Genomic DNA, 41,723 nt, shown 5'->3' with positions numbered 1-41,723 from the left:
GGGTGGTCATTTTGCCCCGGAATTGGGTGGTCATTTTGAATTGGAATCAGGTGCTCACTTTAAATTGGAATTGGGTGGTCAATATCACTGGAATTTGCAGCTTAGAATGCAATCCCACCTTTTTATAATTATCTTTTTCACGACCTAATATTATCACTAAATGAATGATTAGATAGGCACGGTCATAATCAAATTTAAAATCAGGTTGATATTTATTTACCAAATTTTCAAGGTTTAGTTTTTTAGGTTTTAATATGCTATATGTTTTCATTTTTTCATTAAATTTTTGGCATAGCGATGCCACTACGATGTGAAAACACCGCTATGCTGTTATTAAAAAAGATTAAGTTTTGGCAGATTTGCCAGAGTGAAGTTTTGCTACTGGAGTATCTTGTCCCTAGAAAACAAGATAAAGCTCAATAGACTTTAATAGATAGTAGCTATTCTATGCGACTTTTAGTTTGTCCATAATAATGCTCCTCTGATAGTAGACTCTTTTTCCGATTTTTTGAGCGGAAAGTTCACCACTTTTATTCCAGTGGTACAACGTAGTGAATGAGACCTTAAGAATATTAGCTACTTCGTCTCGAGTTAGAAGTTCAGGAGCTTCTTTTTGAGAATTTAACTGAATTACTTCATTGATTTTTTGAAGCTCAGTTTTTACGGCATCTCTAATAAGTAGAGATAAATCTTCCATTGATAATTGAAAGACTAGGATTGATTTCATTTCCATTTTTATTTGTTTTCCAAATGACGTCGTTGTCATTTTTCTTCAGCAATATTACATGGATTTATTGGGGTACACGAGAAAGTGGACTTAGCTGGACTAGCAGGACTCCTCTGCGAAATACTGCCAGAATAAAAGATACAGTTAAGATTATTTCTTTAAAATATTTTTTTACGTGGACTAAAAGTGGACTAAATTATATCTAAAAAATTGAATTCGTATTTATTCTTATTGTTCATTTGTTTAATTCTTTTACTTGGCGCATCTAAATCACCCACGTAATAATTATACAAGTCTCTTAGTAATTTAACTCCTTTTGCATTATCTCGATAAATGTCATTTTTAATAATCGATTTGTTCTCACAATAGACATAGAAACGAATAAGATTCGCCGTTCCACCTAACCACTTGTTTCTTTCGGAGTTTAAATAACCGAAACTAATTATTTTCTTTTCATAATCGAGAAATTTATTATGGTTTTTTGTATTTAAGCCGATTAACTTATCTATGATTTCTGACCTGTCGAGAGTTGTTTTTTTTATGATTGGTGTTTTTGCTTCTTGTCCAAGTATATTAGTTGTTGACTCCAAATTTTTATTTAACTGAGTTCTATCTTTTAGAAGTGGACTGAAGTCATTGTATAAATTAGTATAAATAATAGAATAATAATTTTCGATTCTTTTTAGAATATCATAAAGTTTAGTATTTTCAAAAGATTGAGAAATGGAAGATTTATTAATAGCTTCCTCCAGACGTGTGACCACAGAAATCAAATCAATCTTTTTATTCTCTGTGCTTTTTTCAGAATTAGTATAATAGTGACACAATGAATAAACGAAACAACCAACGTTGGTTGCATATTTATTGTCTACTTCAAAAAACACTTCATCTAAATAAAATCTTTCTACATCATCAGTATTGATGAATGTTTCAAAGGGTGTAATCTCTGAGAATTTGATTTTCTGCTCCTGATAATAATTATAGTAAATATCTCTTAACCCTTGAAATCCACCATTGACGTATACCCTAAGTTTTTTTTCCAAACTCTCGATATCTTTTACATCGAATGAACGTCTTGAATCATCATACAACTTTTGAATATCCATTTTATATACTTTTAATTAATGCTCGCTATTTAGCCTGTGATAACAAATTTATGAGTTTATCCTATATATCACTTATTCCTTTGGGAAATAAATTACTTTTCGGATACTCTTTTGATTGCACCCGTACCACAAGATTGTCTTCAGATGTGGTTTCTGTTGTATCCCCCCTCCAATTTTTATCCATTTCAGTTTCAAATCAAGAAACCAAATAGGTTTTCAAATTAAACAGGGTAAATTTTTTGATATATAAAATTATTCATGACAATATAAAATAAGAGCGCACACTAAAAGCTCAGCAAAAAATAAGATTAAGTAAATACTACATTCTGGCAAATATCAAAGAAGAAGGAATATGAACAATTAATATAGTATAATGATGATTTAATGATGTAATCTAGTAGGGTAGGTAATAAAATAAAGTGGAAGAAATGATATTGGGAGGTATTTAAAGAGAGAGGTTTTGAGATAAAAGATTTAAAAAAGATTATTTTTCTGTTGAATCAGAGTCATAATACATTTAATGATAAAAAGGTGAAAATTAAAAGTGGCACAAAAGTGGCAGAAAAACTCAAAGAGAAACAAGTTTGAGGAATGAATATAAAATCTTATATTTGAGTAATTAATCAGTCACTTTATTACTGATACCTATTCTGCTCTTGATGATAAATGGCTAGTAACCAAGTATTAGTTCATAAAAAAAGCCCAGTCGTTAAACTGAGCTTTTGGTAGCGAGACCGAGATTTGAACTCGGGACCTCAGGGTTATGAATCCTGCGCTCTAACCGACTGAGCTATCTCGCCATGAATGAGGGTGGATAACCATCCCTGAATGCGGGTGCAAATATAAAAATAATAATACAGCTTGCAACTATATTTTGAAGAAAAAAAAATATTTTTAAAAACACTTTTTTTATGTAGTTATATTCTATATATTTCCGAAAAATTAAATGTAGCTCATGGATCAAAAAGTACGTTACGAAATCGAATTCCCCATCAATTCCTCTCCTCAATTGTTGTATCAATACATATCGACACCATCAGGTTTATCTGAGTGGTTTGCCGATAATGTCAATTCTCGTGGTGAGTTTTTTACTTTTATTTGGAATGACTCCGAAGAAAAAGCGAGACTGGCCTCTAAGAAAACAGGTGAGAAAGTGAAATTTAAGTGGGTCGACGAAAACAGTAAGGATACCGAGTACTTTTTTGAATTGCACATTTTAGTCGATGAGCTTACCAAAGACGTTTCGTTAATGGTTGTGGATTTTGCTATTAAAGATGAGATCGACGAGGCTACATTATTATGGGAAAACCAAATTTCTGACTTGAAACATCTGATTGGTTCTGTATAGAAAATCATATTTTATGACTTATATTTGCCCTGAATAAAATTTAGGGCTTTTTTTATGATTAATTTTAATGGAACTATAGTGTCTCAGGATGCTAATATATTGACTCAAAATCGTGCTTTTCTATACGGAGATGGAGTTTTTGAAACAGTTAAAATAATAAACAATAAAATTCTTTTTCTGGAAGATCATTATTTTAGGCTAATGTCTTCCATGCGTGTAGTCCGAATGGAAATTCCCATGAATTTCACAATGGAATACCTCCAGGAACAAATCCTTTCTTTAGTAAATAAATCCGCATTAGCTGACTCCTCACGAGCCCGAATCACAATTTACAGAAACGATGGCGGTTATTATTTGCCACAAAGTAATACGGTCTCTTTTTTAATTCATGCTGTAGCACTCGAAAACACCTTGTATTCATTCGAAAAGAGAGCTTATGAAGTAGATTTATACAAAGACTTCTATATCACAAAACAATTGCTGTCGTCTATTAAAACGACTAATAAAATCATAAATATAACAGGAAGTATTTTTGCGAGTGAAAATGGTTTAGACAATTGTTTGTTGCTAAATGACAGCAAGAACATAGTTGAAGCATTACAAGGAAATATCTTTATGCTATTGGGCAATAAATTGATTACTCCGCCAGTTTCTGAAGGGTGCTTGAACGGTGTTATGAGAAAGCAAATTTTAAGTTTAGCTAAAAAAATAGAAAATTTAGAGGTCGTAGAAGACGTAATTTCTCCGTTTGACCTTCAAAAAGCAGATGAGTTATTTGTGACCAATGTTATCAAAGGAATTCAACCGATAACCCAGTATCGTAAAAAAACTTTTACCACGAACATATCCGATCAACTATTGGATAAGCTTAACGAAATGATAATTAGTACTTAGTTTAAGTAGGGGTTTTCCGGAGCATTTGACCAGATTAGGTATTCTCCGCCCAACTCCATGATTTGCTCTTTCCAGAAATGAGTTGCTGATTTACCAATTATTTTGTTTTCATAGCTATTGGCAGTAATAATCCAAGAATGGCTTTTCATTTCAGTTTCTAATTGATTTTCATGCCAGCCTGTATATCCTAAAAAGAATCGAATATTGTCTTTGCTTATTTCTCCTTTATTGATGAGTTCTTTGGTAGATTCAAAATCACCACCCCAATAAATTCCATTGGATATCTCAATGCTATTGGGAATCAGGTCTGGAATATTATGGATAAAATAAAGGTTATCTTGTTCGACAGGGCCACCATTATAGATCTTAAATCGTGCATCTACGTCCGGTATCAAGTCGTGGATGGTATATTTCAAAGGTTTATTAATTATAAAACCAACGGATCCTTCTTCGTTATAGTCAGCTAATAAAATTACCGATCTATTGAATGATAAATCCCCAATTATCGTAGGCTCTGCTATAAGCAAATATCCTTTTTTTAATTTATCTGTAATCATCGGATTGGATTTTTTATTAAATTTAAGTTTTTTATTATAAGAGTGCCAAATAAAATCGTTGAAACGCATAAAAAAACCTTCCAGAAGGAAGGTTTTGATTATATAGGTTAACTAAATTAGTTTACCGCACCTTCTAATTCTGCACCTGCTTTAAATTTTACTACATTTTTAGCAGCAATTTGGATAGTTTTTCCTGTTTGAGGATTTCTACCGTCTCTTGCAGCTCTAGCAGAAACAGACCATGATCCGAAACCTACTAAAGATACTCTTCCACCTTTTTTCAAAGTACCTCCTACGTTTCCTAAAAATGACTCTAAAGCTAATTTTGCAGCAGCTTTTGTGATTCCTGCATCAGCAGCGATAGCATCGATTAATTCTGATTTGTTCATAATAAATAGTTATTAATTGTTGGTTATTAAAAATTGTTAATACACAAATTTAGTAGGAAATACGTTCCTTGCAAGCGTTTCATGTTAATTTACTTCGTTTTGTTAATAACTTATTTTTTTTGTTGATAAATCAATGGTTATTTCTGATTAAAGTTAAGAAACACCCGTTATTGTTGGTCTTAATGGACTTTTGCCTCCGCTGAAAATGCAATCCCATTCAATAATTCTGATGTACTCATTTTCTTTTTGCCCGGAAACTGCAAATTGAGTATTTGGATGAAACCATTTCTTACCGCAATTTTCATTTCTTTTTTGGTACAAATTAAACATCCAATCGGATGATTGTGTTCCTCAGAAATTATTTTGGCTTCGTATATTTTGACATTCCATTCTTCATTGTTGTCGCTAAAGAAACACCAAGCTGCTGGATAGGGACTCAAACCTCTAATCAGATTGTTGATCTCCTGAGCTGATTTTGTCCAGTCAATTTTGCAATTCTCTTTGTTGAGTTTGTAGGCAGTTTTGATATCGTTGGTGTCTTTTTGGATTTCTGTAGATACATTTTCTGTTTCGATCATTTCCAAAGTGTCAATAACGGTCTTGCTTCCTAATTCCATTAGTCGGTCGTGTAAATGTCCTGCATTTTCGGTTTCATCAATTGCAATTTCCGAACTTAAAATCATCGCCCCAGTATCGATTTTATCATCGATAAAAAAAGTGGTGACACCCGTTTTAGTTTCTCCATTGATGATTGCCCAATTTATTGGTGCGGCACCGCGATAATTCGGCAGGAGTGAAGCATGAAGATTAAAAGTTCCTAAAGATGGCATTTCCCAGACAACTTTTGGCAACATTCTAAACGCAACTACAATTTGTAAATTAGCATTCAACGCTTTTAATTCAGCTAAAAAAGTCTCATCTTTTAAGTTTAAAGGCTGTAATAAAGTTAGATTATGGGCCAGCGCGTATTCCTTTACTGCAGAATACTTTAATTTTTGTCCTCGGCCTGCTGGTTTGTCCGCAGCAGTGATGACACCTACAACCTCATAGTTGTTTTTGATTATTGTGTCTAATATTCCCACTGCAAATTCGGGCGTACCCATAAAAACAATTCGTAATTTTTCCATTATGATCGTAAAGTATATTTGTTATTTGGTTTAACCAAAATTGTGTTGTTTTCTAATAAATCCTGAAGTACGCCAATAACTTCGTCTGGACTATTTTTAGTTTTATTTTGAATGTCTCTTGAGTTTAAATCTTCGGTTTGCAATAAAGTAATTATTTCTTCCGAAAGCAGCGATACATCTTTTTTCTTTATTTTTTTGGTAATGCAAAACGAACAAATGCCACAATCTACAGTTGTCTTTTCGCCAAAATAATTTAGAATCAACTTGTTTTTGCACACTTTTTTCTCACTGATGTAGTGGATTACGGATTGAAGCTGCTCTTTTTTTAATTGATTTTGATTCTCTAAATGTTTCGAAACCCGATTGATGGTTCTGTCATCTTCTCGAACTTCATTGAAAATTAATGTGGCGTCATTATTTTTCGAATGGTAATCTATAATTTCTTTTTCTTTTAATTTATGTAAAACAGCCTGAATTTCAGCTTCCTTATGATTTGATTTTTTAGCAATCAGCTGCAGATTGAAGGCAGTTTGCATTTCGTAAATTCCCGGATACGTTCGCAAAATGGCTAAAATAATTTCCTCATCGTTTGGATTTAAACTGATATACCGAATCACTTCTTTGGAAGGTATTAGAAACTGCAGGGTTATTTTTTCCGAAAATTCTTGGGACAGACTAATAATTCCTTGTCTGTCGAGAAATTGCATGGCATTGTACGTTTTCAATGTTGGAAATTCATATTTTAAACAAAAATGATGCAAATTAAAGTTGAACTGTTCATTGATTCCTTCTCCGTAAGCGATTTGAAAATAGTTGCAGAGCTTGACATACATGAGATTCAAAAACTTTTTATCGGGAAGAATATTGATAAATTGGCTTTGAGCCTGAATAACATCGGATGGACTGGTAAATAAAACGGCAAAGGCTCTTTCTCCATTTCTTCCCGCACGTCCGGCTTCCTGATAATAATTTTCCATGTTTTCCGGAAGCTGAATGTGAATGACTGTTTTTACATTGGCTTTGTCAATTCCCATTCCAAAAGCATTGGTAGCCACAATAACCTGCACTTCTTCATTCATCCAGGATTGCATGTTTTTGTCTTTTTCTTTGGACGAAAGTCCGCCGTGATAATACGTAGCTTTAAATCCTAATGAATTCAACTGTGCGGAAATATCCAAGCACGATTTTCTGTTTCGAACATATATTATGGAAGGTTGTGGATTTTTCTTCAGAATTTGTTCTATTCTAAAAAGTTTATCCTCGACCTCAAAAATCATGTAAGCAATATTTTCTCTGGCAAATGATTTTTCGAAAACTTGTGGTTTATACAATCCCAACTCATTGATAATATCTTCTTTAACTCTTGGCGTCGCAGTGGCAGTCAATGCCAAAAATGGTACTGTTGGAAAATGCTTTTTTAGTTCCGAAATTTTTAAATAAGCAGGTCGGAAATCATGTCCCCATTGCGAGACGCAGTGTGCTTCATCTATGGTGATTAAATTGATAGGTAGGTTTTTTATTCGTTCCAAAATCCAGTCGGATTGAAGACGTTCAGGCGATAAATATAGAAATTTGTAATTTCCGAATTGGCAATTGTCTAATAAATCAATCATTTCCTCAGATCGAATTCCGCCTGTCAATGCAATGGCCTCGATGTTTCGCTTTTGCAAATTGGCAACTTGATCTTTCATCAGCGCGACCAAAGGCGAAATGACCAGGCAAATTCCGTCATTCATCATTGCTGGAATCTGAAAACAAACTGATTTTCCGCCGCCGGTTGGCATCAATGCAAAGGTGTCATGTCCGCTTAAAACGGAATCGATGATTTCCTTTTGCAGCGACCTAAATTTATCGTGCTTCCAATATTTTTGAAGAATAGCAACTGCTTCTTGCATAAAGTATAGATTTCATTTCATTGAAAAACAGTCCAAAGCTTAAATCCTAAACCTGCAGACTATTTAGAAATTTCATCTAAGATAAAAAGAATTCTGTTATCCATCGTGTCTTTTGGAACTTCTATAAGTTCGTAACCGTAACTTTGATAGGTTTCCGTAAGATGATTGTAGATGAGTTTAGCTTGTTCGAAGTTTTCGTAACGTTCGTGATCGCTGACGTAAATTTCTTCCCAAGGCGGAAGAATGAATATTTTTGAATAGGTATGTTCCCGGCAAGCTGCATCAAAAGTAGCAGGATAACTATCGCCAATGTAATGCATGTAAGCCAAAACATCCGGAATTCCTCTATCGATAAATACAACTTCATGCGGCTCTTTTGAAGCATTTTGAAATTGTTTCTTTCTTCCTTCAAGAAGTAATTCGCTGAATAACAAAGGTTTTTCAAGGAACAATTGCTCGATTCCTTGTTTTTTTGCTTCCAAAGTCACCTCCCGTGAAATTTCGGGATAACAACAATGTCCTTTAGCGACCAATCCGTCGATAATAGTGGTTTTACCTGTTCCTGGACCGCCAATGATAACTATGATTTCTTTTTGCACTTTTAAAAAATAAAGGGCAAATTTACTTAAACTTATCGGGATTTGAAAAAATCATTGCGGTTAAAATGCGATTAGACAAAAAATCATAATTCAAAATTCATAATTTACGTTCTAAACCGTATATTTGCCTTTATTTTTAAAAAGAAAATGGATAAGAAGACTGAAGAATTTTATGATAGATTAAAAGTGGAGTTGGACTTGAGCAATACATGGCCTGCAGAATACTTATTTAAATTTATTGTACCAACAGAAAGTGATAATATAGAACGAGTGCAGTTGGCATTTGACTGTATGGGAGCAGTTATCAAAACTACAAAATCCAAAACAGGAAAATTTACCAGCATATCTGTTGATGTTACTATGAAAGATTCACAAGAAATAGTAGATAAATACCTGGAAGTTTCTACAATAGAAGGTATTATTTCCCTTTAATTACAACATAAAACTTTTGATTTGCTGTGTTCGAATGGTTCTAATTTTCGAAAAAAGCATTGGAATCAAAACAGATACATTCGAATATGAATTCAAAATATATTAAAGAAAACTCGAACGATGTCGTGCATCATTTGGAATATAATGCTGAGAGATCGCATTTGATTATTCCGGAATACGGCCGTCATTTGCAGAAATTGATTGATCAGGCCACTAAAATTGAAGATGATGTAGAACGCAACAAAGCGGCAAAATACATTATTCAGGTGATGGGTAGTTTGAATCCACATTTGCGTGATGTTCCTGATTTTCAACACAAATTGTGGGATCAGCTTTTCATAATGTCTGATTTTAAATTAGTGGCTGATTCACCGTATCCAATTCCATCGCGTGAAGTGTTACAACTGAAACCGGATGTTTTAAAATACCCACAAAATTTTCCAAAATACAGATTTTATGGCAATAACATCAAATATATGATTGATGTGGCCAATAAATGGGAAGATGGCGAGATGAAAAGTGCTTTGGTAAAAGTGATTGCCAATCACATGAAAAAATCATACTTGAGTTGGAATAAAGACACGGTGAAAGATGATGTAATTTTCGAACATTTATACGAACTGTCCGATGGGAAATTGAATTTGATTCAAAGTACAGAGGAATTATTGAATACCACAGATTTATTGCGAACTAACAAACGGGTTTCCAATAAAATCTTGCCGGTTGGTCAACCAAAAATTCTTAGCAATAAGAATATAAAAACGGGAAAACCAAATCCAGTTCACAAAAACCAAAATAGAAAACCTTTGTAAATCAGTTATCAATTAGGGGTTTTTAGTTATGAATTTTAGTAACTTTTAACTTGTCAATTTTTAACTAATATCTAATAATTTATAACTCATAACTGTAAAAAATGGGAATTTTCAAAATAGAAGGAGGCATTAGTCTAAAAGGAGAAATCACGCCACAAGGAGCTAAAAATGAAGCGTTACAAATTTTATGTGCCGTTCTTTTAACGCCCGAAAAAGTGATTATCAATAATATTCCCGATATTATAGATATCAATAAACTAATTACGCTTTTAGGAAATTTAGGTGTAAAAATCCAAAAAACTGGATCAGGATCGTATACTTTTCAAGCCGATGAGGTGAATATACAGTATCTGGAAACCGAAGCATTCAAGAAAGAAGGCGGTTCTTTAAGAGGTTCTATTATGATTGTTGGACCACTTTTGGCACGATTCGGAAAAGGATATATTCCAAAACCAGGTGGTGATAAAATTGGACGCAGAAGATTGGACACCCATTTTGAAGGATTCATCAATCTGGGCGCTAAATTCCGTTACAACAGAGAAGATCATTTTTATGGTGTAGAAGCACCAAAAGGATTGAAAGGTGCCGATATGTTACTTGACGAAGCATCTGTAACCGGAACTGCTAACATTGTTATGGCTGCCGTTTTGGCTAAAGGAAAAACAACAGTTTATAATGCTGCTTGTGAACCTTATTTGCAACAATTGTGTAAGATGTTGAACTCTATGGGAGCTAAAATAACAGGAGTTGGTTCTAACTTATTGACCATAGAAGGGGTTGAAAGTTTAGGTGGTTGCGAGCATAGAATTCTTCCTGATATGATTGAAATTGGGAGCTGGATTGGTCTGGCTGCAATGACAAAATCAGAGATTACGATAAAAGATGTCAGCTGGGATAATCTTGGCGTAATCCCCAACACATTTAGAAAACTTGGAATTACTCTAGAACGTCGTGGCGATGATATTTACATTCCTGCTCACGTAGATGGGTATGAAGTAAAAACGGATATTGACGGGTCTATTTTGACAATTGCTGATGCGCCTTGGCCTGGATTTACCCCGGATTTATTAAGTATTGTTTTAGTGGTTGCCACTCAAGCAAAAGGTGATGTTTTGATTCACCAAAAAATGTTTGAAAGCAGATTGTTTTTTGTAGACAAGTTAATTGACATGGGAGCAAAAATCATGTTGTGTGATCCTCACCGTGCTGTTGTTATGGGACATGATTTCAAATCACAACTCAAAGCAACCACAATGTCGTCACCTGATATTCGTGCCGGAATCTCCTTATTGATTGCTGCGCTTTCTGCAAAAGGAACGAGTACGATTCAAAACATTGAACAAATCGATAGGGGATACGAACGTATTGACGAACGATTGAGAGCTATTGGAGCTAATATTGTACGCGCGTAAATAACATAAATTATAAAAAATATCGTTTAAGTAAACCAGAAAGAATTTGAATCTAAAATTCAATTCGGTTTACTTAAACGATTTTAGTTTTACTTCACCTATAAATAAAATACATGTCAAGCGAACAAACGGCAATCAAGGCGACTTATTTTAGTATAATAGGAAACACTTGTCTGGCAATAATAAAAGGCTTAGCCGGTTTTTTTGGAAATTCGTATGCACTAATTGCAGATGCAATTGAATCAACAACTGATATTTTTGCTTCATTTTTAGTGTTGTTCGGAATCAAATATTCAAACAGGCCAGCTGATAAAAACCATCCTTACGGTCATGGTAGGGCAGAACCTTTGATTACTTTTCTAGTTGTAGGTTTTTTGATTACTTCGGCTACGATTATTGCCTATGAAAGTATCATCAATATTGGAACGCCGCATCAATTGCCAAAACCATGGACATTAATCGTTCTTGCTGCAATTATCATTTGGAAAGAATATTCTTTTCGAATCGTGATGAAAAGAAGCATTCAAACCAATAGTTCCTCACTACGAGCTGATGCCTGGCACCATCGCAGCGATGCAATAACATCTGTGGCAGCATTTCTTGGGATTTCGATTGCTTTGATTTTGGGGAATGGATACGAGTCCGCAGATGATTGGGCAGCGCTTTTTGCTTCAGGATTTATACTTTATAACAGTTACCTTATTTTTAGACCCGCTTTGGGCGAAATAATGGACGAGCATTTATACGATGATTTAATTGAACAAATCCGAATAATTTCAATTCAGGTGGATGGAATTATCGATACTGAGAAATGTTTTATTCGAAAAGCCGGTATGCAATATCACGTGGATTTACATGCAACGGTTGATTCCAATATTACCGTGAAAGAAGGACACGATCTCGCTCATAAACTAAAAGATACCTTGCGGGAAGAAATTCCGGAATTGGGACATGTGTTGATTCATGTGGAACCAAATGATTAGAGTTTTATCCAATAAAATTAAAAAGGCACCGAAATTAAATTCTGGTGCCTTTTTTAATTCGTTAAGATTTTACTACATCTAGCGCAGTCGAGATGCCGTAATATTTTCCGACTGTACTGCAACTGACAAATAGATTCTTTTTTACTCCAATATATTCAAAAATTTAAGCCCAAAAACAACTCCGTCACCTTGAAAACCATTTTGGTAGGAACGTACATAATCGACACGAAGCATTTTAAATTTGCCAAAACCTAAATTGTCCAACCCAACGGTGACTTCAGTATAAGGTTTGTTATTGGGCGTAGACAGCGCATGAGCTCCCAATATCAAAGTTGATTTTAGTTTGTTCAACAATGGTATTTTATTCATAATGTAGCCTTTGTCGTTGTATTCTGTATGCGCTTCAAAATAGCTGTCATTCGTGCTGTTAGAGTAATAAGGCAATAAGTTAAATACATTCAAATAACGAGCTGTTTGTCCTATGTGGGTTTGATTGCCATTAAAATGCTTGTAATCTATAAAAGCAATATTATCCGCATTCAGAAACTTCCCTGCTTTTAGATTCATCCCTAAAACTCCTTTATTTCCCAAGGTTAAATCATACGTTAATCGGGTGTTGAAGTGGTCGAACTCATACTTCTTTTCGTTAGCAGCAACTGCTTTTTCATAGCCTAAATACAGCGTTGGATATTTTTCATTTCGGATGTTAAATTTGCCATCGGGACGGGAGGAATATTTGTTTCCAAAATTGATTTTGGCCAGCAAATTAATTTTTGTCAAATGGTGTTTTTCAAAAGCTGCAGTGTTGAAATCATTCGGTGCCAAAGGATTATTCGACGTGTATAAATAGTCCTTGCTAAACAAAGAAAAATCAGTATTGTTAAATAATGGTTTGCGTTGCTGGTATTCTATCTTTCCATTTAGATTCACCCCATTTGTAATATCTTGGCTGTAGCCAATTGCCGCTGATTCCAAGTTATACAACTTCATGAAATTGTTCTTGAAAGCCAAGGAGCTTATCGTGTTTATCGCTTTACTGATGGGCTCATTCGGATTAAATTGCTTTACGGAACTGCCTCCTGTCATATATAAAGTGGCATAATTCTGATTGTTGAAACGGTGGATAAATTGCCCGGTGACACGCAAACGATCTTCGGCAAAACCGTAATTGAGTTTTGTACTTACGGAAGTGTATCTTCCTTTACTTTCCTGATTTTTCCAGTTGGTGTATCGAAACCCCGAATCAAAATTATACCCTTGAACGGTATTGAAACTTAGTGAGCCAAGGTTTAATAATCCCTCGTAACTAAAACTATGTTTTTCAGTACTATTCTTGTACGTGTAGCCCGTCAGCAGCTTTAATAGTTTGAATTTATTTTCTTTTGCATCAATTGAATCTAAGTATTTTTCAGAATTTCTGACTTTGTAAATGCTGTCTTTTCTAATATAATCCGTGCTTTCTTCCATTGTTAACGGAATGGGTCTGTTGGTATTCCAAAATAAGCTGTCTTTTTTATTGGCATTTATTTCGATGCGCGTAATTTCATTTGTAAATGTTTTCGGAGCAAAAGCATCTATGAATTCATAATTGCTATACACGTAATTGTATTTTCCGTTAAATTTTATGCCAAAAGCGCCTGCTGTGATTTCGAGACTTTGGGTGTTTTTGGCCCAAATTTTATTGCTGTTGTTGTAGCCGAAATTTTGTTTTAAGGTCATCACATCAAGAAATTCTTCTTTTATTCGGTAGCCTTTTATATCCAAATCAACAGCGTAAATTGCCCAGGAATCTTCCACGATATAAATGTATCCTTCAAAAACGGGTTCGCTGTCACGCTTTGCAGTCACTTTTATTTTGTTAATCATATTGGCATTCTCGTCATTAAACGTGCTTTCTAACTTGTAATTATAGTAGTTAAAAGCGTTATTCGCTATTGGAGAAATCATTTGGATGCCAAAATCGATAGTGTTGTCATAGAAATCGTAGAACGAAGATCTAGCCGTATTGTAGCTGTAGCCATTGTTGCTGCCACTTACTTTTGACGCAGTAACGACTTCTTTTAAGTTGTTGGGTTTTTCAAATGCTATTTTCGAAAAGGTTTCAGACAATGAAATAATTCCGGTTCCGGTTGAATCCAAAGCACCATCCAAGTCACCAATTTTTTGCCCTAATATTTTTTTCGGTGCATTTTTTAGTTTAAAAATACCTCTGGAATAAAAGTCTGCGTTGAATCGATTTGTTTTTTCGGTGTTTCGTTTTCTGCTGGCAATCGCACTTTTTATAATCGCTAAAGCCGGATTGTTTTTTTTGCTAATGATTACTTCGTTCAACGAGAAACTTTCTTCGATCATTTTGATGTTCAAAACATAAGGCAATTTATCGGTTTGTATCGCAACTTTTTGGGTTTTGAAACCTAAAAACTGAAACACAACGGATTGTTTTCCTTTTTTATTTAAGTTGAACTCGTAATTTCCTTGTTCGTTTGAAGTGGTTCCATTATAGGTGTCTTCCTGAAAAATAGTAACAAAAGGCAAGGGATTTCCTTTTTCGTCCGAAACAGTTCCTTTTATTTGTGCATTGCTGACAAATGAAACTAAGAAGAGCAGAAGTAAGTAGTGTTTTTTCATGAAAGTTTTTTCTTTCACAAAAATAGAAGAAGTTTAAAAAGAGCGTATTAATTATTTGTTAAAGATTTCTTTGGTAGGTAATTATAATTTAAAACTATAAAAAAGACTGTATTGCTAGCTCGTAACTTTTTAAACCAAAACCGAGAATAACTCCTTTGGCGTTTCCTGAAATATAAGATTGATGTCTAAAACTTTCACGTGAAAAAGTATTCGAAATATGGACTTCAACAACTGGAGTAGTAACGGCTTTGACGGCATCACCAATTCCTATGGAAGTATGCGTGTACGCTCCGGCATTTAAGATAATACCATCGAATGAAAAACCAAATTCCTGAATTTTATCAATTAATTCCCCTTCAATATTACTCTGAAAATAGGAGAATTCAATAGTAGGATATTTAATTTGTAAAGTGGTGAAATATTCTTCAAAAGTTTGACTTCCATAAATTTCTGGTTCACGTTTGCCGAGAAGGTTGAGGTTTGGACCGTTGATGATACTGATTTTCATACGTAGTTAATATTTGTTTTTATTTGAATATGGAATTCGCATATGACTTATGGGGTTTTCATTACATCTCCGATATGCTCATTTCATAAATCCTGTTTTGGTAAAAATAAAAAAACCGTTCCAATTTATAGAACGGTTTTAATAATTTTAATTTTTATTATTTTTAGAAAGTAAATCCGGCTGAAATCTGAAGTACAGAGTTCTTAACCTCTGCCTCCTTTGAAGCCTCAGTTAATCCTAAAACATAGCGTCCTTGAAGAAAAATGTTTTTTGTTACATTTAAAGTTAAACCTGCAGCTGCTCCAAATTCAAAAGTTTCTGCATTTTTGACATTAAATTCGTTTCTTTCACTTAATAAGAATGAAGCTTGAGGTCCAAGATCCAAACTCACGGTTTTATTGAAATGTATTTTTGCTAAAACAGGAATGGATAAATAACCTAATTCATTTTTAAATTCTTCGAAAGCATTTTTATAAGTCGCTCCTTGAGTCGAGTATAATAATTCAGGTTGTATAGAAAAACCATCTGTTAATTTAAGCTCAGCCACTAAACCCGCATGATAACTGGTGATCGCATCAGTGTTGTAATTATCACTGTTTACTGTAATGTTACTTCCGTTTTGATTGGCGTAATTTAAACCACCTTTAAACCCAAACTTTACTAATTGTGCTTGCATGTCTACAGACGCGGCAAGAAGTACTACTGCTACTAGAATTATTTTTTTCATAATTTGTTTTTTAATATTAATTAGAATTAAATGATATTGAACTCCTACTTAAAACTATTTTGTAGAATAATTATTGTTAGGATTTGTGTTTTCTAATACCAATAATTAATCCAAAACTCTGCTAAATTACTATTTTTCTTCTTTTAGAAATAATTTTGAATTTTAGATTAAGAATTTTAAGTTTCAAATAGTTGTAAAGCAGTATGTTATAATTTATTTCTAATTTTAAATTTCTCTTCTTTTTTGGATTTTTTTTTGATAGTTATTTTTTAAAGGTTAGAAAAATGAATCAAAAGCTTAGATAAACTGACCATTGAGTTTAAAAAATTGATCTTATAATTTTAATAAAAATGTTAATAACTTGTAATAGTAAGAAGTATATTACTTTAAATTTAATATAATTTTATACTTTCTATTAACAATTAATTAAAAAAAAAATGAAAAAAATTATCTTGTCGGTATGTGTTGCTTTTTTTTGTGTTTCGGGTTATGCACAAAAAGAAGGTGGATTTAGAGTAGGTTTAGATTTAGGAGTTGTTCCTACTAATGGTGGCGGAGGAGTTATGTTCTCATTAGAACCAAAATATAATATTAAAGATAATATGAATGTTGGTTTACGAATAGGAATAGCAGCGATTGTTCGTGACATAAATGATTCTGGTAACACTACTAGTGCAAAAGTGGCGGCTAATGGCTCGTATGTTGCGACTTATGATTATTATTTCAACGGCGCCGGGAAATCTTTTGTTCCTTATATCGGTGCTGGTGCTGGTTATTATAGTATTGCAAATGTAGAATTTGATGATACAGATAATTCTGATAATGTAATGGTAGATGCAACCGGTAAAATGGGAGGATTAGTTCGTGGTGGTTTTGAGTGGGGAAAATTCAGAATGGGATTAGAATATAATTTAGTGCCTGAATCAACTCTACAAGATATCAATGGAAATAATCAAGGTACTGTAGCTAATTCATACGTAGGAATCCATTTAGGATTTTATGTGGGTGGAGGCAAATGGGGGAAATAATTATTTCTTTTAAAATTCTAAAAAAAAACAAATAGTGTATTTTTGATTCGACTCAAATTTTTAGCATTTTTAAATATTGTTAACAACTTATTTTTATAAGAAGTATATTACTTTTAAATTTGTATAATTTTGCATCAAATTAACGATTTAAATAATAAAGATGAAAAAAATTATTTTAACAGTTGCGGCTGTATTTGCTTTTGGATTTGCTAATGGACAAGAAACGAAATTTGGTGTTAAAGGTGGATTAAACCTTGCTAATTTCTCGGGTGATATTGAGGATGGATCTAATTTAACAGGTGTGAATATTGGTGTATTTGCAGAAATTAAATTATCTGATAAATTTGCATTGCAACCTGAGGTTTTGTTTTCAGGACAAGGGTCGGATAGTGATGAAGGAAGTTTTAATTTGACTTACATCAATGTTCCTTTAATGGCAAAATATTATGTAGCAGATAAATTTAATTTAGAAGCAGGTCCTCAAATAGGTTTTTTAACATCTGCAAAAATAAAGATGGATGGAAACTCTATAGATTCTAAAAGATTATTTAATTCCACAGATTTTGGAGTTAATTTTGGTGCTGGTTATGATTTTACTGAGAAATTTTCTGCTGGAGTTCGTTATAATATGGGAGTTTCAAACATTTTTAGTGACGAATTTAAAGATGCTTTACAAGAAGATGTGAGTGTACAGAACTCTGTTTTTTCTCTTTCTCTAGCTTACAAATTCTAGTAGTGTAAAAAATGAATTTTAAACCTCCTCTCAAAAAGGAGGTTTTTTTATCTCTAAAAAAGTGTTTCTTTGTAATAATGAACTGGAACACCTACATAAAAAGTTATCAGTCGTATTTAAAGATCGAGCGTGGATTGTCTAAGAATACCATAGAGAATTATTCTTTTGATATCGATCGGCTGTGTCTTTTTTTGAGTACAAATGAAATTGAAGTTTCGCCAGTTCAAATAGGGGAAGAAACAGTGCAACAGTTTATTTACAGTATTTCCAAAGAAGTAAATCCTCGTTCACAAGCCAGGATAATTTCCGGTCTTAAAAGTTTTTTCAGTTATTTAATTTTTGAAGATTATCGTACGGACAATCCTTTGGAACTGATTGAAACACCTAAAACAGGCAGGAAACTTCCGGATACTTTATCTGTCGAAGAGATTGATAATCTTATCGCAGCTATTGATTTGACTACGAATGAAGGAGAACGTAACCGTGCGATTCTAGAAACGCTTTACGGTTGCGGATTACGGGTTTCCGAGCTAGTAACATTAAAAATTTCCGATTTATTCTTTGAAGAAGGCTTCATTAAGATTACTGGAAAAGGCAATAAACAACGTTTTGTGCCCATAAGTGATTTGACACAAAAATTCATTCAAATTTATCGGAATACCATCAGAACGCACCTTACTATTCAAAAAGGATTTGAAGACACTTTGTTTTTAAACAGAAGGGGGAAGCAATTGACTAGAGCGATGATTTTTACAATTATAAAAAACTTAGCCCTTCAAATAAATCTTTACAAAACCATCAGTCCGCATACTTTGCGTCATTCTTTTGCAACACATCTTCTGGAAAACGGAGCTGATTTACGTTCCATACAGTTGATGCTTGGCCATGAATCCATTACTACAACGGAAATATATGTGCATCTTGATCGAAAATTTTTGGCAGAAGTGCTAACCACTTTTCATCCTAGAAAGTAGTGGAGTAAGTTTTGATTTGGTCAACTAAACTAATTTTAAGAAGGGAATTTTATAAAAAACGGATTTAAATATTTTAATTGTTTAGCAGTATTTTTTTTTACTAAACTGTGAATTTTTTAATTTTATTTTAATTTTTTAATTAAAAATATGTATTACATTGTTATCATATTCAAATCGTTTAAAAAGTGATTATGGTTTTTAATTTTCCCCAAAACGGAAATTGCCAAGAGGTAAATGATTTTTACAATAAATTATTTAAAGAAATTCCAGATTTAATTTTTGAATTTGTAATTGCTCCTGACAATACTTATTTATTCCCGCTAGTGAGTAAATCAGTGGATAATTTTTTTGAGTTGTCATCGGAACATTTTTCGGATTCTGACAAACTTCTCATCTATGATAGAGTGTTTGAAGCAGATCGATTGCCATTTTTTGAATCATTAGTCCAGGCAAGAAAGAATCTGACGGAATGGGATTTTGAGTTCCGGGTGTTGTTGCCCGAAAAAGGATTGCGTTGGCTGAAAGTTTCCTCTAAACCAGAATTATATCCAGATGGAAGTATTGCTTTTTATGGAAGAATTTCAGACATCACGAACTTAAAAGAGCAAGAGATTAAATTGAAAGTGTACGAGGAGCGTTTTAAATTTGCTCAGGAAGCTTCCACATCAGGGGTTTGGGATTGGGATTTAAGGACTAATAAAGTTTTTTATTCTTCGCAATCTATGAAAATCTTAGATTTGATTTCTTTAGATGTTTTTGATAGTCCGGAACGTTGGGACGAAATAGTTCATCCTGATGACTTAGAAAAATACTATTCGGATATTCAAGATCATTTTGAAAACAGAACTCCTTTCTATGAAAACTACCATCGTGTTTTAACATCAACGGGAAAATATAGATGGATTTTAGATAGGGGTAAAGTAATTGAGCGAGATATTAATGAAAAACCACTGAGAGTTATAGGCACGCACACCGATATTTCGTCTCAAAAAGAAAAAGAATTAGAATTGGTGAAAACAATGGAATTATATAGTAAGCAAAATAGCCGATTATTGAATTTCTCTCATATTGTTTCTCATAATTTGAATACACAGGCAGGAAATATTAAGTCGATTTTAGATCTTATTGATGCGGATGACACCGCTGATAGTAACAAGGAAATGTTATCTTATTTGAGAATGGTTTCGGATGATTTGAATGAAACAATCCTTAATTTAACCCAAATCGTACAGATACAAAGTAACGCAAATACTCCGATGTCCAGTTTGGATTTAAATGTATATCTTAATAAGACCTTAGCTTTGATTAGAGACTTAAAAAGCGAAAATCGAGTTACTATTATAAATGAAATTCCGGAAGGAGTTACTGTAGATTTTAACCCAGCTTATTTAGAAAGTGTCTTGTTGAATTTTACCACGAATGCTATAAAATATTCAAATCCAGATAGGCCAATTGTTATTAAATATACTTTTTCATTGGAAGATGGTACGAAGACCTTGTCGATTTCTGATAATGGTTTAGGGATTGATTTGAAAAAATATGGTGATTCACTTTTTGGAATGTATAAAACCTTTCATAATCATAAAGAAGCGCATGGTCTGGGATTGTACATTACGAAAAATCAGATTGAATCAATGAAAGGCACCGTTTCGGTAGAAAGTGAAGTTGGGGTAGGATCCACCTTTAAAATCACTTTTAATAATAGTTTGAATGATTAATAAATGGACTGGGTTTAATACACAAGGAGGGAAGTGTCTTTTAGAATATGTACTGCAAAAAAAAAACTTCTCAGCGATGAGAAGTTTTTTATGAATTAATTCAATGAAACTATTTAGCAATGTTTACTGCTCTTGTTTCACGTATTACAGTTACTTTAACTTGTCCTGGATAAGTCATTTCTGTTTGAATTTTTTGCGATATATCAAAAGATAAATTAGCGGCGTTTTCATCAGAAACTTTTTCGCTTTCCACAATTACACGAAGTTCTCTACCGGCTTGAATGGCGTAAGCATTTTTCACACCGCTGAATCCGTAAGCTACTTCTTCAAGATCTTTTAAACGTTGAATGTAAGAATCCAATACTTGTCTTCTCGCTCCTGGTCTTGCGCCTGAAATAGCATCACAAACCTGAATAATTGGAGATAATAATGATTTCATTTCAATCTCATCGTGGTGTGCTCCAATAGCGTTGCAAACCTCTTCTTTTTCACCGTATTTCTCCGCCCATTGCATTCCTAATAAAGCGTGTGGTAAATCACTTTCGGCATCTGGAACTTTACCAATATCATGTAATAAACCAGCTCTTTTAGCCAGTTTTACGTTTAAGCCAAGTTCAGCTGCCATGATTCCACAAAGTTTAGAAACTTCACGCGAGTGTTGCAATAAATTTTGTCCGTAAGAAGAACGGTATTTCATACGTCCCACCACTTTAATCAATTCTGGATGTAATCCGTGAATTCCTAAATCGATAACGGTACGTTTACCAACTTCTATAATTTCATCGTCAATTTGTTTCGCAGTTTTTGCAACAACTTCTTCAATACGGGCCGGGTGAATTCTTCCGTCAGTTACTAATTTGTGTAATGCCAAACGAGCAATTTCTCTACGTACAGGGTCAAAACAAGAAAGGATAATAGCTTCAGGCGTATCATCAACAATAATTTCTACTCCGGTAGCTGCTTCCAGTGCACGAATATTTCTACCTTCACGACCAATGATTCTACCTTTTACGTCGTCAGATTCAATATTAAATACAGAAACACAGTTTTCAACTGCTTCTTCTGTACCAACTCTTTGGATGGTATTGATGATTATTTTTTTAGCTTCTTGTTGTGCGGTCAATTTAGCTTCTTCAATCGTGTCTTGTATGTGAGACATTGCTTTGCTTTTAGCTTCAGCTTTTAATCCTTCTACCAATTGATTTTTAGCTTCTTCGGCAGATAAACCAGATATAACCTCTAATTGCTGCAATTGACTTTTATGAAGTTTTTCAACTTCAGCTTGTTTCTTGTCTAAATTCTCAATTTTTGTAGTGTATTCTATAGTTTTTGATTCAAAATCATCATTTACTTTTTTAGCTTTTGACAATTCATTTGAAATTTGAGATTCCTTATCACGAACTCTTTTTTCAATTTCAGCCACTTTTTTATCACGGGATAAAATGACTTGTTCGTGCTCTGATTTTAATTCTATAAATTTCTCTTTTGCTTGAAGAATTTTATCTTTCTTTATGTTTTCAGCTTCCAGATTTGCATCTTTCAATATCGACGCTGCTTCTTTCTTTGCGTTTTTAATCAGGTTGGAGATGTTGCTTTTTTCTATCAATTTTGCGATACCAAAACCCGCTACAATACCTATAATTCCTGTAATAATAATCGTTAATATGTTGTCCATGTTTGTTAAAATTTATATATAAAAAAGCCTACATTAGTGGGATTGAATAAACTCGAAAAGACAAGTTTTGAGCTAACTCGTTGTTCAAGCTTCCAAACTGAATTGGCTTGCTATAGTAACGATGATTTGCTCATTCTAAAATGTTAGTGTTGAGTTTACCAAATAAGAACTAATGTAGGCAGTATCTTAGTTTTTGTAAAGAACGTTTATTTGTCGAGATATTGATCTAAAATCGCATTGATTTTTTTAATTCTTTCAATGGTTGCTTCTCCATCAATGGCGTTATCAATTTGTTTTTGTTCTGTTTGTGAGGCAAATTGTAAGGCACACATTGCCAAAACATCTTGTTTGTCACGAACAGCATAATTTTCTTCAAATTGCTTAATCATCTTATCAATTTTTTTAGAAGCGCTTCTCAGGCCTTCTTCCTGTGCAAAATCGACCGTTAACGGGTAGACTCTGTCTGCTATTGATATTTTAATTTTAAGCTTTTCGTCCATATCTTTTATTAATCTGATAGTTGTGCTATACAGTAATCAATTTCGCGAATTAATGAATTTATTTTAAGCTTCGTATCTCTTTTATTATCGTCACTGCCTAGTAATGTATTTGCTACTTTGAGTGTTTCATACTGCGTTTTTAGCGCTTCAATCTCTTGTGACTGAGTTTGTATTATGGATGCAGTTTTTGTTAATTCGTTTTTCAAATCTTGATTGTTTTTCTCTAAACCTTTCATTTTAATAAAAAGTTTTTCGACTTTATTTTCAAGAGTATCAATAATTTCTGCAATTGCACTCATTATATATCCTATTCATTACATAATCATACAAAGTTAGTATTCCTTTTTAATTTTGCAATATTTTATTATTTTTTTTGCATTAAATTAATTAAATATCAGTTGTACAAATGGTTACGATCGGTTTTTTTTAGTGCTGTTTTGAATACTTTTTTTATCTTAGCAAAAATGTAAATCATGAAATTTCCGCTATATATATTATTTTTTTGTACCTCTGTTTTTGCTCAAGTTGATTATCCAAAAGATTATTTTAGACATCCATTAGATATTCCGATGCAATTATCCGGGAATTTTGGTGAGCTGAGACCCAATCATTTTCATGCGGGTTTTGATTTGAGAACGCAACAAAAAGAAGGATTAAAAGTGTATGCCGTAGCCGATGGTTATGTTTCAAGAATAAAGATATCAACTTTTGGTAACGGAAAAACAATTTACATCAACCATCCTAATGGATATACTTCGGTTTACGGACATTTAAAAATGGCCAACGGTGAAATAGAAAATTACATCAAGAAAACGCATTATAAAGAGCAATCGTTTGAGATCGAAATGTTTTTTAAGCCCGATGAAATGGTAGTTAAAAAAGGTGAAGTAATTGCCTTTTCAGGAAATACAGGAGCTTCAGAAGGACCGCATTTGCATTTTGAATTTCGGGATTCTAAAACGGAGTTTATCATTAATCCGATGCTTTTTGGATTCAATAAATTTTTAAAAGACACGAAGAAACCAATCGTATCTGGAGTTTACGTATATCCTTTAGATGCAAAAACTACGGTCAATAATTCAAAACGGCCTTTATTACTGAATGTTTCTTTACAAAAAGACGGAACCTATTTGTCAGACAAAGTCGTTGCAAATGGTTCAATAGGTTTTGGTATTTCGGCTTATGACAAAGATGATGTTTCGTTTAATAATAATGGAGTGTATAAAGTGCAGTCTTTCTATAATGGAAAACCAAATTTCGGTTATGAATTCAATACGTATTCATTTGACGATATGCGCTATATCAATGCGCTGATTGATTACTCGCGATATAAGAAAATGCAACAACGGGTTCAGAAATTATTCATGAAAACGCCTTATAATTTGAGCTTTATTCAAGCCGATGAAAATAAGGGGGTTTTGCCAGTAACACCCAATTTAGCATCGCTCTACCGCATTGAAGTTTCGGATTTTTTTGGAAATAAAAAAACAATAGCTATTCCTATCAAATATGATATTTTACCTACCATAATAAGCAAGGAGCCTGTTCAATCCAATTATTTTGTCCGAGCGAATAAAGACAGCAATTTTGCTTTAGAAAACATGTCTGTTTTCTTTCCTGCGGGAACTTTTTACGAAGATTTTGATTTGAATTTTGATGTAAAAAACGATACGTTGTTTTTGCATGACGACACGGTTCCTGCGCATACTAATTTTACGGTTTCCATTGAAGACACAAAATCCACCGAACTTCAAAAAGAAAAAATGTTTATTGGCAGAATCGAAGGGAAAAAAGTAAATTATAATCCAACCTACAGAAAAGATAATGTATTTAATACTAAGGTTAAAATCTTGGGGAAATATGCTTTGGTTACAGATACGGTTGCTCCAAAAATAAGCATAGCCGTTCCAGTTGAAGGAAAATGGATTAGTGATCAAAAAACCATTCAGCTCTCTATTTACGATGAATTATCAGGGATTAAATCATACAATGGCTACTTAAACGGAAAATGGGTTTTATTTGAATACGATAACAAGACTAGAAAATTGACTCATTATTTTAGTGATGGAATTGCTGTTGATGGTGCCAATGATTTAAAAGTTGTTGTAACGGATAATGTAGGTAATTCAATTACCTTTGAAACTCGTTTTTTTAGAAGTCAAAAAAAATAAAAACCAAACACTTTGAGTGCGAATCAATTATTACCTGTATTAATATTTGTCTTTTTGAGCCTAACTCTATCCGCTCAAACGGCTAGAATAAAAGGAGTTATTTTAGATAAAAACAATCAACCGGTAGAAAACGTAAATGTTTCTTATTCGAGCGGCGGTACGCGAACGAATGAAAATGGTTTTTACAATTTGAAAATTCCTGCAAACCAACAAGTGATACTTGTTTTTACGCATGTTTCTTTAAAAAAAATAACTGTGATTTTTTCTTTGGATGCCAATGAACAAAAGGAGTTCAATCCAGTAATGAGCGATCTGGAAGAACAAATGGGAGAAGTTATTGTGACCTCCAACAACCGAAAACAGATTCAGGGCATTACAACAATTGAGCCTGAGATGATTCGGAAAATTCCCGGAGCCAATGCCGGAATCGAAAACATTTTGAAATCCTTGCCAGGAGTAAATTCTAATAATGAGTTGAGTACACAATACGCAGTGCGCGGAGGGAATTATGACGAGAATTTGGTTTATGTGAATGAAATTGAAGTCTATCGTCCGTTCCTTATTCGTTCTGGGCAACAAGAAGGTTTGAGTTTTACCAATACAGATTTAGTGCAAAATGTTGATTTTTCGGCGGGAGGTTTTCAAGCAAAGTTTGGAGATAAATTGTCTTCTGTTTTAGATATTACCTATAGAAAACCGGTTAAATTTGGCGCAAGCCTTGAAGCGAGTTTCCTTGGTGGAAGCCTTTCTGTTGATGCCGTTTCTAAAAATAAAAAATGGTCAGCAGTAACGGGAGTTCGATACCGCAACAACAGTCTTTTTGTGAACAGCCAAGAAACTCAAACGAATTTTACACCCTCGTTTGCGGATGTTCAAACCAATATAAATTATCAAGCTTCGACTAAATGGCAATGGAGTTTTCTAGGGAATATTTCTCAAAATAAATACCAATATCAGCCATTAACCAGACAGACGAATTTTGGAACTATAGATAATCCTATGGCCCTGACAGTCTTTTATGAAGGTCAGGAAAAAGACGAATACGATACGTATTTTGGAGCTTTGAAAACAACATTCAATGTTTCGGATAATTTTACTTTGAAATTTATTGGTTCTGTTTTTCAAACTTTGGAACAAGAATATTTCGATATTTTCGCACAATACCGTTTAGGCGAAGTGGATTCTAATATTGGTTCTGAAACTTTTGGAGAAGTTGCTTTCACAAGAGGAATTGGATCGCAGCTGAGTCATGCCAGAAATGATTTGGATGCGCTGATTGTTAATACGGAGATAAAAGGATTTCACGATTGGAAAGAAAGTCAGTTGGAGTGGGGAATTAAATATACACGGGAATCTATCCGTGACAGAATAATAGAGTGGGAGGTTATTGATTCTGCGGGTTTTTCTTTGAATCCACCAATTATTGATTTGCCTAAAAATGACCAGCCGTATTCGCCTTACACTGGACCTCTTCTTCCGTATCAAAATATCCGAGCGACAAATTTTAATTCCATAAATAGATTTTCAGGATATGGGCAATGGAGTTTGAAATCGAATATTGGTTCGAGTGAGGTTTGGTATAATGCCGGAGTACGTTTTCATAACTGGGAGGTTTTAGGTTCTACTGTAGCTGGCAAATCCCAAATTACTTTCAGTCCCAGAGCACAATTTGCCATAAAACCAGATTGGGAGAAAGATATGGTTTTTAGACTTTCGGGAGGATTGTACCATCAACCACCTTTTTACAGGGAGTTGAGAGATGCGGATGGAATGGTACAACCTAATACCAAGGCGCAACAATCGGTGCATGTTGTTATTGGGAATGATTATAGTTTTGAGATGTGGAATCGTCCTTTCAAGTTGGTTTCGGAGTTGTATTATAAATCGTTGACAGATGTGAATACATATACGATTGACAATGTTCGAATTCGTTACGCAGCTAACAATAATGCCACTGCATATGCGCAAGGATTGGATGTTCGCTTGAACGGGGAGTTTGTACCTGGAACAGAATCGTGGTTTAGTTTTGGCTATTTGAAAACAGAAGAAAACAGCAATGATAAGGGATATATTGCCAGACCTACAGACCAGAGATTGAAATTTGGACTTTTATTTCAAGACTATATGCCAAATATTCCAAGTTTAAAATTGTATCTGAATTTAGTTTACAATACCGGATTGCCAGGCGGTTCACCGTCATATGCTGATCCTTATTTGTACCAAAATAGGTTGAATGACTATCGCCGCGTGGATGTAGGTTTTTCTAAAGTTTTTATAGACAATTCTACTGTAAAAAAGAATTCGGGTTTGTTTAAAGACTTTAAAGAGTTGGCGATAGGATTGGAAATTTTTAATCTTTTTGACAATCAAAATGCCATAACTAATACATGGGTTCGCGATGTGTATTCTAAAAATCAATATGCAATTCCTAATTACATGACCACCAGAGTTTTTAATATAAAATTGACTGCGAAGTTGTAATGGGAATGACTTTAAAAATTTAATATACATATCTATACCCATTTAATTAGGCAAATCGGCGGCATAATTTCATTACCATTTTTTAAAAATGATTACATTTGGATTTTAAAGTACAGGATTATGAAAAAACTACATATCACATTAATAGGAATAGCAATTTTGTTTTTGACAAGTTGTAAGGAAGAAGTTGAAATTCCAAAAGTAACGTATGACGGTACTGGTAAATCAAAACAAATTACCAGAGCTGATTCGACTCAGATACAAATTGCAGATTTGCCACTGCAAATGGAGGGAACGGATTATTTAATTCATCCTGTGGCTGATTTAAGCATTCGGGAGCGAGGAGTGAAATCTAGATATGGTTCTTCCAGTGTGAATGATTTGAGTTTTACAATTTCAAATTATGGCGAATTTGAAATTACTGGTTTCTTGCAGAATTTAAAATTCCAAAAAGTAGATTCGGATTCCATCAGAAAATTGACAGACAAACCTGTTTTAATTCAAACAGCTACGTATTTGAAGTCGGTTGCTGATAAAACCAATAACCAGATCATGGTGTACACTATGGTTGATATGGACACGAATAAGGACGGAAAATTAGATACAAGTGATATTAAAGCTTTGTATTTAAGTGAAATCAGCGGTGAGAAATTCACTAAAATATCTTCTGATTTTCAGGAATTAATTGATTGGAAATTGATTAGTTCAAAAAATCGTCTTTACTACAGAACCGTTGAGGATACCAATAAAAACGGAGAGTTTGATAAGAAAGATGTTGTGAATTACTACTATATTGATTTGTCGAAAAAAGAATGGGAAATAATTGGTTACGAGCCAGTTTAATAAGATTGGTTTTAAATCAAAATATCACTTTCTAAGTCTGATTTTTCAATGGTGAAATCAAAACCCAGTTGTTTCACTAATTGAATGACCAGATTTTTATACCAGTTTTCGGATTTGGGATGAATGTATATTTTTTCAATCAACTGATTGATGTCTACATTAATTTTCAATCCCTCATTGATTTTGATTTCGCTTTCGCCAATGTCTGTAATGATTCGTACTTCGCCTTCATACTGAAAACTTTTTCGTTTGAATAAAAAAGGAAAAAACATATCGTCAAACGGAATGTGCTCTTTTTTGTAATCGATGTAATTTACTTCTCCAATGTATTGATTGAAATTAGTTTCCGGATTCAAGGATTCTTGCAAACGCCCAATTGTGGATTGAATTGCCAACCCTTCACTGTTTTGCGTGAAAATCTGCCACATGGCAAATGATTCGTATTCATTGATGTGCCAGCTGCTAATTGCTACTTTTTCCCTGTGTGTTTTATAATAGTTTAAAAAGTCAGGATTGTCTATTGACAGTTTTTTTATTTCCTCAAATGTGGGTTCGCTAAAAGTGCCTTCATATTGATCTTCGAATTTATCGGATCGCGACATGAATAATTTTTCAGACATCAATAAATCCAAAAATTTAGATAAATCAAGATATTTCCAAACAACAGTATTTGGGTCTTCAGGTAGTTTTATGTTTGGATTGTTGATGTACATATTTTAGATTTAAAGATTTAAAAAATGAAATTAGTTGGTTATTTTCTCCCACTGAGAAAAGCATTCATCAAAAAATTAAAAATCTGCACTCTGTCAAAATCATTCAAATGATTGCATGGTAACCAACTTATTATACATACCATTCATTGCAATAAGTTCCTCGTGTTTTCCTTGTTCGACTACTTTTCCTTTTTGCATCACAACAATCAAATCTGCTTTTTGAATGGTAGAAAGACGGTGCGCAATTACAATTGAAGTTCGGTTTTGCATCATGTTTTCCAGTGCTACTTGTACAAATTTTTCACTTTCAGTATCCAATGCTGATGTCGCTTCATCCAAGATCATAATTGGAGGATTTTTCAAAACGGCACGGGCAATAGATAAACGTTGTTTCTGTCCACCGGAAAGTTTGTTTCCGCTGTCGCCAATATTAGTATGAATTCCTAACGGTAAGTCTTTTACAAATTCATAGGCATTGGCAATTTTCAACGCTTCAATAATTTCATCATCCGTTGCGTCTAATTTCCCAAGAGAGATATTAGCTTTAATCGTATCGTTAAACAAAATACTGTCTTGGGTAACTAATCCCATTAAATCACGAAGGGAATGTAGGTTCATATCTTTGATATCAATTCCATCAATTGCAATTGTTCCTTCATTCACATCATAAAAACGAGTCAATAAATTAGCAATGGTACTTTTCCCACTACCGGATTGTCCTACAAGAGCAACAGTTTGTCCTTTTTTAACTTGAAGTGAAAAGTCTTTTAAAACATTCTCTTCTTCGTATCTAAAATTAATATTTTTAATAGTTATACTGTCTTCAAAAGTTGATTTTTTAACCGCATTTTCGCTGTCTGTAATTTCATTTTTTACTTCTAGAACTTCAAAAACACGTTGGGCTGCCGCCAATCCATTTTTTACGGAATAAGAGGCTTTAGAAATAGCTTTTGCCGGAGTTAGAATGTTATAAGCAAGACCCATGTAGGCTAGGAACTTAGCTCCATCAAGGAGTGCTTTTCCATTAGGCAGCGTATCTACAAGTACCATTTTTCCACCAAACCAAAGCAATACACAAATTGTAATAATTCCTAAGAACTCACTTAATGGTGTAGCTAAGTTGTTCTTTTTTCCGATACTATTAGATAACTTTAAGACTCTGGTAACTGAATCATTAAATTTTTCTTTAAAATTTGATTCTGCATTGTAACTCTTAACAACTTTTAGTCCGGATAACGATTCCTCTACAATTGAAATTAGATAACCATTTTCATATTGTACTCTCTCGGATTTGCTGCGCAATGACTTACCAATTTTTGATATTAATAGTCCTGATAGAGGGATGAAAATAAAGACAAACAAGGTCAATTTGAAACTGATTGCAATCATTCCAATTAGGGTGAATATAATTGTCATTGGTTCCTTTACAATTAATTCTAGGATAGAAAAAAAAGAATTTTGAACTTCATTTACATCACCCAACATTCGAGCCATAATATCTCCTTTTCTTTTTTCAGAATAGTAGGAAACAGGTAAGTTGATGATTTTGTGATACATTGAATTTCTTAAATCCTTCAATACGCCGTTTTTAAGATGCATCAAATGATTAGATGCAAGGTAATTAAACAGATTTTTTAACAGGAAAGTGATGCTAACTATACCTATAACTAGCAGTAACGCAAATTCAGGACCATGCTCGTCTGTTAGTTGTGTGATGTTATAGTATAAGTATTCTTTAGAGAATTTGATAATATCAAAAATAGATTCTAAAACAGGTTTTTTGTTGATTTTTTCACTTGTGCCAAAAAGGACATCCATCATAGGGATTAATGCAATAAATGACAAAGTACTAAACAGTGCGTAAAAAATATTGAATATTACGTTCCAAACCATATGAGAACGATATGGTTTTGTGAAAGGAATAATTTTTTTGAAATTTGAGTCCATTTAAGTTGTTTTTTTATCATCAAGACCCGATAAGTTCTCTACTTATCGGGTCTGTCTGAAAAATCAATTTTGTTTTTTAATTAATTCAATTGCATTGAAGTAATAATATTTTTTATTTTATGGTCCAAAATACTTTCTACTTCGTTGAAATCTTCTACTGATTCCAATTCCGTATTTACACTGATATAGAATTTTATTTTTGGTTCCGTTCCACTTGGTCTGGCGCAAATTTTAGAGCCGTCTTCGGTGTAATAAATCAATACGTTCGATTTTGGAATTTCCATTTTGGATTCCTCATCAGTAAGTAAATTTTTAGCGATTGAGGATTGATAATCTTCCAGCATAATTACACGTTGTCCGTTGATTTCTTTCAATGGATTTTCTCTCATGTCAATCATCATCTGATTGATTTCCTGCAAACCATCCATTCCTTTTTTAGTCAATGAAACTAAGTGTTCTTTGTAAAAACCGTTGTCAACATAAAGTTTTAATAATTCTTTGTAAACCGTGCTTCCTTTGGCTTTGGCTTGAGCCGCTAATTCGCAAATCAATAACGTAGCTGCAACAGCATCTTTATCACGTACAGCATCGCCTACCATATAACCGAAACTTTCTTCACCGCCACCAATGAATTCCAACTCAGGAAAATCCTTAATCATTTTGGCAATCCATTTGAAACCAGTCAATCCCACTTTGCATTCCACGCCGTAGTTTGTTGCTAATTCCATCATCATAGGAGTAGAAACAATTGTAGAACCCACAAATTGTTTACCATTGATTTTATCCGCTTTTTTCCATTGTTCCAATAGAAATGCGGTCATCAAAATCATCGTTTGATTTCCGTTCAGCAAGGTCATTTGTCCTTCGTTATTTCGAACCGCAACACCTAATCTATCGCAATCAGGATCCGTTCCAATAACAATATCAGCATGGGTTTTATCTGCCAATGCCAACGCCATTGTCAATGCTTCCGGCTCTTCTGGGTTAGGAGATTTTACAGTTGGGAAATCACCATTTGGCACTCTTTGTTCTTCCACAATATGCACATTTGTGTATCCCGCTTGCGCAAAAGTGTCAGGAACTAATGTGATTGAAGTTCCGTGCAAAGAAGTGAAAACAATGTTCAGGTTTTCTTTAGCTTCAGCCGAAGTTCCAAAACTCGCATTCTCGATAGTTGATTTTATAAAAGCTTCATCAACTTCCTTATCTATATAATGTATCAAATCTTCATTTGCAGTGAACTTGATTTGATTGTAATTTAAATTTTCAATAACATTGATAATTCCCTCATCTTCCGGCGGTACAATTTGTCCACCATCTTGCCAGTACACTTTATATCCGTTATATTCTGGTGGATTATGTGATGCCGTAAGAACGATTCCACACTGACAACCTAAATGTTTTACCGCAAATGACAATTCTGGAGTAGGTCGCAATTCCGAAAATAAATACACTTCAATTCCGTTAGCCGTGAAAACATCCGCCACTAATTTAGCCAAAGTATCGCTATTATGACGACAATCGTAAGCAATAACGGCTTTCAAAGGTTGGTTAGGAAAAGCAGTATGCAAGTAATCCGAAAGTCCTTGAGTACTTTTTCCTAGCGTATATTTATTGATGCGATTGTTTCCCACGCCCATAACACCGCGCATTCCACCGGTTCCAAATTCAAGATTTTTATAAAAACTCTCTTCCAGTTCTTTCGGAGATGTAGTCATCATTTCCTTTATCGCTTCTTGTGTTGCGGTGTCAAATGTTGGTGTAAGCCACTCATTTACTGCATCTAAAATGTTTTGTTTGATTTTCATTGTATATTTTTTTTAGGTTCTAAATTCGTAAATGAAATTTAAATCCAGTTGTTTTGTTTTTAGGAGCTAATCCTGCTATCCGCTGTATCCACGCTAAAAAAAGCGTGGGATGCCGCTACTATCAGGGCTAGGTATTGTGCAAACGAGAACCTTTTCGTTTACATAAATTTATAAAAAATTAACCTCAGTCGATACTTTATAACGCTCTTCATTGTTTTTTGTTCTCAAAATTATTTCGCCAAGAAATCCAGCCAAAAATAATTGTGTTCCCAAAACCATTGTGGTAAGCGCGATATAAAACCAAGGATTATTTGTTACCAGACTATAACGCATGTCATTATACATGTGGTACAATTTTGAAATACCAATATATCCGGCAAGCATAAACCCAATAATAAACATTAATGATCCCATGGCTCCAAATAAGTGCATTGGTCTTTTTCCAAATCTTGATAGAAACCAAATAGTTATTAAATCCAGAAAACCATTGATAAAGCGTTCCATCCCAAATTTAGTTTCACCATATTTTCGGGCTTGATGTTGCACTATTTTTTCGCCAATTTTGCCAAAACCGGCATTTTTTGCCAAAACCGGAATGTATCGGTGCATTTCACCCGAAACTTCAATGTTTTTCACCACAATATTTTTGTAGGCTTTCAATCCGCAATTGAAATCATTCAATTCCACTCCCGATGTTTTTCTAGCCGCCCAATTGAACAATTTAGAAGGCAAGTTTTTTGCCACCACGGAGTCATAGCGTTTCTTTTTCCATCCGGAAACTAAATCATATTTTCCGTTGACAATCATGTCGTACAATCCCGGAATTTCCTCTGGGCTGTCTTGCAAGTCAGCATCCATAGTAATGATGACATCGCCTTGCGCTTTAGCGAAACCAGCATGCAGTGCTTGTGATTTTCCAAAATTTTTCATGAAACGAACGCCTTTTACATGAGGATTTTCATTTGCAAATCCTTCGATGATAGTCCATGAATTATCCGTACTTCCATCATCCAGAAAAATGATTTCGTACGAATAATTATGAGAATGCATCACTTTGATGATCCAATTATATAGTTCATTAAGCGATTCCTCTTCATTAAGAAGCGGTATGAGTATTGATAAATTCATTAATTTTTATTCTTGTGTAGATTTGCTTTTAAAGAATGCTGCCAAAATTAATCCGAAAATAGAACTGAAAATAATGCTAAAAGCAGAACCTTTAAGTAATTCTACCGTTGAATAAGGATTATTTTCTTTCATTTTTGCAATAGCTTCATTAATGGCTGATGCAGGTGTGCCAAGCTTTTGCATCATATTAGCAGTATATTTTATCATTAATTCATTTAAAGTATCTTTAGCTGAAGGATCGATAATATTGAATAAAAGAATATTAAAAACAGTGGAGATTAAGATACCAATTAGTGTAGCAATAAAATAAGTAGTAAAGGCATCTTTAAAAGTGAAAACATTATTGAGTTCTTTTTTTGTTTTTGAAAGCAACACTATTCCTATTATTAGGTAAGTCACAATGCTCAAAGCTCCAATCCACCAGGAAGTGAAGAGATTCAAATCAATAGCATAGATAGTTGCTGTAATTAACGCAGAAACAACTCCAATTATTACTCCAAAAGTAATCCCGTTTCTTTTAATGATTTCATTTACCATTGTTATAGTTTTTAGTATTAATCCACAAATATAACAATTCCCAATATATTCGGAGCTAAAAATCGCTTTTTACGATTATATAAAAAAAGTGATGCAAAGATTTGTTTATTGGAAAAAAATTGTAAATTTGCAAACTCAAAATAATATTGTAAAACAAAAAGTTATAAGGAGTTTATACCTTTTCTGTTAGAAGAAAAGCTTCAAGACAAATTATAATTAACAAATAAAAAAGATTAACAAGATGAAAAAAGGAATTCACCCAGAAAATTACAGATTAGTTGCATTTAAAGACATGTCAAATGACGAAGTTTTTATCACTAAATCTACTGCAGATACAAGAGAAACATTAACAGTTGATGGTGTTGAATACCCAGTTGTGAAAATGGAGATCTCTAGAACTTCTCACCCTTTTTACACAGGTAAATCTAAACTTATCGATACAGCAGGACGTATTGATAAATTCAAAACTAAATACGCTAAACACGTTAAATAATTTTAACTTGTTTTCAAATATATCAAAGCCTTCCTTTTTGGAGGGCTTTTTTATTTTATTTATTTGAAAACTTTGTAACTTTGAAGTCAATATTATAAAATGGGAAGTTGTTTGAACTATTTTTAATCAATAACTAACCGAATCAACAAATAAACAATTTTATGAATTACATACTTTTTGACGGACCTTCCAGAAACGCCTTATTGCCTTTTACTTTTACACGTCCTGTTGCCGATATTCTTATTGGAATTATGACCATTCGTCAAAAATGGGAAATGCATCTGGGTTCTACTACAACTACTTTGACAGAGGAATATTTATCAGAAAAATATCCAATGGTAGAATTAGAGGAGAATGTTATGATTAATGCTTCTTTCCTGCCTAACGCTATTTTGGTCGAAATGGTTAGTAACCTGGAACCAAATCAGGCAATTTTTAGAGGCGATGAAGTAATCGCTTTCTATACTACGGAAGAACAAGAAGCAGTAGATTTTGATTCCTATGAAATTATAGAATATACCGATGATTGTTTAACGGTTCAAAATACTTGGGATATTTTCTCTAAAAATGATGCTGCCATTCGGGAAGATTTCGAAATCTTGACGGAAGACCGAAGATCTCAGCCTATTCCAAAAAGTGTGAATGTAATTGCACCTGAAAATATATTTATCGAAGAAGGAGCAAAGTTAGAGTTTGTGACTTTAAATGCTTCTACTGGTCCTATATATATAGGTAAGGATTCTGAAATTATGGAAGGATCTGTAATCAGAGGCCCTTTTGCCTTGTGCGAAAACGCATCGGTAAAAATGGCGTCTAAAATATATGGAGCCACAACCGTAGGTCCTTTCTCCAGAATTGGGGGTGAAGTCAATAATTCGGTATTGTTTGGGTATTCTAACAAAGGTCATGATGGGTTTTTAGGAAATTCAGTTCTTGGTGAATGGTGTAATATTGGTGCCGACAGTAACAATTCGAATTTGAAAAATAATTACGAAGAAGTGAAATTGTGGAGCTATGAAACGGAAGGTTTTGCTAAAACGGGTCTTCAGTTTTGCGGTTTAATGATGGGCGACCATAGCAAATGCGGCATTAACACGATGTTTAATACAGGAACGGTAGTAGGAGTGAGCGCTAATATTTTTGGCAGTGGTTTTCCTCGCAATTTTGTGCCAAGTTTTTCTTGGGGCGGCGCTTCTGGATTTACCACTTATATTACCAAAAAAGCATTTGAAACTGCAAGACTCGTAATGAGCCGCCGAAATGTGGAATTCGATGAAAGAGAAGCAGCAATTTTAGAACATATTTTTGAGGAAACTAAAAAGTGGAGAAAAGATTAATTTCTTTTTTCTATAAACAACAAAAGCCTCAATTTAGAGGCTTTTGTTGTTTATAGAAAAGAGTAAATGAATGATTTATTGGTAAGCATATACAAGCGAACCGCCTTTTATCAGGTCAATCAGTATATTGGAATTTTTATCGGGAACAGAGAAACAGCCAGAACTGAATTTACTATACATCCGTTTTGAGGAATGAACTACAATGTTTCTTTTTAAGGCATTAGAATTTTTATCGCTTTCTAATCCGTTTAGTTTTAACGAATATCCCCACATTCCTTTGTACGTTTGCAAGGTTACATAACATCCCAGCGAGGTTGCGTTACTTCCTATATTATTACTAAAAGAATGAGGTGTCAATCCTGTTCCAGAGCCAGATCCATGATCAACATTGCTGGTCAGGAGTATTTTACTGTTTTTTAAATCAATAACATAAAGACGAGCTTCTTCTATTGATTTTGAAAAATCAATTAATGTTATGATGTTTTTATTTGTGGCTTTATAACCCCATTTTGTTTGTATCTCGTTTGCCTTTTTTACAATTTCTTCGCTAGTTTGAGCAATAATTAAATTGATAGTGCATAAAAGAAGTAGTGTAAATATCTTTTTCATCAAACTTTTTTTAGAATTTTTCCCCTAATATGAATAATTCAAGAGCGTGTTCTGGTATTATTTTTGTTTTCTCAAACAGTTGAATATCAAATGTAAAACTATGAAAAAAGAATAATATTGCAAGTGCATTAAAATTTATATTTCAAGGTTTTAAATTTTTTATTGTTGTAAATTATTCAATTGTCTTCTTCCTGAATTAATCTATATTTGCACTTTTAAAATCTGATAATCCAATTATCTAAAAATCTTATAATCTAAATGATTACAGTTAACGATATTTCCGTACAATTTGGTGGTACGACACTTTTTAGTGATGTTTCTTTTGCTATAAATGAAAATGATAAAATTGCCCTTATGGGTAAAAATGGAGCAGGAAAATCGACGCTGCTTAAAATTATTGCAGGTCAAAGCAAACCGTCAACTGGGAATATTTCGGCTCCAAAAGATGCAGTTGTGGCTTATTTACCTCAGCATTTGTTAGCTACTGATGGCGCAACGGTTATGGAAGAAACTTCTAAAGCCTTTGGTGAAATCTTTGGTATGAAGGCCGAAATAGATGAAATCAATGAACAATTAACGATTCGTACCGATTATGAAAGTGATGCGTACATGAGATTAATTGAAAGGGTTTCTGACTTAAGCGAGAAATTTTATGCCATTGAAGAAGTAAATTACGAAGCCGAAGTAGAGAAAATTCTAATTGGTTTGGGATTTGTCCGCGAAGATTTTACCCGTCAAACTTCAGAATTCTCTGGTGGATGGAGAATGCGAATAGAACTGGCAAAAATCCTTTTGCAAAAACCAGACTTAATTTTGCTGGATGAGCCTACCAACCACATGGATATCGAAAGTATTCAATGGTTAGAGGATTTCTTGATTAATTCAGCTAAAGCCGTGGTGGTAATTTCTCATGACAGGGCTTTTGTCGATAATATTACAAATCGTACCATCGAAGTTACAATGGGACGTATTTATGATTATAAAGCCAAATATTCTCATTATTTGGAACTTAGAAAAGACAGACGTGTGCATCAGCAAAAAGCGTATGACGAGCAGCAACGCATGATTGCAGATAACAGGACTTTTATTGACCGGTTTAAAGGAACATTTTCTAAAACGGATGCCGTTCAATCTCGTGTTAAAATGTTAGAGAAATTGGTTATTGTTCAGGTGGATGAAGTGGATACTTCGGCATTGAAATTAAAATTTCCACCCGCAGCACGTTCTGGGCAATATCCGGTTATTGTAAAGGATTTATCAAAATCATACGGAGATCATGTTGTTTTTTCGAATGCAAATATGGTCATAGAAAGAGGTGAAAAAGTAGCTTTCGTAGGAAAAAATGGTGAAGGAAAATCGACTATGATCAAAGCCATTATGAAAGAAATTGAAATCAATGGTGGTAGTTTAGAAATTGGTCATAACGCACAAATTGGCTATTTTGCTCAAAATCAAGCTTCATTATTAGATGAAAATGCCACTATTTTTGAAACTATAGATGATATTGCTGTGGGCGATGTAAGAACTAAAATCAAAGATATTCTTGGTGCTTTCATGTTTCAGGGTGATGATGTGACCAAAAAAGTGAAAGTGCTTTCGGGTGGGGAAAAAACCCGTTTGGCAATGATTAAATTATTGTTGGAACCCGTGAATTTATTGATTCTGGATGAACCTTCGAATCACTTGGATATGAAAACCAAAGATATTATCAAAGATGCTTTGCGTGATTTTGACGGAACTTTAATCTTGGTTTCACACGATAGAGATTTCTTAGACGGATTAGCGACTAAAGTTTTTGAATTTGGAAATAAAAGAGTGGTGGAACATTTTGAAGATATTACCGGTTTCTTAGCCAACAAGAAAATGGATAGCATGAGAGAAATAGAGAAATAATATTCTTAAACTCTTTTAAATCAAAATCGGCTGTATCCTAAAATACAGCCGATTTTTTTTTTGTTACAGTCTAATTCCCGGAGGAAGTAACTCTTTGTAAACAGGATTTTTTTTAAAAAATACTACTATTTTTGGAAGAATAGGAACCACTTTGAATTTTCTTTCAATAGCAATCTCCATAATGTTTTTCAGGAAATTTGAAATAAATTCTTCATCTTCAAAAGATTCAGGAACATTTATTTTTGTTAAAAATATTTTCTTCTCCTGAAAAGAATATTCAACAGAAACTAATCCCTCATCTACTATAGTTTCAAATTGTCTAGAAAAAGTGTTGTCTTTGATTTCCATAGTACTTGCTGCATCCATAATAATTAACTCTAATTCATTGGTACCTCTACCAAAAGTATTTTTGATTTGGTATTGATCTTGATATCAAATGCATCAAAATCTGTAATTCCCATGGCATCTCTTGCCTTCAAAACTTGGTTGTTAACTTCTATTTCGCCTTCAATCAAAAATAAATAAACACCATTTTTAGGAATTCGTACTTTATAAGTAGCGCTGGTATTGCTGTCGAATATTCCTAAATGGAAAAAGGTTTTCTGGTAAACCCAAAGTGCATTGCCATCATTTTGATCGTTTGGCGAAACAATATTTACAAAGGTATTGATTTGATTTTCAATATCAAACGATTTCTGGTCGTATCTTGGTGTGACGTTTTCTGTGTCAGGAAAAACCCATAGTTGTAACGTTTTTGCCTCTTCTTTCTGACTCGCATTCATTTCAGAATGTTCTACTCCGGATCCGGCACTCATTACTTGGACTTCGCCAAAACCAATTACGCCTTCATTTCCCATACTGTCCCGGTGTTTTAAACCACCTTCGAGCGGAATGGTAATAATTTCCATATTGGCATGTCCATGCGTGCCAAAGCCTGATCCACCTGCAATGGTGTCGTCATTTAAAACGCGTAACATTCCAAATTGCAAACGCTCCGGATTGAAATAATTTCCGAAAGAAAAAGAGAAATTGGCTTTAAGCCAACCAAAATCTGCGGTTCCTCTTGTATTTGATGTAAATAGTTGTGTAGTCATAAATTATTGATAATATAAGATGGTTAGTTGGACGAATTCCAATAAAAAAATTAATTTTATACAAAATTCGCCATAAAAATTCCGAATTTTGTTATAAAATCGTTAAAACAATTATGAGTAAAATTCCAGTTTATCTAATGCCAGGTTTGGCGTCAAGTGCTGCCATTTTTGAGCGAATTGTACTTCCTGAAGACACGTTCGAAATCCATTTATTAGAATGGGAGATTCCGCTAGATCACGAATCTTTGACGGATTATGCCAAGAGAATTAGTGCAAAAGTAATCCATAAGAATCCGGTTTTGATTGGTGTTTCTTTTGGAGGGATTTTAGTTCAGGAAATGGCGAAATATGTAGAGGTGCGCAAAGTCATTATTATTTCGAGTGTGAGATGCAATTCTGAATTTCCACGAAGATTGAAAATCGCTAAGACAACCAAAGCGTATAAACTGATACCGATGAGTTTATTTGCAAATATCGAAAGTCTGGCTAAATTTTCATTTGGAGAAAAAGTAAATCAGCGCCTTAAGTTATATGAAAAATTTCTTTCTGTTCGGGATATTCGTTATTTGAACTGGGCTGTGGAACAAGTGATTTTATGGGATAGAACGGTTAGTGATGAAAATGTAATTCATATTCATGGTGATGCGGATGATGTTTTTCCAATAAAATATATCAAGAATTGTATTATTGTAAAAGGCGGAACACATATTATGATTTTGAATAAATACAAGTGGTTGAATGAAAATTTGCCTTCCATTATATTGGGAGTAAAAAAACAAGCAAAGACGCTTTTGTAACGAAACAAAAGGGAAAAAAAGAAAAGATGAAACCTATTAATAAAATAATACTACTGGTAACCGTAATTTTTGCAAGTGGAATATTCATTTTTGCAACAACAAATGACGCAAAAGGGAAAGATGTAAAAGCAGAAATCAGTTATAGTTTTCCCGCAAAACTAGATTTTGCAGGCGAAGAAACTCCGTTGAAAATATCGGATGTGAAGGAACGCTTTGATAGGGAATTACTAGTAAATGTCAATTTACATGCTTCTACTATTTTGGCTATTAAGAGAGCCAATCGTGCATTTCCAGTGATTGAGCCTATTTTGAAAAAGAATGGTATTCCAGATGATTTTAAGTATTTGGCCGTTATAGAAAGCGGATTGGTGAATGTAGTTTCGCCAGCAGGAGCAAGAGGAGTATGGCAATTTATGCCGGAAACGGCTAAGGAACGCCGAATGGAAGTGACTGAAAATGTAGATCAACGTTATGATCTTGAAAAATCTACGGAAGCAGCCTGCAGTTATTTTTTGAGTGCCAAAGGAAAATTTGGAAGCTGGACTTTAGCGGCAGCATCATACAACGGTGGAATGTCTGGCGTGAATAAACAAATTGGAATTCAGAAAGTATCAAATTATTATGATTTATTGCTTACCGAAGAAACGTCCCGTTATGTTTTTAGGATTTTAGCATTGAAAGAAATTATGGAAAATCCCGCAAAATATGGTTTCAGTATTGCTGCAGAAGATTTATATGGAGCTTTGCCCACCCGTAAAATAGAAGTTGACAGTTCAATTACTGATTTGGCAGAGTTTGCAAAAGGACAAGGAATCAATTATAAAATTTTGAAGATTCATAATCCTTGGCTTAGAGAAACGAAATTGATAAATGAAACTGGTAAAAAATATCAAATCGAAATTCCTTTGAAAGGATATTAACTGATTTTTTGAACCATATAAGGCATTTAAAGAAAGATTTAAGTTTGACTTATAAGTACAAAAAAAGGGGATTTTGCATCTTGAACTGCCCCCAAAAAGTTAGACACTATTTGGGGGTATTTTTATGGAAAGAAAAGTCAAATACAATTATGAATTTAAACTTCGCTGTGTAGAAGAAGT

General features: G+C 33.7%; 39 protein-coding genes and 1 tRNA gene. 18 read left to right on the top strand and 22 right to left on the bottom strand.

Annotated elements, in window-relative coordinates:
- Window positions 1-445: 445 nt before the first annotated feature.
- The 3 genes from DR980_RS15930 to DR980_RS15920 form a co-directional block, all read right to left on the bottom strand.
- On the bottom strand, window positions 446-766 hold the full coding sequence (locus tag DR980_RS15930; RefSeq protein ID WP_113637933.1) for a helix-turn-helix domain-containing protein: 321 nt from the start codon (window positions 764-766) through the stop codon (window positions 446-448).
- A gap of 152 nt (window positions 767-918) precedes the next feature.
- Window positions 919-1,833 (bottom strand): hypothetical protein, encoded by a 915-nt coding sequence (locus tag DR980_RS15925; protein WP_113637931.1) that lies wholly within the window; start codon window positions 1,831-1,833, stop codon window positions 919-921.
- 723 nt (window positions 1,834-2,556) lie between these two features.
- Window positions 2,557-2,633 (bottom strand) — tRNA-Met (locus tag DR980_RS15920).
- 155 nt (window positions 2,634-2,788) lie between these two features.
- Between DR980_RS15920 and DR980_RS15915 the strand changes: the two genes are divergently transcribed.
- The gene (locus DR980_RS15915) at window positions 2,789-3,181 is read left to right on the top strand and encodes an START-like domain-containing protein (RefSeq protein ID WP_113637929.1); all 393 of its coding nucleotides are present in this window, start codon (window positions 2,789-2,791) and stop codon (window positions 3,179-3,181) included.
- A gap of 54 nt (window positions 3,182-3,235) precedes the next feature.
- The gene (locus tag DR980_RS15910) at window positions 3,236-4,075 is read left to right on the top strand and encodes an aminotransferase class IV (RefSeq protein WP_113637927.1); all 840 of its coding nucleotides are present in this window, start codon (window positions 3,236-3,238) and stop codon (window positions 4,073-4,075) included.
- Here DR980_RS15910 and DR980_RS15905 read toward each other — a convergent pair.
- From DR980_RS15905 to DR980_RS15885, 5 genes are all read right to left on the bottom strand, one after another.
- On the bottom strand, window positions 4,072-4,632 hold the full coding sequence (locus DR980_RS15905; RefSeq protein ID WP_113637939.1) for a YqgE/AlgH family protein: 561 nt from the start codon (window positions 4,630-4,632) through the stop codon (window positions 4,072-4,074). The genes DR980_RS15910 and DR980_RS15905 overlap by 4 nt on opposite strands.
- A gap of 116 nt (window positions 4,633-4,748) precedes the next feature.
- Window positions 4,749-5,021: an HU family DNA-binding protein gene (locus tag DR980_RS15900; protein WP_073017033.1), complete on the bottom strand. Its 273-nt coding sequence runs from the start codon at window positions 5,019-5,021 to the stop codon at window positions 4,749-4,751.
- 179 nt (window positions 5,022-5,200) lie between these two features.
- Entirely contained in the window at window positions 5,201-6,148 is a 948-nt protein-coding gene (gene fmt / locus DR980_RS15895; RefSeq protein ID WP_113637925.1) for a methionyl-tRNA formyltransferase, read from the bottom strand.
- A complete protein-coding gene (locus DR980_RS15890; RefSeq protein WP_113637923.1) occupies window positions 6,148-8,043 on the bottom strand; it encodes a RecQ family ATP-dependent DNA helicase in 1,896 nt (631 codons plus the stop codon). Before DR980_RS15890 ends, fmt begins: the two co-directional genes overlap by 1 nt.
- Window positions 8,044-8,102: 59 nt before the next feature.
- The gene (locus tag DR980_RS15885) at window positions 8,103-8,642 is read right to left on the bottom strand and encodes an AAA family ATPase (protein ID WP_113637921.1); all 540 of its coding nucleotides are present in this window, start codon (window positions 8,640-8,642) and stop codon (window positions 8,103-8,105) included.
- A 147-nt stretch (window positions 8,643-8,789) separates the two neighbouring features.
- On the opposite strand from DR980_RS15885, the gene DR980_RS15880 reads away from it, so the two are divergent.
- The 4 genes from DR980_RS15880 (at window position 8,790) to DR980_RS15865 (ending at window position 12,281) form a co-directional block, all read left to right on the top strand.
- The gene (locus tag DR980_RS15880) at window positions 8,790-9,074 is read left to right on the top strand and encodes a DUF493 family protein (RefSeq protein ID WP_113637919.1); all 285 of its coding nucleotides are present in this window, start codon (window positions 8,790-8,792) and stop codon (window positions 9,072-9,074) included.
- Window positions 9,075-9,160: 86 nt separating this feature from the next.
- Entirely contained in the window at window positions 9,161-9,886 is a 726-nt protein-coding gene (locus tag DR980_RS15875; RefSeq protein ID WP_091171614.1) for a DUF4290 domain-containing protein, read from the top strand.
- A 101-nt stretch (window positions 9,887-9,987) separates the two neighbouring features.
- Window positions 9,988-11,298 carry a UDP-N-acetylglucosamine 1-carboxyvinyltransferase gene (gene murA / locus DR980_RS15870; protein WP_113637917.1) on the top strand — a complete coding sequence of 437 codons (1,311 nt, stop codon included), beginning with the start codon at window positions 9,988-9,990 and terminating at the stop codon, window positions 11,296-11,298.
- A gap of 113 nt (window positions 11,299-11,411) precedes the next feature.
- A complete protein-coding gene (locus DR980_RS15865; protein ID WP_113637914.1) occupies window positions 11,412-12,281 on the top strand; it encodes a cation diffusion facilitator family transporter in 870 nt (289 codons plus the stop codon).
- 141 nt (window positions 12,282-12,422) lie between these two features.
- Here DR980_RS15865 and DR980_RS15860 read toward each other — a convergent pair whose 3' ends face one another.
- From DR980_RS15860 to DR980_RS15850, 3 genes are all read right to left on the bottom strand, one after another.
- Complete coding sequence (locus DR980_RS15860; RefSeq protein ID WP_113637912.1) at window positions 12,423-14,909, bottom strand: DUF5686 and carboxypeptidase regulatory-like domain-containing protein; 2,487 nt, start codon at window positions 14,907-14,909, stop codon at window positions 12,423-12,425.
- Window positions 14,910-15,003: 94 nt separating this feature from the next.
- Window positions 15,004-15,417: a type II 3-dehydroquinate dehydratase gene (gene aroQ / locus DR980_RS15855; RefSeq protein WP_113637910.1), complete on the bottom strand. Its 414-nt coding sequence runs from the start codon at window positions 15,415-15,417 to the stop codon at window positions 15,004-15,006.
- 163 nt (window positions 15,418-15,580) lie between these two features.
- On the bottom strand, window positions 15,581-16,144 hold the full coding sequence (locus DR980_RS15850) for a porin family protein (RefSeq protein WP_113637908.1): 564 nt from the start codon (window positions 16,142-16,144) through the stop codon (window positions 15,581-15,583).
- 437 nt (window positions 16,145-16,581) lie between these two features.
- Here DR980_RS15850 and DR980_RS15845 point away from each other — a divergent pair, with 437 nt between their 5' ends.
- The 4 genes from DR980_RS15845 (at window position 16,582) to DR980_RS15830 (ending at window position 20,597) form a co-directional block, all read left to right on the top strand.
- Window positions 16,582-17,172 (top strand): porin family protein, encoded by a 591-nt coding sequence (locus tag DR980_RS15845; RefSeq protein WP_113637906.1) that lies wholly within the window; start codon window positions 16,582-16,584, stop codon window positions 17,170-17,172.
- A 160-nt stretch (window positions 17,173-17,332) separates the two neighbouring features.
- On the top strand, window positions 17,333-17,905 hold the full coding sequence (locus DR980_RS15840; protein ID WP_113637904.1) for a porin family protein: 573 nt from the start codon (window positions 17,333-17,335) through the stop codon (window positions 17,903-17,905).
- A 77-nt stretch (window positions 17,906-17,982) separates the two neighbouring features.
- Entirely contained in the window at window positions 17,983-18,879 is an 897-nt protein-coding gene (gene xerD / locus DR980_RS15835; RefSeq protein WP_113637902.1) for a site-specific tyrosine recombinase XerD, read from the top strand.
- A gap of 191 nt (window positions 18,880-19,070) precedes the next feature.
- The gene (locus tag DR980_RS15830) at window positions 19,071-20,597 is read left to right on the top strand and encodes a PAS domain-containing sensor histidine kinase (RefSeq protein WP_113637900.1); all 1,527 of its coding nucleotides are present in this window, start codon (window positions 19,071-19,073) and stop codon (window positions 20,595-20,597) included.
- 109 nt (window positions 20,598-20,706) lie between these two features.
- On the opposite strand, the gene rny is transcribed toward DR980_RS15830, so the two are convergent.
- The 3 genes from rny to DR980_RS15810 form a co-directional block, all read right to left on the bottom strand.
- Window positions 20,707-22,272, bottom strand: a complete 1,566-nt coding sequence (gene rny, locus DR980_RS15825; RefSeq protein ID WP_113637898.1) for a ribonuclease Y — start codon at window positions 22,270-22,272, stop codon at window positions 20,707-20,709.
- A 206-nt stretch (window positions 22,273-22,478) separates the two neighbouring features.
- Complete coding sequence (locus DR980_RS15815) at window positions 22,479-22,772, bottom strand: cell division protein ZapA (protein ID WP_113637896.1); 294 nt, start codon at window positions 22,770-22,772, stop codon at window positions 22,479-22,481.
- Window positions 22,773-22,780: 8 nt separating this feature from the next.
- Window positions 22,781-23,071: a hypothetical protein gene (locus DR980_RS15810; RefSeq protein WP_113637894.1), complete on the bottom strand. Its 291-nt coding sequence runs from the start codon at window positions 23,069-23,071 to the stop codon at window positions 22,781-22,783.
- Window positions 23,072-23,245: 174 nt separating this feature from the next.
- Between DR980_RS15810 and DR980_RS15805 the strand changes: the two genes are divergently transcribed.
- The 3 genes from DR980_RS15805 (at window position 23,246) to DR980_RS15795 (ending at window position 28,267) form a co-directional block, all read left to right on the top strand.
- Window positions 23,246-24,943: a M23 family metallopeptidase gene (locus tag DR980_RS15805; protein ID WP_113637892.1), complete on the top strand. Its 1,698-nt coding sequence runs from the start codon at window positions 23,246-23,248 to the stop codon at window positions 24,941-24,943.
- Window positions 24,944-24,997: 54 nt separating this feature from the next.
- Complete coding sequence (locus DR980_RS15800; protein ID WP_244199325.1) at window positions 24,998-27,424, top strand: TonB-dependent receptor; 2,427 nt, start codon at window positions 24,998-25,000, stop codon at window positions 27,422-27,424.
- A 120-nt stretch (window positions 27,425-27,544) separates the two neighbouring features.
- Window positions 27,545-28,267 (top strand): hypothetical protein, encoded by a 723-nt coding sequence (locus DR980_RS15795; protein WP_113637887.1) that lies wholly within the window; start codon window positions 27,545-27,547, stop codon window positions 28,265-28,267.
- An 11-nt stretch (window positions 28,268-28,278) separates the two neighbouring features.
- Here the strand turns inward: DR980_RS15795 and DR980_RS15790 are convergent, their stop codons facing one another.
- From DR980_RS15790 to DR980_RS15770, 5 genes are all read right to left on the bottom strand, one after another.
- A complete protein-coding gene (locus DR980_RS15790) occupies window positions 28,279-28,980 on the bottom strand; it encodes a DUF2971 domain-containing protein (RefSeq protein WP_113637885.1) in 702 nt (233 codons plus the stop codon).
- Between the two features lie 99 nt (window positions 28,981-29,079).
- Window positions 29,080-30,927: an ABC transporter ATP-binding protein gene (locus tag DR980_RS15785; RefSeq protein WP_113637883.1), complete on the bottom strand. Its 1,848-nt coding sequence runs from the start codon at window positions 30,925-30,927 to the stop codon at window positions 29,080-29,082.
- Window positions 30,928-31,007: 80 nt separating this feature from the next.
- Window positions 31,008-32,735, bottom strand: coding sequence for a phospho-sugar mutase (locus tag DR980_RS15780; protein WP_113637881.1), 1,728 nt, complete (start codon window positions 32,733-32,735; stop codon window positions 31,008-31,010).
- Window positions 32,736-32,903: 168 nt separating this feature from the next.
- Window positions 32,904-33,863 (bottom strand): glycosyltransferase family 2 protein, encoded by a 960-nt coding sequence (locus DR980_RS15775; protein ID WP_113637880.1) that lies wholly within the window; start codon window positions 33,861-33,863, stop codon window positions 32,904-32,906.
- Window positions 33,864-33,869: 6 nt separating this feature from the next.
- On the bottom strand, window positions 33,870-34,400 hold the full coding sequence (locus DR980_RS15770) for a DUF4199 domain-containing protein (protein WP_113637878.1): 531 nt from the start codon (window positions 34,398-34,400) through the stop codon (window positions 33,870-33,872).
- Window positions 34,401-34,641: 241 nt separating this feature from the next.
- Between DR980_RS15770 and DR980_RS15765 the strand changes: the two genes are divergently transcribed.
- Window positions 34,642-34,893, top strand: coding sequence for a type B 50S ribosomal protein L31 (locus DR980_RS15765; protein ID WP_039109118.1), 252 nt, complete (start codon window positions 34,642-34,644; stop codon window positions 34,891-34,893).
- A gap of 161 nt (window positions 34,894-35,054) precedes the next feature.
- A complete protein-coding gene (locus DR980_RS15760; protein WP_113637876.1) occupies window positions 35,055-36,230 on the top strand; it encodes a GlmU family protein in 1,176 nt (391 codons plus the stop codon).
- Window positions 36,231-36,305: 75 nt separating this feature from the next.
- Here DR980_RS15760 and DR980_RS15755 read toward each other — a convergent pair whose 3' ends face one another.
- Window positions 36,306-36,839 carry a murein L,D-transpeptidase catalytic domain-containing protein gene (locus DR980_RS15755; protein WP_113637874.1) on the bottom strand — a complete coding sequence of 178 codons (534 nt, stop codon included), beginning with the start codon at window positions 36,837-36,839 and terminating at the stop codon, window positions 36,306-36,308.
- A gap of 258 nt (window positions 36,840-37,097) precedes the next feature.
- On the opposite strand from DR980_RS15755, the gene DR980_RS15750 reads away from it, so the two are divergent.
- Complete coding sequence (locus DR980_RS15750; protein ID WP_113637872.1) at window positions 37,098-38,732, top strand: ABC-F family ATP-binding cassette domain-containing protein; 1,635 nt, start codon at window positions 37,098-37,100, stop codon at window positions 38,730-38,732.
- 63 nt (window positions 38,733-38,795) lie between these two features.
- Here DR980_RS15750 and DR980_RS15745 read toward each other — a convergent pair whose 3' ends face one another.
- Together DR980_RS15745 and DR980_RS15740 are read right to left on the bottom strand one after the other, a co-directional pair.
- Window positions 38,796-39,080, bottom strand: a complete 285-nt coding sequence (locus DR980_RS15745; protein ID WP_113637937.1) for a GNAT family N-acetyltransferase — start codon at window positions 39,078-39,080, stop codon at window positions 38,796-38,798.
- Between the two features lie 29 nt (window positions 39,081-39,109).
- Window positions 39,110-39,826, bottom strand: a complete 717-nt coding sequence (locus tag DR980_RS15740; RefSeq protein ID WP_113637870.1) for a pirin family protein — start codon at window positions 39,824-39,826, stop codon at window positions 39,110-39,112.
- 113 nt (window positions 39,827-39,939) lie between these two features.
- Between DR980_RS15740 and DR980_RS15735 the strand changes: the two genes are divergently transcribed.
- Window positions 39,940-40,623, top strand: a complete 684-nt coding sequence (locus tag DR980_RS15735) for an alpha/beta hydrolase (RefSeq protein ID WP_113637868.1) — start codon at window positions 39,940-39,942, stop codon at window positions 40,621-40,623.
- A gap of 26 nt (window positions 40,624-40,649) precedes the next feature.
- A complete protein-coding gene (locus DR980_RS15730; protein WP_113637866.1) occupies window positions 40,650-41,543 on the top strand; it encodes a lytic transglycosylase domain-containing protein in 894 nt (297 codons plus the stop codon).
- The last annotated feature ends 180 nt before the right edge of the window (window positions 41,544-41,723 follow it).

The organism is Flavobacterium psychrolimnae, assembly GCF_003312425.1.
GTDB classification, from domain to species: domain Bacteria; phylum Bacteroidota; class Bacteroidia; order Flavobacteriales; family Flavobacteriaceae; genus Flavobacterium; species Flavobacterium psychrolimnae.
The sequence above is the reverse complement of the archived record's forward strand: the minus strand, read 5'-3'. Positions and strand labels throughout refer to the sequence as shown.

What these genes read in the sequence shown, in the direction of transcription:
- DR980_RS15745 (WP_113637937.1), bottom strand. Translation starts at nt 39,080, where the DNA reads ATGGAAATCAAAGACAACACTTTTTCTAGACAATTTGAAACTATAGTA.
- DR980_RS15785 (WP_113637883.1), bottom strand. Translation starts at nt 30,927, where the DNA reads ATGGACTCAAATTTCAAAAAAATTATTCCTTTCACAAAACCATATCGT.
- DR980_RS15875 (WP_091171614.1), top strand. Translation starts at nt 9,161, where the DNA reads ATGAATTCAAAATATATTAAAGAAAACTCGAACGATGTCGTGCATCAT.
- DR980_RS15830 (WP_113637900.1), top strand. Translation starts at nt 19,071, where the DNA reads ATGGTTTTTAATTTTCCCCAAAACGGAAATTGCCAAGAGGTAAATGAT.
- DR980_RS15910 (WP_113637927.1), top strand. Translation starts at nt 3,236, where the DNA reads ATGATTAATTTTAATGGAACTATAGTGTCTCAGGATGCTAATATATTG.
- DR980_RS15805 (WP_113637892.1), top strand. Translation starts at nt 23,246, where the DNA reads ATGAAATTTCCGCTATATATATTATTTTTTTGTACCTCTGTTTTTGCT.
- DR980_RS15765 (WP_039109118.1), top strand. Translation starts at nt 34,642, where the DNA reads ATGAAAAAAGGAATTCACCCAGAAAATTACAGATTAGTTGCATTTAAA.
- DR980_RS15840 (WP_113637904.1), top strand. Translation starts at nt 17,333, where the DNA reads ATGAAAAAAATTATTTTAACAGTTGCGGCTGTATTTGCTTTTGGATTT.
- DR980_RS15815 (WP_113637896.1), bottom strand. Translation starts at nt 22,772, where the DNA reads ATGGACGAAAAGCTTAAAATTAAAATATCAATAGCAGACAGAGTCTAC.
- DR980_RS15780 (WP_113637881.1), bottom strand. Translation starts at nt 32,735, where the DNA reads ATGAAAATCAAACAAAACATTTTAGATGCAGTAAATGAGTGGCTTACA.
- DR980_RS15930 (WP_113637933.1), bottom strand. Translation starts at nt 766, where the DNA reads ATGACAACGACGTCATTTGGAAAACAAATAAAAATGGAAATGAAATCA.
- DR980_RS15890 (WP_113637923.1), bottom strand. Translation starts at nt 8,043, where the DNA reads ATGCAAGAAGCAGTTGCTATTCTTCAAAAATATTGGAAGCACGATAAA.
- fmt (WP_113637925.1), bottom strand. Translation starts at nt 6,148, where the DNA reads ATGGAAAAATTACGAATTGTTTTTATGGGTACGCCCGAATTTGCAGTG.
- DR980_RS15770 (WP_113637878.1), bottom strand. Translation starts at nt 34,400, where the DNA reads ATGGTAAATGAAATCATTAAAAGAAACGGGATTACTTTTGGAGTAATA.
- DR980_RS15750 (WP_113637872.1), top strand. Translation starts at nt 37,098, where the DNA reads ATGATTACAGTTAACGATATTTCCGTACAATTTGGTGGTACGACACTT.
- DR980_RS15905 (WP_113637939.1), bottom strand. Translation starts at nt 4,632, where the DNA reads ATGATTACAGATAAATTAAAAAAAGGATATTTGCTTATAGCAGAGCCT.
- DR980_RS15775 (WP_113637880.1), bottom strand. Translation starts at nt 33,863, where the DNA reads ATGAATTTATCAATACTCATACCGCTTCTTAATGAAGAGGAATCGCTT.
- DR980_RS15865 (WP_113637914.1), top strand. Translation starts at nt 11,412, where the DNA reads ATGTCAAGCGAACAAACGGCAATCAAGGCGACTTATTTTAGTATAATA.
- DR980_RS15880 (WP_113637919.1), top strand. Translation starts at nt 8,790, where the DNA reads ATGGATAAGAAGACTGAAGAATTTTATGATAGATTAAAAGTGGAGTTG.
- rny (WP_113637898.1), bottom strand. Translation starts at nt 22,272, where the DNA reads ATGGACAACATATTAACGATTATTATTACAGGAATTATAGGTATTGTA.
- DR980_RS15845 (WP_113637906.1), top strand. Translation starts at nt 16,582, where the DNA reads ATGAAAAAAATTATCTTGTCGGTATGTGTTGCTTTTTTTTGTGTTTCG.
- DR980_RS15860 (WP_113637912.1), bottom strand. Translation starts at nt 14,909, where the DNA reads ATGAAAAAACACTACTTACTTCTGCTCTTCTTAGTTTCATTTGTCAGC.
- DR980_RS15900 (WP_073017033.1), bottom strand. Translation starts at nt 5,021, where the DNA reads ATGAACAAATCAGAATTAATCGATGCTATCGCTGCTGATGCAGGAATC.
- DR980_RS15795 (WP_113637887.1), top strand. Translation starts at nt 27,545, where the DNA reads ATGAAAAAACTACATATCACATTAATAGGAATAGCAATTTTGTTTTTG.
- murA (WP_113637917.1), top strand. Translation starts at nt 9,988, where the DNA reads ATGGGAATTTTCAAAATAGAAGGAGGCATTAGTCTAAAAGGAGAAATC.
- DR980_RS15925 (WP_113637931.1), bottom strand. Translation starts at nt 1,833, where the DNA reads ATGGATATTCAAAAGTTGTATGATGATTCAAGACGTTCATTCGATGTA.
- DR980_RS15735 (WP_113637868.1), top strand. Translation starts at nt 39,940, where the DNA reads ATGAGTAAAATTCCAGTTTATCTAATGCCAGGTTTGGCGTCAAGTGCT.
- DR980_RS15790 (WP_113637885.1), bottom strand. Translation starts at nt 28,980, where the DNA reads ATGTACATCAACAATCCAAACATAAAACTACCTGAAGACCCAAATACT.
- aroQ (WP_113637910.1), bottom strand. Translation starts at nt 15,417, where the DNA reads ATGAAAATCAGTATCATCAACGGTCCAAACCTCAACCTTCTCGGCAAA.
- DR980_RS15850 (WP_113637908.1), bottom strand. Translation starts at nt 16,144, where the DNA reads ATGAAAAAAATAATTCTAGTAGCAGTAGTACTTCTTGCCGCGTCTGTA.
- DR980_RS15915 (WP_113637929.1), top strand. Translation starts at nt 2,789, where the DNA reads ATGGATCAAAAAGTACGTTACGAAATCGAATTCCCCATCAATTCCTCT.
- xerD (WP_113637902.1), top strand. Translation starts at nt 17,983, where the DNA reads ATGAACTGGAACACCTACATAAAAAGTTATCAGTCGTATTTAAAGATC.
- DR980_RS15740 (WP_113637870.1), bottom strand. Translation starts at nt 39,826, where the DNA reads ATGACTACACAACTATTTACATCAAATACAAGAGGAACCGCAGATTTT.
- DR980_RS15755 (WP_113637874.1), bottom strand. Translation starts at nt 36,839, where the DNA reads ATGAAAAAGATATTTACACTACTTCTTTTATGCACTATCAATTTAATT.
- DR980_RS15730 (WP_113637866.1), top strand. Translation starts at nt 40,650, where the DNA reads ATGAAACCTATTAATAAAATAATACTACTGGTAACCGTAATTTTTGCA.
- DR980_RS15810 (WP_113637894.1), bottom strand. Translation starts at nt 23,071, where the DNA reads ATGAGTGCAATTGCAGAAATTATTGATACTCTTGAAAATAAAGTCGAA.
- DR980_RS15760 (WP_113637876.1), top strand. Translation starts at nt 35,055, where the DNA reads ATGAATTACATACTTTTTGACGGACCTTCCAGAAACGCCTTATTGCCT.